The sequence below is a fragment of the Pseudomonas palleroniana genome (assembly GCF_003031675.1).
Classification (GTDB): domain Bacteria; phylum Pseudomonadota; class Gammaproteobacteria; order Pseudomonadales; family Pseudomonadaceae; genus Aquipseudomonas; species Aquipseudomonas palleroniana.
In genome coordinates, this window is record NZ_PYWX01000090.1 from 57,672 (window position 1) to 107,006 (window position 49,335).

The 49,335-nt window shown below is 61.5% G+C and carries 44 protein-coding genes and 1 other RNA gene (1 of these 45 cut by a window edge); 23 read left to right on the forward strand and 22 right to left on the reverse strand.

All coding sequences use genetic code 11. The annotated features are described in order from the left end of the window. Positions 1-590, forward strand: the final stretch of a protein-coding gene (locus tag C9383_RS27235) for an NAD-dependent succinate-semialdehyde dehydrogenase (protein WP_090369328.1). The gene continues 874 nt to the left of window position 1, outside the view; only the last 590 of its 1,464 coding nucleotides appear in the window; its start codon lies beyond the left edge, outside the window; its stop codon occupies positions 588-590. 10 nt (positions 591-600) lie between these two features. Beyond that, positions 601-1,686 carry a tartrate dehydrogenase gene (locus C9383_RS27240; protein WP_090369331.1) on the forward strand — a complete coding sequence of 362 codons (1,086 nt, stop codon included), beginning with the start codon at positions 601-603 and terminating at the stop codon, positions 1,684-1,686. Positions 1,687-1,735: 49 nt separating this feature from the next. Here the strand turns inward: C9383_RS27240 and C9383_RS27245 are convergent, their stop codons facing one another. Next, positions 1,736-2,662 carry a 2-hydroxyacid dehydrogenase gene (locus C9383_RS27245; RefSeq protein WP_090369333.1) on the reverse strand — a complete coding sequence of 309 codons (927 nt, stop codon included), beginning with the start codon at positions 2,660-2,662 and terminating at the stop codon, positions 1,736-1,738. A gap of 192 nt (positions 2,663-2,854) precedes the next feature. Between C9383_RS27245 and gabT the strand changes: the two genes are divergently transcribed. The 3 genes from gabT to C9383_RS27260 all read left to right on the forward strand — a co-directional run bounded on the left by gabT (position 2,855) and on the right by C9383_RS27260 (position 5,422). Further along, positions 2,855-4,147: a 4-aminobutyrate--2-oxoglutarate transaminase gene (gene gabT / locus C9383_RS27250; RefSeq protein WP_090369335.1), complete on the forward strand. Its 1,293-nt coding sequence runs from the start codon at positions 2,855-2,857 to the stop codon at positions 4,145-4,147. Between the two features lie 93 nt (positions 4,148-4,240). Next, positions 4,241-4,888, forward strand: coding sequence for an HAD family hydrolase (locus C9383_RS27255; RefSeq protein WP_090369338.1), 648 nt, complete (start codon positions 4,241-4,243; stop codon positions 4,886-4,888). A 45-nt stretch (positions 4,889-4,933) separates the two neighbouring features. After that, complete coding sequence (locus C9383_RS27260; protein ID WP_003230384.1) at positions 4,934-5,422, forward strand: Lrp/AsnC family transcriptional regulator; 489 nt, start codon at positions 4,934-4,936, stop codon at positions 5,420-5,422. A gap of 49 nt (positions 5,423-5,471) precedes the next feature. Here C9383_RS27260 and C9383_RS27265 read toward each other — a convergent pair whose 3' ends face one another. Then, entirely contained in the window at positions 5,472-6,665 is a 1,194-nt protein-coding gene (locus C9383_RS27265; protein ID WP_090369341.1) for a benzoate/H(+) symporter BenE family transporter, read from the reverse strand. 234 nt (positions 6,666-6,899) lie between these two features. On the opposite strand from C9383_RS27265, the gene C9383_RS27270 reads away from it, so the two are divergent. Next, positions 6,900-7,664: a GntR family transcriptional regulator gene (locus C9383_RS27270; RefSeq protein ID WP_060756181.1), complete on the forward strand. Its 765-nt coding sequence runs from the start codon at positions 6,900-6,902 to the stop codon at positions 7,662-7,664. 59 nt (positions 7,665-7,723) lie between these two features. Here C9383_RS27270 and guaD read toward each other — a convergent pair whose 3' ends face one another. The 4 genes from guaD to xdhA form a co-directional block, all read right to left on the reverse strand. Continuing rightward, positions 7,724-9,028 carry a guanine deaminase gene (gene guaD / locus C9383_RS27275; RefSeq protein ID WP_090372333.1) on the reverse strand — a complete coding sequence of 435 codons (1,305 nt, stop codon included), beginning with the start codon at positions 9,026-9,028 and terminating at the stop codon, positions 7,724-7,726. A 7-nt stretch (positions 9,029-9,035) separates the two neighbouring features. Further along, complete coding sequence (xdhC, locus tag C9383_RS27280) at positions 9,036-9,893, reverse strand: xanthine dehydrogenase accessory protein XdhC (protein WP_090369343.1); 858 nt, start codon at positions 9,891-9,893, stop codon at positions 9,036-9,038. A gap of 120 nt (positions 9,894-10,013) precedes the next feature. Then, a complete protein-coding gene (gene xdhB / locus C9383_RS27285; RefSeq protein WP_090369346.1) occupies positions 10,014-12,401 on the reverse strand; it encodes a xanthine dehydrogenase molybdopterin binding subunit in 2,388 nt (795 codons plus the stop codon). Continuing rightward, positions 12,394-13,842: a xanthine dehydrogenase small subunit gene (xdhA, locus tag C9383_RS27290; protein WP_090369348.1), complete on the reverse strand. Its 1,449-nt coding sequence runs from the start codon at positions 13,840-13,842 to the stop codon at positions 12,394-12,396. The genes xdhB and xdhA overlap by 8 nt, the downstream gene beginning before the upstream one ends. A 280-nt stretch (positions 13,843-14,122) precedes the next feature. Here xdhA and C9383_RS27295 point away from each other — a divergent pair, with 280 nt between their 5' ends. The 10 genes from C9383_RS27295 to C9383_RS27340 all read left to right on the forward strand — a co-directional run bounded on the left by C9383_RS27295 (position 14,123) and on the right by C9383_RS27340 (position 27,821). After that, positions 14,123-14,782, forward strand: coding sequence for a GntR family transcriptional regulator (locus C9383_RS27295; RefSeq protein ID WP_060756177.1), 660 nt, complete (start codon positions 14,123-14,125; stop codon positions 14,780-14,782). Positions 14,783-14,784: 2 nt separating this feature from the next. Then, on the forward strand, positions 14,785-18,273 hold the full coding sequence (smc, locus tag C9383_RS27300) for a chromosome segregation protein SMC (RefSeq protein ID WP_060756176.1): 3,489 nt from the start codon (positions 14,785-14,787) through the stop codon (positions 18,271-18,273). 259 nt (positions 18,274-18,532) lie between these two features. Continuing rightward, on the forward strand, positions 18,533-19,399 hold the full coding sequence (zipA, locus tag C9383_RS27305; RefSeq protein WP_090369351.1) for a cell division protein ZipA: 867 nt from the start codon (positions 18,533-18,535) through the stop codon (positions 19,397-19,399). Positions 19,400-19,486: 87 nt separating this feature from the next. Continuing rightward, positions 19,487-21,844 (forward strand): NAD-dependent DNA ligase LigA, encoded by a 2,358-nt coding sequence (ligA, locus tag C9383_RS27310; RefSeq protein ID WP_090369353.1) that lies wholly within the window; start codon positions 19,487-19,489, stop codon positions 21,842-21,844. Positions 21,845-22,068: 224 nt separating this feature from the next. Further along, a complete protein-coding gene (locus tag C9383_RS27315) occupies positions 22,069-23,235 on the forward strand; it encodes a zinc-binding metallopeptidase family protein (RefSeq protein WP_090369355.1) in 1,167 nt (388 codons plus the stop codon). A gap of 144 nt (positions 23,236-23,379) precedes the next feature. Next, an RNA gene (gene ffs / locus C9383_RS27320) (signal recognition particle sRNA small type) lies at positions 23,380-23,476 on the forward strand. Between the two features lie 102 nt (positions 23,477-23,578). Next, positions 23,579-24,040: a hypothetical protein gene (locus C9383_RS27325; RefSeq protein WP_235863226.1), complete on the forward strand. Its 462-nt coding sequence runs from the start codon at positions 23,579-23,581 to the stop codon at positions 24,038-24,040. 23 nt (positions 24,041-24,063) lie between these two features. Continuing rightward, positions 24,064-26,025 (forward strand): DEAD/DEAH box helicase family protein, encoded by a 1,962-nt coding sequence (locus tag C9383_RS27330; protein ID WP_090369359.1) that lies wholly within the window; start codon positions 24,064-24,066, stop codon positions 26,023-26,025. A 157-nt stretch (positions 26,026-26,182) separates the two neighbouring features. Further along, positions 26,183-27,229 (forward strand): N-acetylmuramidase family protein, encoded by a 1,047-nt coding sequence (locus C9383_RS27335; protein WP_090369361.1) that lies wholly within the window; start codon positions 26,183-26,185, stop codon positions 27,227-27,229. A 1-nt stretch (position 27,230) separates the two neighbouring features. After that, positions 27,231-27,821 (forward strand): hypothetical protein, encoded by a 591-nt coding sequence (locus tag C9383_RS27340; RefSeq protein ID WP_090369363.1) that lies wholly within the window; start codon positions 27,231-27,233, stop codon positions 27,819-27,821. A gap of 15 nt (positions 27,822-27,836) precedes the next feature. Here C9383_RS27340 and C9383_RS27345 read toward each other — a convergent pair whose 3' ends face one another. Continuing rightward, positions 27,837-28,700 carry a LysR family transcriptional regulator gene (locus C9383_RS27345; protein WP_090369365.1) on the reverse strand — a complete coding sequence of 288 codons (864 nt, stop codon included), beginning with the start codon at positions 28,698-28,700 and terminating at the stop codon, positions 27,837-27,839. A 102-nt stretch (positions 28,701-28,802) separates the two neighbouring features. Here C9383_RS27345 and C9383_RS27350 point away from each other — a divergent pair, with 102 nt between their 5' ends. Continuing rightward, complete coding sequence (locus C9383_RS27350; protein ID WP_090369367.1) at positions 28,803-29,762, forward strand: DMT family transporter; 960 nt, start codon at positions 28,803-28,805, stop codon at positions 29,760-29,762. On the opposite strand, the gene C9383_RS27355 is transcribed toward C9383_RS27350, so the two are convergent. Beyond that, complete coding sequence (locus tag C9383_RS27355; RefSeq protein WP_090369369.1) at positions 29,676-30,047, reverse strand: VOC family protein; 372 nt, start codon at positions 30,045-30,047, stop codon at positions 29,676-29,678. The two genes, C9383_RS27350 and C9383_RS27355, sit on opposite strands and share 87 nt — an antisense overlap. A 196-nt stretch (positions 30,048-30,243) precedes the next feature. Between C9383_RS27355 and dnaX the strand changes: the two genes are divergently transcribed. The 5 genes from dnaX (at position 30,244) to C9383_RS27380 (ending at position 35,861) form a co-directional block, all read left to right on the forward strand. Continuing rightward, on the forward strand, positions 30,244-32,295 hold the full coding sequence (gene dnaX, locus C9383_RS27360) for a DNA polymerase III subunit gamma/tau (RefSeq protein WP_090369371.1): 2,052 nt from the start codon (positions 30,244-30,246) through the stop codon (positions 32,293-32,295). A gap of 43 nt (positions 32,296-32,338) precedes the next feature. After that, positions 32,339-32,677, forward strand: coding sequence for a YbaB/EbfC family nucleoid-associated protein (locus tag C9383_RS27365; RefSeq protein ID WP_003193199.1), 339 nt, complete (start codon positions 32,339-32,341; stop codon positions 32,675-32,677). A gap of 132 nt (positions 32,678-32,809) precedes the next feature. Further along, entirely contained in the window at positions 32,810-33,844 is a 1,035-nt protein-coding gene (locus tag C9383_RS27370; protein WP_060756165.1) for an NADP-dependent oxidoreductase, read from the forward strand. A gap of 66 nt (positions 33,845-33,910) precedes the next feature. Next, positions 33,911-34,513 (forward strand): recombination mediator RecR, encoded by a 603-nt coding sequence (recR, locus tag C9383_RS27375; protein ID WP_060756164.1) that lies wholly within the window; start codon positions 33,911-33,913, stop codon positions 34,511-34,513. Positions 34,514-34,712: 199 nt separating this feature from the next. After that, entirely contained in the window at positions 34,713-35,861 is a 1,149-nt protein-coding gene (locus C9383_RS27380; protein ID WP_090369373.1) for an acyl-CoA dehydrogenase family protein, read from the forward strand. Here C9383_RS27380 and C9383_RS27385 read toward each other — a convergent pair whose 3' ends face one another. Next, on the reverse strand, positions 35,862-36,410 hold the full coding sequence (locus tag C9383_RS27385; protein ID WP_090369375.1) for an adenine phosphoribosyltransferase: 549 nt from the start codon (positions 36,408-36,410) through the stop codon (positions 35,862-35,864). It lies immediately after the preceding gene. Positions 36,411-36,491: 81 nt separating this feature from the next. Next, entirely contained in the window at positions 36,492-37,226 is a 735-nt protein-coding gene (gene fnr / locus C9383_RS27390) for a fumarate/nitrate reduction transcriptional regulator Fnr (protein WP_060756161.1), read from the reverse strand. A gap of 153 nt (positions 37,227-37,379) precedes the next feature. Between fnr and C9383_RS27395 the strand changes: the two genes are divergently transcribed. Further along, complete coding sequence (locus C9383_RS27395) at positions 37,380-37,865, forward strand: hypothetical protein (protein ID WP_060756160.1); 486 nt, start codon at positions 37,380-37,382, stop codon at positions 37,863-37,865. A 6-nt stretch (positions 37,866-37,871) separates the two neighbouring features. Here C9383_RS27395 and hemN read toward each other — a convergent pair whose 3' ends face one another. From hemN to ccoN, 12 genes are all read right to left on the reverse strand, one after another. Beyond that, the gene (hemN, locus tag C9383_RS27400; protein ID WP_090369377.1) at positions 37,872-39,254 is read right to left on the reverse strand and encodes an oxygen-independent coproporphyrinogen III oxidase; all 1,383 of its coding nucleotides are present in this window, start codon (positions 39,252-39,254) and stop codon (positions 37,872-37,874) included. A gap of 102 nt (positions 39,255-39,356) precedes the next feature. Further along, complete coding sequence (locus C9383_RS27405; protein WP_060756158.1) at positions 39,357-40,040, reverse strand: sulfite exporter TauE/SafE family protein; 684 nt, start codon at positions 40,038-40,040, stop codon at positions 39,357-39,359. Next, positions 40,033-40,245 (reverse strand): cbb3-type cytochrome oxidase assembly protein CcoS, encoded by a 213-nt coding sequence (gene ccoS / locus C9383_RS27410; RefSeq protein ID WP_005790284.1) that lies wholly within the window; start codon positions 40,243-40,245, stop codon positions 40,033-40,035. The genes C9383_RS27405 and ccoS overlap by 8 nt, the downstream gene beginning before the upstream one ends. Before the next feature lie 22 nt (positions 40,246-40,267). Further along, positions 40,268-42,718 (reverse strand): heavy metal translocating P-type ATPase, encoded by a 2,451-nt coding sequence (locus tag C9383_RS27415; RefSeq protein ID WP_090372335.1) that lies wholly within the window; start codon positions 42,716-42,718, stop codon positions 40,268-40,270. 7 nt (positions 42,719-42,725) lie between these two features. Next, positions 42,726-43,259 (reverse strand): FixH family protein, encoded by a 534-nt coding sequence (locus C9383_RS27420; protein ID WP_060756157.1) that lies wholly within the window; start codon positions 43,257-43,259, stop codon positions 42,726-42,728. Between the two features lie 30 nt (positions 43,260-43,289). After that, on the reverse strand, positions 43,290-44,705 hold the full coding sequence (ccoG, locus tag C9383_RS27425; RefSeq protein ID WP_090369379.1) for a cytochrome c oxidase accessory protein CcoG: 1,416 nt from the start codon (positions 44,703-44,705) through the stop codon (positions 43,290-43,292). A 206-nt stretch (positions 44,706-44,911) separates the two neighbouring features. Beyond that, the gene (locus C9383_RS27430; protein WP_090369381.1) at positions 44,912-45,322 is read right to left on the reverse strand and encodes a type II toxin-antitoxin system VapC family toxin; all 411 of its coding nucleotides are present in this window, start codon (positions 45,320-45,322) and stop codon (positions 44,912-44,914) included. After that, the gene (locus tag C9383_RS27435) at positions 45,322-45,576 is read right to left on the reverse strand and encodes a type II toxin-antitoxin system Phd/YefM family antitoxin (RefSeq protein WP_060756154.1); all 255 of its coding nucleotides are present in this window, start codon (positions 45,574-45,576) and stop codon (positions 45,322-45,324) included. Before C9383_RS27435 ends, C9383_RS27430 begins: the two co-directional genes overlap by 1 nt. Positions 45,577-45,729: 153 nt before the next feature. Continuing rightward, a complete protein-coding gene (ccoP, locus tag C9383_RS27440; protein ID WP_060756153.1) occupies positions 45,730-46,707 on the reverse strand; it encodes a cytochrome-c oxidase, cbb3-type subunit III in 978 nt (325 codons plus the stop codon). Further along, on the reverse strand, positions 46,704-46,889 hold the full coding sequence (locus C9383_RS27445; RefSeq protein WP_016775513.1) for a CcoQ/FixQ family Cbb3-type cytochrome c oxidase assembly chaperone: 186 nt from the start codon (positions 46,887-46,889) through the stop codon (positions 46,704-46,706). The genes ccoP and C9383_RS27445 overlap by 4 nt, the downstream gene beginning before the upstream one ends. 5 nt (positions 46,890-46,894) lie before the next feature. Then, positions 46,895-47,503, reverse strand: a complete 609-nt coding sequence (gene ccoO, locus C9383_RS27450) for a cytochrome-c oxidase, cbb3-type subunit II (RefSeq protein ID WP_025854274.1) — start codon at positions 47,501-47,503, stop codon at positions 46,895-46,897. Continuing rightward, entirely contained in the window at positions 47,503-48,945 is a 1,443-nt protein-coding gene (ccoN, locus tag C9383_RS27455; RefSeq protein WP_060756152.1) for a cytochrome-c oxidase, cbb3-type subunit I, read from the reverse strand. Before ccoN ends, ccoO begins: the two co-directional genes overlap by 1 nt. Between the last annotated feature and the right edge of the window lie 390 nt (positions 48,946-49,335).

The window sequence follows — 49,335 nt, forward strand, 5'->3', positions numbered from 1 at the left end:
GTGTGTGCGCCAACCGCATCCTGGTGCAGGACGGTATTTACGAGCGCTTCGCCGCGCGCCTGGTGCAAGAGGTGAACAAACTCAAGGTCGGCCACGGCCTGGAGGAGGGCGTGAGCATTGGCCCGTTGATCAACCCGGCGGCGGTCACCAAAGTGACGCGGCATATCGAGGATGCGTTGAGCCAGGGCGCGACGCTGTTGTGCGGCGCAATCCCGACTGACGATAGCCCCTTCGTGCAGCCCACGGTGCTGGGCGACGCTCACGCCGGAATGCTGCTGGCCAACGAAGAAACATTCGGCCCGGTGGCGCCGCTGATGCGCTTTACCCACGAGGCACAGGCACTGGCCCTGGCCAACGCCACTCCGTACGGCCTGGGCGCCTACTATTTCACCCAGAACCTGGCGCGCTCGTGGCGCTTTGGGGAGGCCCTCGAGTTCGGCATGGTGGGCCTCAATACCGGGATTATCTCGATGGAAGTCGCGCCGTTCGGCGGCATCAAGCAATCGGGGCTGGGGCGCGAAGGCAGCAAGTACGGGCTGGACGAGTACCTTGAAGTCAAAGCTTTTCACATTGGCGGGTTGAACGAGTGAGGCAGGATCCATGAGCAAGGCATTCAGAATCGCCGCCATTGCCGGCGACGGCATTGGCAAGGAAGTGTTGCCCGAAGGGCTGCGGGTAGTGGAGCAGGCCGCCAGGGTTTGGGACCTGAACCTGAGCATCGAAGTGTTCGACTGGGCCCACTGTGATTACTACCTGCAACACGGGCAGATGATGCCCGACGACTGGTTCGAGCAGCTCAAGGACTTCGACGCCATTTACTTCGGCGCCGTGGGCTGGCCGGCCAAGGTCGCGGATCACATTTCGCTGTGGGGCTCGCTGCTCAAGTTCCGCCGCGACTTCGACCAGTACGTGAATATCCGCCCGGTCCGGCTGTTTCCTGGCGTGCCATGCCCACTGGCCGGGCGCGAGCCGGGTGATATCGATTTCGTGGTGATCCGTGAAAACACCGAGGGTGAATACTCATCGGTAGGTGGCAAGATGTTCGAAGGCACCGAACATGAGTTCGTGTTGCAGGAGTCGGTATTCACCCGGCGCGGCGTCGATCGCATCCTCAAGTTCGCTTTCGACCTGGCCCAGAGCCGGCCGCGCAAGAAGCTCACGGCGGCGACCAAGTCCAATGGCATCTCCATCAGCATGCCTTACTGGGATGAACGTACCGCGCTGATGGCGGCCGACTACCCAGAGGTGACGTGGGACAAGCAGCACATCGACATCCTGTGCGCACGGTTCGTGCTGCAGCCGGATCGCTTCGACGTGGTCGTGGCGTCCAACCTGTTTGGCGACATTTTGTCGGACCTGGGGCCGGCGTGTGCAGGCACTATCGGTATTGCACCGTCGGCCAACCTCGATCCCGAGCGCCGCTTTCCTTCGCTGTTCGAACCGGTGCACGGCTCGGCGCCGGACATCTACGGGCAGAATATTGCCAACCCGATTGCGATGATCTGGTCGGGGGCGCTGATGCTGGATTTCCTCGGCAATGGCGATGCGCGCTATCGGGCGGCCCATGACGCCATCCTGCAGGCGATCGAAGCGGTGATTGCCGAGGGGGTGATCACGCCAGACCTGGGCGGCAAGGCGTCAACGCAGGAAGTGGGCGCGGCGATTACCCAAAGGCTGGTGCGCTGACGACACCCGGGGCCCCTATCCGTTGCCGTGGTAACGGATAGGGGTGCAATTAATAACCTTTGCTGCGATCCACCTCACCCAACATCGGCTCGCCACGCTGATGCCGCCGAATATTTTCCAATAGCACCGCAAACGCGCTGTCCGGTTGAGTCATCGCGGCAATATGGGGCGTGAGCAGGATCTGTGGGTGGCCCCAGAACGGATGGTCCGCCGGCGCCGGTTCCTCTTGCACTACATCCAGCACGGCGCCGCTGAGTTGCCCGCTGGCCAGGGCTTGCAGCAAATCCTCTTCCACCAGGTGCCCGCCACGCCCCATGTTGATCAGCGCGGCGCCCTTGGGCAGTTGGGCGAACAGGCGCCGATTGAGAATGCCTTGGGTCTGCTCGGTCAGCGGCAGCACGCACAGCAGGATATCGCACTGGTTGAGGAACGCCGGCAATTGCGCCTCACCGGCAAAACAGTCCACACCCGGCAACTGATGAGGGCTGCGTGCCCAGCCCGACAAGGCAAACCCCAACGGCGCCAGCGTCGCGAGGATCTGTTGGGCCTGGGCGCCCAGGCCCATCACACCGACGCGGCGGTTCGCCGCCGGTTGCAACAGGTGCGCCTGCCAGCAGCGCGCCAGCTGTTGCTGGCGGTAGCGCAGCATGTCGCGGTGCAGGCTGAGCACGGCCCAACTGGCGTATTCGCACATGCCGCGGGTGATGCCGGGGTCGAGCAAGCGCACCACGGGCAGTTGCGCCGGCAAACGGGCGAGGTCGAGTTGATCCACCCCGGCCGACACCGCAAACAGCACTTTCAGATTGGGCAACAGGTGCTCGAGATCGTCGGGTGCCAGCCAGGCGGCCAGGTAGTCGATCTCGGCGGGATCGCCGATGTCGGGCCAGGCGCGCCATTCGATGTCCGGTGCGTGCTCGGCAAACAGTGCCTGCCAGCGCTCGCCGCGTACCGGGTCGGATTTGTAAAGCAGAGCCATGGGCATCTCCGCAGGGTTGAAAGTAGCCCTCATCATCCTCCAGGCACGGCGCAGGATCTGTTGAAACACAGGGGCAAAACAGTTGATCCGAATTTCTCACGGGGCAAGTTCGGTGCAGTTCGTTTCCGCCAGGTCGTACTCTGAGTGGCATCGCAACCGTCTCAGGTTGCCGGTCTCACAATGGGAAATGCCATGAACAGCAGAGTCGACGAAACCCCACATTTGCTCCGCCAGCGCGATCAATTCGTACCTCGCGGCCTGATCACCGCGCATCCGCTGGTGATCGATCGCGCCCAGGGCGCCGAGTTGTGGGACGTGGAAGGCAAGCGCTATCTGGACTTCGTCGGCGGTATCGGCGTGTTGAACATCGGCCATAACCATCCGCAAGTGGTGGCGGCGGTGCAGGCCCAGTTGCAGAAAGTCTCCCACGCCTGCTTCCAGGTGGTGGCGTACCAGCCTTATCTCGACCTGGCCCAGCGCCTGTGTGAACTGGTCGGTGGGGAGGACGATTACAAGGCGGCGTTTTTCACCTCCGGCGCCGAGGCGGTGGAGAATGCGGTGAAGATCGCTCGCGCCCATACCAATCGTTCGGCGGTCATCGCCTTCCGCGGCGGTTTCCATGGCCGTACGTTGCTGGGGACCACGCTCACCGGCATGAGCCAGCCGTACAAACAGAACTTCGGGCCATTTGCGCCGGAGGTTTTCCATACCCCTTATCCCAATGCTTATCGCGGCGTGACCAGTGCACTGGCGCTCCAGGCGCTGGATGAATTGCTGGCCACCCAGGTTGCCCCGGAGCGCGTGGCGGCGATCATCATCGAACCGGTGCAGGGCGATGGCGGCTTCCTCTCGGCGCCGGCCGAGTTTCTCCAGGCGTTGCGTGCGTTGGCCGACAAGCACGGCATTGTGCTGATCCTGGATGAGATCCAGACCGGTTTCGGCCGCACCGGCACCTGGTTTGGTTTCCAGCACGCCGGAATCCAGCCTGACCTGGTGACCGTGGCCAAAAGCCTGGCCGGCGGTTTGCCGTTGTCCGGCGTGGTGGGCAAGGCCCACATCATGGATGCACCGCTGCCCGGTGGCCTGGGCGGCACCTACGGTGGCAACGCCTTGGCGTGCGCGGCGGCGCTGGCGGTGATCACGGCGTTCGAACAGGAGCAATTGCTGGCGCGCAGCCAAGTGCTGGGCGAACGCCTGCGTCAGGGCCTGCTGGGCTTGCAGGCGCGCTACCCGCGGATTGGTGATGTGCGCGGCACCGGTTTTATGCTGGCGATCGAGCTGATCAAAGATGATTCGGCGCGCACCCCGGATGTCGAGCTGAATCAGCGGGTGATCGATGAAGCCCGCGCCGGTGGTTTGTTGGTGATCAAATGCGGCGTGCACCGCAACGTGCTGCGCTTCCTCGCGCCGCTGGTGGTGACCGAGGCGCAGGTCGACGAGGCCGTGCAGATTCTCGATGCAGCCTTGGCACGGGTCTTGAACTGAGCCAGGGCCCGCCTCGGGACCTGATGGCGGCACCGTCCGTGAACCGTTATGGCGCACGGACGACCACACTGCATCATTGGAGGCTTGAACCGCATGGGACTGACCGATTACCGCGCGTTGCTGATCGATTGTGATGGCGTCCTGGTGGATCGCGACTCGGGCGTGCTGGCGGCGTTGCAGCCGCTGCTCGACAGCCGGGGTGGCAAGCCGCCGCCTCGGGAAGAGGTACTGGCCGAGTTCCACACGGTGATCACGGGCCTGTACCCACGTTTTGCCGAGCTTGGCGTCAGCGGCATGTTGTGTTTCGCCCATCGGCAGCTGGCTGAGCGTTGGGGGCTGGCGGCCAATTGGGAGGAGGGGATGAGCTTTGCTCGTTCGGCAGGCAACTGGTCGCTGTTCGAAGATGCGCCCGGGGCAATGCTGTACTTGCGCAAGTTCTATCGCCTGCTGGTGCGTGGCGACCGCAATTTCGAAGACCGTGGGCTGTTGTGCGAGCGCCTGGGTATAGAAACCGACGATTTCATCTCACTGGTCGATGCCCAACAATGGCTTGACCAGCAAGGCCCGCAGGTCCAGCCTGTATTGCATGTAACCCAACCTTCAGTGGACGCCGACCTGGCGCTGGATCGCTGCCTGATCGGCCGTCAGCGGGCTCGACAGCCCGTGCCGTGCGCGGCCGACTATTGCATCAACAGCATGGCTGACTTGGTGGCTCAGCATCAGTTGTCGTTACGGCGCTGATCTTGCTAGAAGATTGTCTTACAAACGGCAGTCAAGAGGTACGCAATGGAAGGGCTCGTCAAGCTGGACCGGATTGACATCAGTATTCTGGTGGAATTGCAAAAAGACGGCCGGATGACCAACGTCAGCCTGGCCGATGCCGTGGGGTTGTCTGCAAGCCCGTGCCTGCAGAGGGTCAAGCGGTTGGAGTCAGCCGGGTATATCTCCAGCTACAAGGCGCATTTGAACCTGGCCAAGATCACCGATTCGGTCACGGTATTCACCGAAATCACCCTCAGCGACCACAAACGTGAAGATTTCGCCAAGTTCGAATCCAACATCCGCCTGGTGGACGAAGTGCTCGAATGCCACTTGATCAGTGGCGGCTACGACTATCTGGTGCGCTTCATGACCCGCAGCATCCAGCACTATCAGGAAGTTGTGGAGGGCTTGCTGGACAAGAACATCGGCATCTCAAAGTACTTCAGCTACATCGTGATCAAGTCACCGGTGTTGAAGGACGGTGTGCCGTTGCGCAAGCTTCTGCGCCACTGACACCGTCCCGCGCAAGACATGGCCGGCGTGCTTGAAGCCGTCCATGCCCTCAAGTGCGTGTGCGCCAGTTCAGAATCAGCAGCGTCAATACCCCTGCCACAATCCCCCAGAACGCCGAACCGATGGAAAACAAGGTAAAGCCTGACGCGGTGACCATAAAGGTGATCAGCGCCGCTTCGCGTTCCTTCGGTTCATTCATGGCGATGCTCAGGCCATTGATAATCGAGCCAAACAACGCCAAGGCGGCAATCGACAGCACCAACTCCTTGGGCAAGGCCGCAAACAACGCCGCCAACGTGGCGCCGAATACCCCCGCTATGCCATAGAACACACCGCACCAGACCGCGGCGGTATAGCGCTTGTTGCGGTCTTCATGGGCGTGGGGGCCCGTGCAGATCGCCGCGCTGATCGCCGCCAGGTTGATGCCGTGGGAGCCGAAGGGCGCCAGCACCAGCGAGGCCAGGCCGGTGGCAGTGATCAGCGGCGAGGCGGGCACGTTGTAGCCGTCGGCTCGCAACACGGCAACGCCGGGCATATTTTGTGAAGTCATTGCCACCACGAACAGCGGGATACCGATGCTGATGGTCGCCGCCAGCGAGAAGTGCGGCGTGGTCCACACAGGTGTCGCCACCTCCAGATGAAAGCCGCTGAAGTCCAGCAGGCCCATCAACCCCGACAGCAGCGTGCCGATGATCAGCGCGGCCAGCACCGCATAGCGCGGTGACAGGCGCTTGATGATCAGATAAGTGAAAAACATCCCCAGTACCAGGCCGGTGCGATGCTGTGCGGCGACAAAAATCTCGCTGCCGATCTTGAACAGAATCCCGGCCAGCAATGCCGCCGCCAACGATGCGGGAATGCGTTTGACCAGCTTTTCAAAGCTGCCGGTCATCCCGCAGATCGTCACCAGCACGGCGCACGTGATGAAGGCGCCGATGGCCTCGCCGTAACTCACGCCACCCAGGCTTGTAATCAACAGCGCCGCGCCGGGTGTGGACCAGGCGATGGTGATCGGTGTGCGGTAGCGCAGCGACAGGCCAATGCTGCACACCGCCATGCCGATGGAGATCGCCCAGATCCACGAAGAAATTTGTGCGCTGGTCAGACCGGCGGCTTGTCCGGCCTGGAACATCAGCACCAGGGAGCTGGTGTAGCCGGTCATCATGGCGATAAAGCCGGCGACGACGGCGGACGCGCAAGTGTCGGCCAGCGGGCGCAAAGGCGCGTGGGTGGCGTTGGACATGTGGGGGGTGTTCCTTTTACCGGAGAAATAGCGGATTCAAGCCTAAACTCAAACGTGACAAGGCATTGCAATACAGCCGACACCGCAAACAGCCGTACAGTGTGTTGGCGTACTGGGTTGTGTACAATATGCGTTGTTTTTAGGTGATACTTGCCAGCGACCCGTTGTTGCCGTATTACCCTGAAGCTGCCGTATCACCGTTAATTCGCCGCCGTTCTCCAAACCCGAGTGCCCATGAACGAACAGTTGCAACCTCTCAAGAAACAACCGCGTGCCGGCAAGGCCGGTCGCAGCGGAACCCAGGACGATATCGTCTACGCGCATATCTTCGAGGCGATCCTCGAACAACGCCTGGCGCCCGGAACCAAATTGAGTGAAGAAGCACTGGGCGAGATCTTCGGCGTGAGCCGCACCATCATTCGTCGTGCACTTTCGCGCCTGGCCCATGAAGGCGTGGTGCTGTTGCGGCCCAATCGCGGTGCGGTGGTGGCCAGCCCGAGTGTGGAAGAGGCACGCCAGGTATTCCTGGCCCGGCGTCTGGTGGAGCGTGCGATCACCGAGTTGGCGGTGCAGCATGCTACCGCCGATCAGTTGGCCGAGTTGCGTCAGATGGTCAATGACGAGCGCGACAGTTTCTCCCGTGGCGACCGTGGCGCGGGCATCCGCCTCTCCGGTGAATTCCATCTGAAGCTGGCCGAAGCGGCGAAGAATGCGCCGCTGATCAGCTTCCAGCGCAGCCTGGTGTCCCAGACCTCATTGATCATCGCCCAGTACGAAAGCGGCAACCGCTCGCACTGTTCCTATGATGAGCACACCCAGCTGATCGACGCGATCGAAGCGCGCGACGCGACGCTGGCGGTGAACCTGATGATGCACCACATGGATCACATCGACAGCAAGCTCAACCTCGATGAAGAGAGCGCATCGGATGACCTGCATGCGGTGTTCTCGCATTTGCTGCAGACCAAGAAGCCGGGGCGCTCGTCCATAAAGTTGTAAACCCAATCAATTGTGGAAGGGGCAAGCCCCTCCCACAATGCTGTGGGGTGTTGGTTGAGTCAGCGTTGGTGCACCAATTGGCCGGCTGCATACGTCTGCAACACCGTGCGGTCATCCCCCAGCGTCATCAACACAAACAACGTCTCGGCAATGTTATTGGCCTGCTTCAGGCGATAGCTCAGCAGTGGCGTGGCGTTGTAGTCCAGTACCAGGAAGTCCGCATCGGTGCCAGGTTGCAAGGTGCCGATCTTGTCTTCCAGGCGCAGTGCGCGCGCGCCGCCCAGGGTCGCCAGGTACAGCGACTTGAACGGGCTCAACCGCGCCCCCTGCAGCTGCATGACCTTGTAGGCTTCGTTCAAGGTTTGCAGGAGTGAGAAGCTGGTGCCGCCGCCCACGTCCGTGCCCAGCCCCACATTCAACTTGTGTTTCTCGGCCATCGGCAGGTTGAACAAGCCGCTGCCGAGGAAGAAGTTCGACGTCGGGCAGAACGCCACCGCCGAGCCGGTCTCGGCCAACCGCGCGCACTCTTCATCGCACAGATGCACGCCATGGGCGAACACCGAACGCTCACCCAGCAGTTTGTAGTAGTCGTACACGTCCAGGTAGCCGTTGCGCTCCGGGAACAGCGCTTTCACCCATTCGACTTCCTGCTTGTTCTCACTGATGTGAGTCTGCATGTACAGGTCCGGGTATTCGCCGAGCAGTTGGCCGGCCAGCGCCAATTGTTCCGGTGTGCTGGTCGGCGCGAAGCGCGGCGTGACGGCATAGTGCAGGCGGCCTTTGCCATGCCAGCGTTCGATCAACGCCTTGCTTTCCTGGTAGCCGGATTCGGCGGTGTCGGTGAGGTAGTCCGGCGCATTGCGGTCCATCATCACTTTGCCGGCGATCATGCGCAGGTCAAGCTTTTCGGCTGCTTCAAAGAACGCATTCACTGACTGCGGGTGCACGCTGCCGAACACCAATGCGGTGGTGGTGCCGTTGCGCAGCAGTTCCTTGATGAAAATATCGGCGACTTCCTCGGCGTGCGCCTTGTCGGCGAACTGGCTTTCGCACGGGAAGGTGTAGGTGTTGAGCCAGTCCAGCAACTGCTCGCCATAGGCGCCGACCATGCCGGTTTGCGGCAGGTGAATATGAGTGTCGATCAGGCCGGGAGTGATCAGCGCATCCTGGTAATGGGTGATGTCGATATCGGCGGGCAGGGTCGGCAGCAGGTCGCCGGCATGGCCGAGCGCGCTGATCTTGCCGTTTTCGATCACCAGCAGGCCGTCTTCGAAATACTCATAGGAGGCTTCGATCCCGACTTCAGCGGGGTCGGCGATGCTGTGCAGGAGGGCGGCACGGTAGGCTTTGCGAGTCAAAGGCATGGTCATCTCAATGCTTGGCAAAAGGAGTCGAAGCTTGGCTGCGACGGGACGCCGGCAGCAGCTTGGCAATGGGTTCGGCGCTCGCGGTGTGCTGGCCGAAATGGGCGTTATAGGTGGCGATGATTTCACCGGCGATGGAGATGGCGATCTCTGCCGGCAGCTTGCCCTTGACCTCGGTGAGGCCCATGGGGCAGCGCATGCGTTGCAGTTGTGCGGTGTCGAAGCCGTGATCACGCAGGCGGTGTTCGAACTTGACGCGTTTGGTCTTCGAACCGATCAGGCCGAAATACGCAAAGTCATTGCGCTTGAGCAGGGCGGCGGTCAGTTCCAGGTCCAGCGCATGGTTATGGGTCATGACGATGCAGTAACTACCCACCGGCAGGTCGGCAATTTCGTCCACCGGCTCTTCGCTGACGATTTTACGCACGCCCTGGGGGATGTGCTGCGGAAACTCCTGATCACGCGAATCGATCCAGCGCACCCGGCACGGCAGGCTCGCCAGCAACGGCACCAGCGCACGGCCGACATGGCCGGCGCCGAACACCGCGATTTGCGCCTGCACCTGGCCCATGGGTTCGAACAGCAGCACCGTCACGCCGCCGCAACACTGGCCCAGGCTCGCGCCCAGGCTGAAGCGTTCCAGATGAGTGTTCTGCTGACCCCGCACGAGCATGTCGCGGGCGATCTGCATGGCCTTGTATTCCAGGTGCCCGCCGCCGATGGTGTCGAAGCTCTGCGCGGCGCTGATCACCATCTTGGAACCGGCATTGCGCGGCGTGGAGCCGAGTTCTTCGATGATGGTCACCAACACGCAGGGTTCACCCTGGTTCTGCAGGTCGGCGAGGGCGCTGATCCAGTTGTTCATAGTCACCTCCAGTCAGATCGTTCCCACGCTCTGCGTGGGAATGCATACCGTGACGCTCGGCGTCACAAGAGCGGACGCCGAGCGTCCAGGGCGGCATTCCCACGCAGAGCGTGGGAACGATCAGGCCAGTTCAGTCTCCTGCGTCTTCACAGCGCTCAACTGGCGCATCTGCTCACACCCCCACAACACCCGCTCCGGTGTCGCCGGCGCATCGATCTGCGGCTGATGGCGATAATCACCCAGGCTCGCCACGGCATCCTTGATCGCACACCACGAGGCAATCCCGAGCATAAATGGCGGCTCACCCACGGCCTTGGAGTGGAACACCGTGTCCTCCGGGTTCTTGCGGTTTTCCACCAGCTTCACCCGCAGGTCCAGGGGCATGTCGGCCACCGCCGGGATCTTGTAGCTCGCCGGGCCGTTGGTCATCAATTTGCCCTTGTTGTTCCACACCAGCTCCTCCATGGTCAGCCAGCCCATGCCCTGGATAAAGCCGCCTTCCACCTGGCCGATGTCGATAGCGGGGTTCAACGAGGCCCCCACGTCGTGAAGGATGTCGGTGCGCAGCATCTTGTATTCGCCGGTCAGGGTGTCGACGATCACCTCACAGCAGGCCGCGCCGAATGCGAAGTAGTAGAACGGCCGGCCGCGCGCCTGGCTGCGGTCGTAGAAGATTTTCGGAGTCTTGTAGAACCCGGTGCTCGACAGCGACACCTGGGCGAAGTACGCCTGCTGGATCAGCGCCTCGAAGGTCAGGATCTGATCGCGCACCCGCACATGGCCGTTGTGGAAGGCCACATCCGCTTCGCTGACGTCGTATTTGCGCGCCGCAAATTCCACCAGGCGTTGCTTGATGGTTTCGGCCGCGTTCTGCGCGGCCTTGCCGTTCAGGTCGGCACCGCTGGAAGCCGCCGTCGGTGAGGTATTGGGCACCTTGTCGGTGTTGGTGGCGGTTATCTGCACACGGCCGATATCCACTTGGAACACTTCGGCCACCACTTGCGCGACCTTGGTGTTCAAGCCCTGGCCCATCTCGGTGCCGCCATGGTTCAAGTGGATGCTGCCGTCGGTGTAGATGTGGATCAGCGCACCGGCCTGGTTGAGAAAGCTGGCGGTGAACGAAATGCCGAATTTCACCGGTGTCAGCGCCAGGCCTTTTTTCAGGATCGGGCTGTGGGCGTTGTACAGCCGTATCGCTTCGCGGCGTTCGGCGTATTGGCTGCTGGCCTCAAGTTCGGCGGTCATTTCTTCGAGCATGTTGTGCTCGACGGTCTGGTAGTAATGGGTGACGTTGCGCTCGGTCTTGCCATAGTAGTTGGCCTTGCGCACGGCCAGCGGGTCCAGCGCCAGGTGGCGGGCGATGGCGTCCATCACCTCCTCGATGGCGACCATGCCTTGCGGGCCGCCGAAGCCGCGATAGGCGGTATTGGAGGCAGTGTTGGTCTTGCAGCGGTGGCCGTTGACCGTGGCATCGCCCAGGTAATAGGCGTTGTCGGCGTGGAACATGGCGCGATCGACAATCGAGTTGGACAGGTCCGGCGAACAGCCGCAGTTCCCCGCCAGTTCCAGGTTGATTCCCTGCAAGCGGCCACTGTCATCAAAGCCCACGTCGTATTCGATGTAGAAGGGGTGACGCTTGCCGGTCATCAGCATGTCTTCCACACGCTGCAGGCGCATCTTGGTCGGCTGGCCGGTCAGGCGCGCGACCACCGCGCACAGGCACGCCGGGCTGGCGGCCTGGGTTTCCTTGCCACCGAAACCACCGCCCATGCGGCGCATGTCGACGACGATTTTGTTCATCGACACGTCCAACACCTCCGCCACCAGCTTTTGCACTTCGGTGGGGTTTTGCGTGGAACAGTAGACGATCATGCCGCCGTCTTCGGTAGGCATGACCGATGAGATCTGGGTTTCGAGGTAGAAATGTTCCTGGCCGCCGATATGCAACGTGCCCTGCAGGCGGTTTTTCGCAGTGGCCAGCGCGCCTGCCGAATCACCCCGTTGATGGGTGTGGCTGTCGAGCACGAAATGCTGTTTGCGAAACGCTTCGACCACGTCCAGCACCGGCTCCAGGTCTTCGTATTCGATGACTGCCGCCATCGCCGCCTTGCGGGCGGTCTCCAGATCGCGGGCGGCGACGGCCAGGACCACCTGGCCGACGAACTGCACCGTATCGATCGCCAGCAGGGGGTCGCCGGGCATCAGCGGGCCGATGTCTTTGAGGCCCGGTACGTCTTCGTGAGTGATGACGATACGCACACCGTCAAAGGCGTAGCAGGGGGCGGTGTCGATGCTCAGAATCCTGGCGTGGGCACGGTCGGACATGCGCGCGTACAGGTGCAACTGGTTGGGGAATTCCAGGCGGTCATCGATGTACTGCGCCTCGCCGCTGACGTGTTTGGCGGCGCTGTCGTGCTTGACGCTGCGGCCAACTCCGGAGGTGAGGTCCTGGGCAAACAGCTCGGCGAGTTCGGCCTGGGTTTTAACGACGGCGTGATGGTTAGACATATGCGGTCACCCGAGTCTCGATGTGCGGCGTTTGCAGTTCGATGAAGTATTTGCGCAGCAGGTTCTGGGCGCTGAGCAGGCGGTATTCCTTACTGGCGCGGAAGTCCGAGAGCGGGGTGAAATCCTCGGCCAGGGCGGCACAGGCTTTTTCCACGGTGGCGGCATTCCAGGTGGCGCCGACCAACATCGCTTCGCAGCTTTTCGCCCGCTTGGGCGTGGCGGCCATGCCGCCGAACGCGATGCGGGCCTGGCTGATCACTCCGTTGTCGAGCTTGAGATTGAAGGCGGCGCAGACGGCGGAAATATCATCGTCCAGGCGCTTGGACACCTTGTAGGCACGAAACAGCGTGTGGCCCTTGGGCACGATGATTTTCTCGATGAATTCGCTGTCCTGGCGGGCAGTGACGCGATAGTCGATGAAGTAATCTTCCAGGGCCAGGGTGCGACGGGTTTCACCCTTGCACAACACGATCTGCGCGCCCAGTGCGATCAGCAGCGGGGGTGAATCGCCGATTGGCGAGGCATTGCCGATATTGCCGCCCAGGGTGCCCTGGTTGCGGATCTGCAAGGACGCGAAGCGGTGCAGCAGCTCACCGAAGTCCGGGTACTCATGGTGCAGCGCGCTATAACAATCGGACAACGCGGTGGCCGCGCCGATTTCCAGGCGATCGTCGAACGACTCGATACGCTTCATCTCTTCAATGTTGCCGACATAAATCATCACCGGCAGGGTGCGGTGGAACTGGGTGACTTCCAGCGCCAGGTCGGTACCGCCGGCCAGCAGGCGGGCTTGCGGATACGCGTCGTAGAGGTCGGCCAGGTCAGCCACGGTCAGCGGCACCAGGCAGCGTTTGTCGCCGCTGTTGAGTTCAGCGGTTTGCGTAGGCGCGATGGCTTTGAGGCGGGCGATGGTCTCGGCTTGGCGGCTGTCGAACTGATCCGCGGGTTTGTTGCAGCACGCCTGCTCGGCGGCGGCCAGGATCGGGCGGTAGCCGGTGCACCGGCACAGGTTGCCGGCCAGGGCTTCATGGGCTTTCTGGCTGTCGGGCGCATCGCTGTTCTTTTGCAGCGCGAACAACGACATCACAAAACCTGGGGTGCAAAAGCCGCATTGCGAGCCATGGCACTCGACCATGGCCTGTTGCACGCTGTGCAGTTGGCCTTGGTGCTTGAGGTCTTCTACGCTGATCAGTTGCTTGCCGTGCAGTGACGAAACAAAGGTCAGGCATGAGTTGAGGCTGCGATAACGGATCTGCTCGGCACCTTGAGCATCGGTATGCAGTTCGCCGACCACCACGGTGCAGGCACCGCAGTCGCCACTGGCGCAGCCTTCCTTAGTACCGGATTTGCCCAAATGCTCACGCAAATAGTTGAGCACGGTCAGGTTGGGGTCCAGGGCGTGCTCGCTACGGAGTTCCTGGTTGAGTAAAAACTGGATCACGGAAGGCCTCGCAGACTCATTATTGTTGTTAACCGCTTTGCGCCGAATCTAGTCATGTCTGACTTTTCGGTCAATGATTTTCTGACCAGAAGGTCAAGAAACTTCGGTCACAACACTTTCAATTATGGTCCAATCTTCTGGGACCGGTGTTTTTCGGGGCTTGTGGGCTTTGAGGCTTGCGTGTTTCATGCCAAATTCGCCTTGGTGGACATAGCGCCATCAATGGGCCAATGCGCTACACTGCCGCGCTTGTATTGACAGAAGATTCTGAAGGGAAAACATGACGTTCAAGGCGCCGGACAGTCTCGCCGAGCAAATTGCTCACCACCTCGCCGAACGTATCATTCGCGGCGATCTCAAGCCTGGGGAGCGAATCCAGGAACAGAAAGTCACGCTGGCGCTCAATGTCAGCCGTGGTTCCGTGCGCGAAGCCTTGCTGATCCTCGAACGCCGTCATCTCATCGCGATCCTGCCGCGCCGTGGCGCACACGTCACCGAACTCACCGCGCACAAGGTGCAGAGCCTGTGCACGCTGATGGGCGAAATGTACATCCTGCTCGGCAATGCGGTCGCCGAAGGCTGGCAGACCCAGGCCGACATGGCGCCATTCCTGCAAATCCAGCAACGCCTGGAGGGCAGTTATGCGCGGGGGGACATCCGCGCCTTCGTCGAAGAAAGCTTCAATGTGATGCGTGCCGCGTACCCGTTTGCGAACAACCCGTACCTGCAGGAAACCGTCGAAAACCTGCAACCGGCGATGAACCGTGCGTATTACCTGGCCCTGGATCAGCGCAAGGCGTCCATGAGTGAATACCTGGCGCTGTTCGAGCAATTGCTCGCCGCAGTGCTGGCGCGTGATCTGGTACAGATTCGCCTGGTGTTGTCGGCCTACTGCCAGCGCAGCAGCTCGCTGGTGATCGCTGCGTTGGCGGACGCCTAAGCGTGCGGCTCAAGTGCATCAAGTTGGCGGGGTTCAAATCCTTCGTCGACCCGACCACGGTGAACTTCCCCAGTAATATGGCGGCGGTGGTCGGGCCCAATGGTTGCGGCAAGTCGAACATCATCGACGCCGTCCGTTGGGTGATGGGCGAGAGCTCCGCGAAGAACTTGCGCGGCGAGTCGATGACCGACGTCATCTTCAATGGCTCCACCAGCCGCAAGCCGGTGAGCCAGGCCAGTATCGAGCTGGTGTTCGACAACTCCGACGGCACCCTGATCGGCGAGTATGCGGCCTATGCGGAAATCTCCATCCGCCGCAAAGTGACCCGCGACAGCCAGAACAGTTACTTCCTCAACGGCACCAAATGCCGGCGCCGCGACATTACCGATATCTTCCTCGGCACGGGCCTGGGCCCGCGCAGCTACTCGATCATCGAACAGGGCATGATCTCCAAGCTGATCGAAGCCAAGCCTGAAGACTTGCGTAACTTTATCGAGGAAGCGGCCGGCATCTCCAAGTACAAGGAGCGCCGCCGCGAGACCGAAAACCGTATCCGCCGCACCCATGAAAACCTCGCCCGCCTGACCGACCTGCGCGAAGAGCTGGAGCGCCAGTTGGAGCGCCTGCACCGCCAGGCCCAGGCCGCCGAGAAGTATCAGGAATACAAGGGCGAGGAGCGCCAGCTCAAGGCGCAACTCTCGGCCCTGCGTTGGCAGGCGTTGAATGACCAGGTCGGCCAGCGCGAAGCGATCATCGGCACCCAGGAGATCAGCTTCGAAGCCCTGGTGGCCGAACAGCGTAACGCCGACGCCAGCATCGAACGCCTGCGTGACGGGCACCATGACCTGTCCGAGCGCTTCAATCTGGTGCAAGGCCGGTTTTATTCGGTGGGCGGTGATATCGCCCGCGTCGAGCAGAGCATCCAGCATGGCCAGCAGCGTCTGCGCCAATTGCAGGACGACCTGAAGGAAGCCGAACGGGCGCGCCTGGAGACCGAATCGCACCTGGGACATGACCGTACCTTGCTGCTGACCCTCGGCGAAGAGCTGGACATGCTCACCCCCGAGCAGGAAATCACCAGCGCCGCCGCCGAAGAAGCCGCCGCGGCCCTGGAAGAGTCCGAAACCACCATGCATGGCTGGCAGGAACAGTGGGATGCGTTCAACCTGAAGTCCGCCGAGCCGCGCCGCCAGGCCGAGGTCCAGCAGTCACGCATCCAGCAACTGGAAGCCAGTATGGAGCGCCTGGCCGAGCGCCAGCGCCGGATGCAGGAAGAGCGCGCCTTGCTTGCCGCCGACCCGGAAGACGCGGCGATCATGGAGCTCAGCGAGCAACTGGCTGAAAGCGAAATGACCCTGGAAGAGCTGGAGGCCAGCGAAGAACAACAGGTGGAGCGCCTGGAGCAACTGCGCCAGCAACTGCAACAGGCGACCCAGGCCCAGCAGCAGGCACAGGGCGATCTACAGCGGCTCAACGGTCGTCTGGCGTCCCTTGAAGCCCTGCAGCAAGCCGCGCTGGATCCGGGCACCGGTACTGCCGAGTGGCTGCGCGAGCAACATCTGGCCGAGCGCCCGCGCCTGGCTGAAGGCTTGAAGGTTGAAGCGGGTTGGGAGCTGGCGGTGGAAACCGTGCTCGGCGCCGACCTGCAAGCCGTACTGGTCGATGATTTCGGCGGCTTCGACCTGGCCGGTTTCGCCCAGGGCGATCTGCGTTTGCTCAGCCCGGCAGCCGATGGCGTGCGTGTGCCGGGCAGTTTGTTGGATAAGGTTGAGGCGGCGATTGATCTGGCGCCCTGGCTGGGCCAGGTCAAACCGGTGGACTCCCTGGAGCAGGCCCTTGCCTTGCGTGGTCAGTTGGCGGCCGGCGAAAGCCTGATCAGTCGCGACGGTTACTGGGTCGGTCGCCACTTCCTGCGCGTGCGCCGCGCCAGTGAAGCGCAGAGCGGCGTTCTGGCCCGTGGTCAGGAGATCGTCAACCTGATCGCCGAGCGTGAAGAGCGCGAAGCCACCCTGGAAAGCCTTGAAACCGAATTGCAAACCCTGCGCGCCACCCAGCGCCAACAGGAGACCGGCCGCGAGCATTTACGCCGTCTGTTGCAGGATGAAGCGCGCCAGCAAGGCGAGTTGAAAGCCCAGCTCTCGGCGAGCAAAGCCAAGGCGGAGCAACTGACCCTGCGCCGCACCCGCCTTGATGAAGAAGTGGCCGAGATTGGCGAGCAGCGTGCCCTGGAGCACGAGCAGATCGGCGAAGCGCGCCTGCAATTGCAGGAGGCGCTCGACAGCATGGCACTCGACACCGAGCAGCGCGAACTGCTGCTGGCCCAGCGCGACAGCCTGCGCGAACGCCTCGACCGCGTGCGCCAGGAAGCGCGGCAGCACAAGGACCACGCGCACCAACTGGCGGTTCGCCTCGGCTCCTTGCGCACCCAGCACGATGCCACGCGCCAGGCCCTTGAGCGCCTGGAGATGCAGTCCGAACGGCTCACCGAAAAACGCGAGCAACTGAGCCTCAACCTGGAGGAGGGCGAAGCCCCGCTGGAAGAGTTGCGGCTCAAGCTCGAAGAGTTGCTCGACAAACGCATGAGCGTTGACGAAGAACTCAAGACCGCCCAGATCGCCCTGGAGGACGCCGACCGCGAGCTGCGCGATGCGGAAAAACGTCGGACCCAGGCCGAGCAGCAATCCCAGCTGATCCGCAGCCAGCTCGAACAGCAGCGCATGGAATGGCAAGCCCTGACCGTGCGCCGCAAGGCCCTGCAAGATCAACTATTGGAAGATGGCTACGACCTGCACGGCGTGCTCAACACCCTGGACGCCCAGGCCAACGAAAAAGACGCCGAAGAAGAGCTCGAGCGCATTGCCGCACGTATTCAAAGGCTCGGTGCGATCAACCTCGCGGCCATCGATGAGTATCAGCAGCAGTCCGAGCGTAAACGTTATCTGGATGCCCAGGATGCCGATCTGGTCGAGGCCCTGGACACGCTGGAAAACGTGATCCGCAAGATCGACAAGGAAACCCGCAACCGCTTCAAAGATACCTTTGATCAGATTAATGGCGGTTTACAGGCCTTATTCCCGAAAGTTTTCGGTGGTGGCAGCGCTTACTTGGAACTGACGGGCGAAGATCTACTCGATACAGGGGTGACGATCATGGCGCGGCCTCCGGGCAAGAAGAACAGCACCATCCATTTGTTGTCCGGTGGCGAAAAGGCCCTGACGGCATTGGCCCTGGTGTTTGCCATCTTCAAGTTGAATCCGGCGCCGTTCTGCATGCTCGATGAGGTTGATGCCCCGCTGGATGACGCTAACGTGGGACGTTACGCCCGACTGGTTAAAGAGATGTCGCAGACGGTGCAGTTCATCTATATCACCCACAACAAGATCGCCATGGAAATGGCGGATCAATTGATGGGGGTGACGATGCACGAACCCGGGTGTTCTCGCTTGGTGGCCGTGGATGTGGAAGAAGCGATGGCGATGGTGGAATCTTAAACCTCGTCATGAGGGATAATTCTTAGCGCTGCGTGGGATGATTTACCGGTCTGGCGAAAGTGGCAAATGGACATATTTGTTCAAGGCATTTTGACAGACGGTGTAAAGTTATCTTTGGTCGTGCTAGTTTAATGTCAATTTTTCGTATGCGTGGGCAAAACGTCAGTCAGAACATAGAGTTGGCGCCACGTTTTAAAGCGGTTTGCACGTTGCTAAGCCCCTTATTTTTCAGCATTTTTTATTAGAGGCACGGGATTACATGGAAATCGGTCTGCGCGAGTGGCTGATCGTCATCGGCATTATTGTCATTGCCGGTATTCTTTTTGATGGCTGGCGCCGCATGCGCGGTGGCAAGGGCAAGCTCAAGTTCCGTCTGGACCGCAATCTGTCCAATTTGCCTGACGACGACGGCAACGCCGAGCTGCTGGGGCCGCCCCGTGTGCTGGATACCCATAAAGAGCCGCAGCTGGACGAGCACGACCTGCCGTCGATGAGTGCGCCGGTGCGTGAGGCCCGCGAGCCATCTTCCAAGCGCGGCAAGCGCAACGCCGCCGCGGTCGCCGAGCCGCATCAGGGCGACCTGAACCTCGATGTCGACGATGGCCCGAGCTTCAGCAGCCGTGACGGCGATTTCCCGGATGAGACTGCGACCAAAAGCAGTGCTCCACGCCAGTCGGTCAACGATCAGCCGGCCGCTGAGGAAGTCTTGGTGATCAGCGTGATCTGCCGTGACGCTGCTGGCTTCAAAGGCCCGGCGCTGTTGCAGAACATCCTGGAAAGCGGCCTGCGTTTTGGCGAGATGGATATTTTCCACCGTCACGAAAGCATGGCCGGTAATGGCGAAGTGCTGTTTTCCATGGCCAATGCCGTCAAGCCAGGCACCTTTGATCTGGACGATATCGACCTGTTCAGCACTCCGGCGGTGAGTTTCTTCCTCGGTTTGCCAGGCCCGCGTCATCCGAAACAAGCGTTCGACGTGATGGTGGCTGCGGCGCGCAAGCTGTCCCAGGAACTCAACGGCGAGCTCAAGGATGACCAGCGCAGCGTTCTGACGGCCCAGACCATCGAGCACTACCGTCAGCGCATCGTCGAGTTCGAGCGTCGCGCCCTGACACAGAAGCGCTGAGGTCCGATCTTAAGCGTTGCCTGTAGAATCCGTGCACTAACATATTGAGCAGCTTCGGCTGCTCTTTTGCTTTATGAGAGAACACCCATGACCGCCGCCCATACCCGTATCCTCGAATTGCGCGCTGAACTGGATCAGCACAACTACCGCTACCACGTCCTCGACGAGCCGAGTATTCCGGACGCCGAGTACGACCGCTTGTTCCATGAGCTCAAGGCCCTGGAGGCCGAGCATCCGGAACTGGTGACGCGTGATTCACCGACGCAGCGGGTCGGCAGTGCGGCGTTGTCGGCGTTCACCCAGGTCAGGCATGAGATCCCGATGCTCAGCCTGGGCAACGCGTTCGATGAAACTACCATGCTTGAATTCGATCGCCGGGTCACCGAGGGCCTCGATCTGCCGGTGGGCGATCTGTTTGGGGGCGGCGCGGCGGTGGAGTACAGCTGCGAACCGAAACTGGATGGCCTGGCGGTCAGCCTGCTTTATCAAGACGGCGAATTGGTGCGCGGCGCGACCCGTGGCGATGGCACCACTGGTGAAGATATCAGCGTCAACGTGCGCACCGTGCGCAATATCCCGCTGAAGCTGCACGGCAGCGGCTGGCCGGCGACCCTGGAAGTGCGCGGCGAAGTGTTCATGTCCAAGGCCGGTTTCGAGCGTCTCAACGCGTCGCAGCTGGAAGTGGGCGGCAAGACCTTCGCCAACCCGCGCAACGCCGCCGCCGGCAGCCTGCGCCAGCTGGACTCGAAGATCACCGCCAGCCGTCCGCTGGAGTTCTGCTGCTACGGTGTGACCACCGATATCAGCGACACTCATATCGGCAACCTGCAGCAGTTGCAGAAGTGGGGCATGCCGATCAGCCGCGAGTTGAAGCTGGCCAAGGGCATTCAGGATTGCCTGGATTACTACCGCGATATTGGCGAGCGTCGTAACAGCCTGCCCTATGAAATCGACGGTGTGGTGTTCAAGGTCAACAGCATTGCCTCCCAGCGTGAACTGGGCTTCCGCGCCCGCGAACCGCGCTGGGCCATCGCTCATAAATTCCCGGCCATGGAAGAGTTGACCGAGCTGCTCGACGTGGAATTCCAGGTCGGCCGCACCGGTGCGGTGACACCGGTGGCGCGCCTGAAACCGGTGAAGGTGGCCGGTGTGACCGTGTCCAATGCGACCTTGCACAATATGGATGAGGTGGCGCGGCTGGGCCTGATGATCGGCGATACGGTGATTATCCGTCGTGCCGGGGATGTGATCCCGCAGGTGGTTTCGGTGGTACTTGAGCGTCGCCCGGAAAACGCCCGCGCCGTGCAGGTGCCCGAGAGCTGCCCGGTGTGTGGCTCCCATGTGGAGCGCACGCAGTTGGTCAAGCGCAGCAAAGGCAAGGAGACCGTCAGCGAAGGCGCGGTATACCGTTGCGTCGGCCGCCTGGCCTGTGGGGCGCAGCTCAAGCAGGCGATCATTCATTTTGTTTCGCGGCGTGCCATGGATATCGATGGCCTGGGCGACAAGACCATCGAGCAACTGGTGGATGAAAAACTCATCGGCTCGCCCGCCGACCTCTACAAACTCAAGTACGAGCAGATCATCGACCTGGAAGGCTTTGCCGACATCTCCAGCAAGAAGCTGATCACGGCCATTGAAAACAGCAAGACGCCGACCTTGGCACGCTTCATCTACGCCCTGGGCATTCCCGACGTGGGCGAGGAGACCGCCAAGGTACTGGCGCGCTCCCTGGCGTCCCTGGAGCGGGTGCAGAAAGCCTTGCCGGAGGTGTTGACGTACCTGCCGGATGTCGGCCTGGAGGTGGCGCATGAAATCCACAGTTTCTTTGAAGACAGCCACAACCAGGACGTGATCGGCGCGCTGCTGTCACCGCAGGAGTGCGGCCTGCAATTGCAGGATCAGGGCGAGCTGAGCGCTGAATTCGCGGCCAGCACGACCTTGGGCGGTCTGCTCGACAAGCTTCACGTGCCGAGCGTCGGCCCGGGGGCGGCGCAGAAACTGGCGGACAAATTCGGCACCCTTGAGGGCGTGATCAAGGCCGACTGGCTGGATATGCGCCAGGCACTGCCCGAGAAGCAAGCCAAGGCGGTGCGCGATTTCTTCGATAACGCAGGCAACGCCACGCATGCCCTGGCCATTGAGCAGCAGCTCAAGGACTTCGGCATGCACTGGCAGAGCGAGAAGAAGGTCATCGAAGGCTTGCCGGAGGCCGGTCATACCTGGGTGCTGACGGGCTCCCTGGAGCTGATGAGCCGCGATGTGGCCAAGGACAAGCTCGAAAGCCTTGGCGCCAAGGTTGCGGGTTCCGTTTCGGCGAAAACCCACTGCGTGGTCGCGGGGCCAGGCGCCGGTTCGAAATTGGCCAAAGCCAGTGAATTGGGCTTGAAAGTGCTGGATGAGGCAGCCTTCGTTGCCTTCCTGGCCAAGCACAACATCCCAGTCTGAAAACGTCTGCTTGCTTTGTAGTGAGCGGGCTTGCCCCGCGCTGGGTGGCGCAGCCGCCCCAAACCCAGGCACCTCGGTATTTCTGAAACACCGCGGCGTCCCTGTTGGGGCGGCTGCGCCACCCAGCGCGGGGCAAGCCCGCTCACTACAGGCGACAGTGTAGGAAAGTGGAACGATCTCAACCCGCAAATGATCTAGTCTCAGTCACCCAGGGAGAGATCGCCATGTTCCGCTACTTCGAGCAACTCAGTTCACGCATTGCGGCGCCCTTCGTGGCCAATACGTCTCGCGATAGCAAGGTGTGGCAGTGCCGTTGCGGTCAGTCATTGTTCTTTCGCAACAGCCAATGCCTGGCCTGCCAGGCGCTGCTGGGTTATGAACCCCGGCAAAGTCGCCTGGCCTCGCTGCACCCCGGCCCCGTGGAGGGCACGTGGCTACAGGACGACCATCCCGACGCCGGCGCCTTCCGCCGCTGTGCCAACCTCGATACCCCCGCCGCCTGCAACTGGTTGATCCCGGCCCACAGCACCGCGCCGCTGTGCGTGGCTTGCAGCCTGAACCGCACCATCCCCGATCTTTCGGTTGCGGAAAACCCCGAGCGCTGGCGCAAAGTGGAAACCGCCAAGCGGCGCCTGGTGGCGCAACTGATCAGCCTGGGCCTGCAAGTCGTGCCCAAAAGCGTCGATGAAGACACCGGCCTGGCCTTCGATTTCATCGGCATCGACCTGGAAGGCAACGCGCCCATGACCGGCCACGCCAACGGCTTGATCACCCTCGACATCAAGGAGGCCGACGATGCCCACCGCGAACAAGTCCGGGTACAGATGCGCGAGCCTTATCGCACCCTGCTGGGCCATTTTCGCCATGAAGTCGGCCATTACTACTGGGAGCGCCTGATTGCCAATACCCACTGGTTGCCAGCCTTCCGCCAACTGTTCGGCGACGAACGCGCCAGTTATGCCGAAGCCCTCGACCAGCACTACCAGAATGGGCCGCGCCCGGACTGGCAGCTCACCTGTGTCAGCGCCTACGCCACCATGCACCCCTGGGAAGATTGGGCGGAAACCTGGGCGCACTATCTGCACATGATGGACGCCGTCGACACCGCCCTCGGCTTCGGCATGCGCGCGCGTGAGATGGAACTGGATTACCAGCCATTCCCGCTCACCACCCTCTACGACCCCGAACACCCTGGCGGACCGGCGTTCCTGGCGTTCGTCAACGCCTGGATCGAACTGGCCGGCATGCTCAACGAGCTGTCGCGCAGCATGGGCCAGCCGGATTTCTATCCCTTTGTGTTGCCGCCGGCGGTGATCGCCAAGCTGCACTTTATCCATCTGGTGATTCAGGAGGAGGGCGGCCGGGCGGATGAGGTGTTGCAGGCACAATGATCAGCCAATCGGGGAGGAGGCTGGTGGCTAGGGCAAGTACTTGAAGCCCTTAATATTTTTAATCGGGAACCAACAGTTGTAACTTCCGATGAGATCGGTACAATGGCGCGGCTTGCCGAGAGGCAGGCGTCGTTATGGTGACCCCATCGGTCCCCCCGCAACGATTACCCGTTAACCTGGTCAGGCCCGGAAGGGAGCAGCCACAGCGGGAACATTGTGTGCCGGGGTGTGGCTGGTGGGGTTGCCTCCATAACGCTCTTTCTCCCAATGCCTTCGGGCAGCACCGCATCAAATTCAATTCAATTCAAAAAATGCTTTCACGTCATCTGCCATCGAGCAGTCCATGGCGGCATACTCCAGTGCCTGGCATTTGGAGACAGTACCCGTGGAAAAAGTCGACGACCTCACTCGCGAAAAATTGCGCGAGTGGCAGATGCGGCGCCTGGAAATCAAGGACCGTATTCAATCGCATCCGGAACAGACCCTGGAATTATCCAAGGTGCTGGACCTTATGGATGACGAGCACGCTGAAATCCTGAGCCAGGCCGAGATGATCCAGGTCGCGCAGGCGACTCCCGCCGCCGAGCCGACGCCGCCCGCACTGAGCGGCGCGTACACCCTGCAATTGAATGTGGCCGCGCAGAGCACCGAGGATTTGCGCAGGTTGTTCGAGATGGCGGTTTTCGAACTGCAGCAGCAGATCAATACATCCGGTGCAGCGGGGCGGTATCCCGGAGGCATGGCGGGATCTCTGGGCGAGTATCGCTTTGAGCTGGGTGTTCAGGTTGAACCTGGCGAAGCCTGACGCCAGCGACGCTGTGAGGAAGTATGCAACCGGAACATTTTGATTTATCCAGCCCGGTGTTCCTGCCGGTCACTGACGAAACCTGCGCCGCCTTGCTGGGGGCCGAGGGCGCCAAGGCGCTGGTCGGCCTGACGGACCCGGAGCTGGCGGCGGTGCTGGTCATCCAGAACCTGGCCCAGGCCATGCAAAAAGACCTGAGCTGTACGGGCGCCGAGCGCATCCTGGCCAAGTTGATCGGCTGGGCGGTGGACACACAGGCAGAGGGCGCAGCCACATTGCTGTCCGAAGCACAGCGGTTGTTCGACCCGCGCAAACTGTACTTTGGCTGCAACGCGCTCAAGAGCATCAACCTGCGCCTTTTATCGGCTGAAGAAGTCCAGGCGCGAGATTACCTGCTGCCCAGCGGCCAATGGGATATGGACTACAAGGTCCGTCACCTGCGCGGCAATGATCCGTTCAGCCAGCAGATGATTACGCCCCGGCATCGTGAACGTTGGCTCAGCCCGGCCCAGGACAAGCTGGTGCGCACGTTTCGCGCCAATCTCAATGAAGACCTGCACGTTCAAGGTTATGCCGGCGTCGGCAAGAGCCATCTGCTGGGTGCCCTGATCGAGTGTCTGCGCCCTGCACAGACGTTGATACTGGCGCGCACGGGGGCAAAACTGGCAACGTTGCGCGAGCGCATGGGGCTGCCCCGCGACAGCAAGGCCGGTTCCACTTTTGCCGCTTTCGCCAAGGCGTTGTTGCACGGCCCACGACCGCCCGTGGCGAATACATCGACCAGGTTACCCACCCGGCAGGCGGTGGCCCAGGCACTGGATATCTACGGTTGGCGCGGGCATGACGGCCAGGCGACCGTGGATGTCTGCCTCAAGGTGCTGGAAAACTATTGCCACACCGCTCATCACAGCCTGTCGGCCCGGCACTTCCCGCATTTCAAGCAAGCGCTGAGCGGCATGGATGCGCAGGTGCTGCTGGAATATTCAAGCCGTGTGTGGACCTACCTGGAAAGCAACCCGCAATGGGCCAGCCAGACCGGCTTCGCCACCTTGTTGCTGATCAAGCGCGCCAGCCTCGCCGGTTGTGTGGTGCCGCCGCGTTACACCCATGTACTGATCGATGAAAGCCAGGACATCCCGGCGTCGTTGCTGCAGATCATCGAACGTGGTCGTCAGGTGCTGATTACCCTCGGCGATGAATACCAATCGGCCAGTGGCGTGATGGTGAGGCGAAAGCGCGAGGTCCGGCAAAGCGACATCAGCTACTCCGTGCGTTCGGGGCGCAATGTCGAGCGTCTGGTCAACCCGTTGATCAGCGTGCACTCGCAAAAGTGCAAGACGCCTTTCGAGGGCGCACGCGATGCCGACGTCGGCATCGAGCACTACCCGCTAGGCTTCGTGCCGCCGGAAGGCTGTGTGGTGTTGACCGCATCCTATTGGGACACCATGAAGTGGGCGATCCAGCTGCACCAGGCCAACTGCCCCTTCGGTTTGCCGAGCAACGCGGCGCAGCAGGATCTGGAACGCTTCATGATCAGTGTCATCGGTTTGTTCAAACCGGACTTCTACAGCGACGAACACAACGAAAAAGGCGCGCACGCTTATTTCGCCGATATGGACGACTGGCAGCAGGTGCGTGAGGCCAGCCAGTTCGATGAGTCGTTCCGCTGGGTCGAGGGCCAGCTGGAAAAAGGCTTCAATGTCGCGGATGTCACGCGTTTGAATCGTCTTGGCGGCGGTCCCGGCACACGTTGCCTGTTGATGCGGGCGCTCGAAGCGGGCGGGATGGAATTCGAACGCGTGCTGCTGACTCCCGAATTGCTGACCAACGTCCCGTTCAAGGATGCCTACGCGTTCGACCAGCGACTCTGCGAGGTCTATATAGCGATTTCCCGGGCCAGGTCGCAGCTTTACCTGCCCTACGATGTAGTCGAATGGATCGATTACCACAGCGGCCAGAAGTTTCGCGAGAGCCATGGTTGCTGACGGATTAAGTGTGGCTGATTCACAACTTTCCAATCCGCCTCTGGACAACCTAAAACCGCCTTGTTAGTTTTCGCCAGCCGCTTGTTTCAGAATATGACAAGGGTATGGACTTGATATTGAAGTGCTATCACTTCTTTAACTAACAAGGATGTCTGTCATGAAAAGCCTGCAAGGTTTGCCTCCACTTATCAGTGCTTCGGTAGGTGCTCCCGGTAAAGCCCGCAACTTGCCCGCCGATGTGCAGTGCGTCCAGTATTTATTCAATCTGATCATTCCCAAAATGGGTTCTCCGCTGGCCGAAAACGGCAAGTGCGATGGCCAGTTGGTGCAGTGCATCAGCCAGTACCAGTTCCGTCATCTCAAATATGCCCACCCCGATGGGGTGATCGACCCCACCGGTCGTACCTTCAACAGCCTCATCGAAGAAGCGGTGAAGGTGCCGGTCAAAGCCTTTCCGGGCGTGCGCATTCCGAGCTTTCTCAATGTGTTCGGCAACAACCAGGGGGACGCCGTGCAGGCCACGGTCAACGTCTACCTGGACCGCATGCGCGCGATGGTCGAGGCCGAGCGGCGTAACCGCCAGTTGATGCTCCAGGCCACGTGCGACGGGGGCATGACCCTCAGTGATACCGACTTCCAGAACGCCGCCACGCAGTTGGGTGGCGGCATTTCGGTGAATATCATCAAGGCCTTTGCCACGGTGGAGTCCGGCGGACGTTCGGGGTTCGGCCCGGCCAAGTTGCCGGTGATCGCCTTCGAAGGGCACCTGTTTCGCAAGTACACCAAGCACATCTACGACCAGGCGCACCCGCTGCTGTCTTACCCCTACAAGAAAAAGGCCGGGCCGCAGTGGCAGGCCAATAACAAGGACCAGACCAAGGCCTGGGAAACCATGGCTACCGCCTTCGCGCTGGATCAGGAAGCGGCGTTGATGTCGGCGTCTTGGGGTATGTTTCAGATCATGGGCTTCAACTACGCGTCTTGCGGTTACAAGACGGTGTTTGAATTCGCCGCGGCATTGAAAGTGAATGCCGGTAACCAACTAAAAGCTTTCCTCGGTTTTTGCAGCAAGAGCCCGGCGTTGATGAAAGCCATGAAGGCCAAGGATTTTACCGGCATGGCGCGCAACTATAACGGCGAGGACTACGGCAACTACGATGTGCTGATGCAAAAAGCCTACGAGAAACTGGAAGGGAAAAAATAAGATGATGCGTTTTCTAGCGATGGGTGTGTTGTCGTTGTGCGCGGTGGTACCGGCCTTTGCCGGTTCGCCCGCATTGCATTCAGGCAAGTACGAAGGGCTGATGCTGGCTGTGACCCCTGAACACCAGGTTGAAGGCTACTACTCAGAAGCCATGGGCGAGGGCGTGACCCGCAGCTGTGCGTTCTACCTGCAAGGCAAGCCCGCTGCGCTGACGACCTGGCTCGACAACGCCTACCCTGGCAGCGTGGCACCTTCGTCGGACGGTGTGACCCTGACCGTGGCAGAAGGCCGCCAGCACCCTGGCTGCCTCAATGTGCTGATGCCGGAGATCGCCACCGGCCTGGACCTGACCCAGACCGCCAACACGAAATGGATCGGCCTGGTGAAGGTGTCCGCCGACAAGGCTTACCTGCTCAAGACCCCCAGCGCCAAGGCAGCCAAGCGCCCTTACATCGTCAAGAATGACGTGGTCGGCGTGCTGGCGTTCAAGGATGGTTGGGCGCAAGTCGAGTTCATCAATGCCGACGATCGTTCGTTCACCGGCTGGATCAGCCAGGACCAGTATGCACGCCTGGCCGCCCCGAAGAGCTGACACAGACCAATGGCGTCAGCCAAAGGTTTCCCGCAGTAACCCGGCGAAGGCATCTCGCGCCAGATGCCGCTGGGTGTCCTTGTGCCAGAACAGCAGGTTGTCCACCGCCTGCAGTTCCTCGAACCGGTACGACGCCAGCTGATTGGCCTGCTCATAGCGGGCCAGGATGCCCTCCGGCGCCAACGCCACGCCAATCCCCGCACTCACGCAACCGATGATGGTGCCCCAACTGGCATAGCTGGCGATGCTCGGCTTGAAGTCGTGGGGTTTGACCCAGTTTTCCAGTGCGGCGCGGTAGGGGCAGCCGGGTGGCCACACCAGCAAGGTGCGTCCGGCCAGGTCTTTGGCGCTGCTGATCGGTTCGCTGGAGGCGCTGGCGATCAGCACCAGGCGTTCGCTGTAGACCACGCTGTGTTCGAGCTTGGCGCGCTTGTTGCCGCTGGCCACCAGCGCCACATCGAGGCGGTGGTGTTGCAGGTCGTCCAGCAGTTGCGCCCAGGCGCCGGTGACCAGTTCCAGGCTGACCTCGGGATAGCGCCGGTGGTATTCCGCCAGCAAGGGCGGCAGGCGCCCGCTGGCGCTGGATTCCACGGCACCGATGCGCAAGGTGCCACGGGGAATCGCGTTGACGTCCACCGCGCGTTTGGATTCTTCCACCAACGCCAGGATGCGCTCGCAGTACTCCAGGAAGATTTCACCGGCGGCGCTGATCGCCAGGCCACGTCCGGCGCGGATGAACAGCGGCGTGCCCAACTCGCTTTCCAGTTGCTTGATGCGCGTGGTGATGTTGGACGGCACACAGTGCAGCTGCAGGGCGGCCTGGGCCACGCTGCCGGTTTGCGCCACGGCTCGCACCATTTTCAGTTGGGCCAGTTCCATTGCTCAGTTCCAGTGATTTCAGAAGTCAGAAACGGTTAATTGTCCTGCGTCCCGTGCCAGCCAAGACTGAGTGCATTCCTACTCAGTTTGCGGATGCCGTCAATGAATACCCCGTCACCTTTCAAGCTTACGCTAGTCATCGCCAGCGTCATCCTTTGCTGGGCCTACTCGCCGATCGGCATACATATGGGGCTGCGCAGCTACAGCCCTGGCCAATTGGCATTGCTGCGGTTTCTGATCGCGTCGGTCTTCATGGGCGGCGTTGCGCTGGCAGTGGGTATTGATCGGCCGCGCCTGCGCGACCTGCCGTGGTTGCTGGTGCTGGGCTTTTTTGGCGTGTTCCTGCATCACACCAGCCTCAACAACGGGCAGCAGTGGGTGACGGCGGCGGCGTCCAGTGTGCTGGCTCAGTCGGCGCCTTTGTTCAGTGTGTTGATCGCAGCGTTCTGCTTGAAGGAGCGCGTCAGTGCCTGGCGTTGGGGCTGTGTGCTGTTGGGGTTGGTCGGCGTGTTGATGGTGATCTGGGGCGATGCGGGGGTGGGGGAGATCGATCCGCGTGGCTTGCTGCTCCTGCTGGCGGCCGTTTCGTGGAGCGTCTATTTCGCTATCCAGAAACACTATGCGCACCACTACAGCCCGCTGACCATGGCGTGCTACATGGTGTGGTTCGGCACGTTGATGCTGGGGGTGAACCTGCCGGGCCTGCCGGCCGCGGTGATGCAGGCGCCGTGGCCGGAGAACCTCTCGGTGCTGGTACTGGGTATTTTCCCCAGCGCCCTGGCGTATTTGGCCTGGGGTTATGTGTTGAAGCATGTCGACGTCAGTCGCGCAGCGGTGGCGATGTACCTCATCCCACCAGTGGCGATGGTGATGGCGGCGACGCTGCTGGGCGAGCACATTGCGTTGCAAGTGATGCTCGGCGGGGTGGTCGTATTGGCCAGCGTGGCTGCCATCAGCCTGGAAGGGCGCTGGGGCTCAGTCACTCAGGCAGAACGCCCGCAGCCGATGGCCATCGAGGTCCTGGGCGACAAAGGTGTAGCCGAAATCCATGGCGGTCGGTGACTGGATGATCGTCGCGCCGCGTGCCAGCCAATGCTTGTGCAGGGCATCGACGGCTGCTTTGTCAGACAGCGAGAAGCCTACTTCGCCACCGCCCCCGGTGAGCTGGGCGGCCGGCTCTACGGTGTGCCGCGACCACAGGCCCAGCTTGACGCCGTTGTCGAGGATGAACAGGGCGAACGTCGGGCCCAGCTCCACCGGCGGCTTGTCCAGCACGCGGCTGTAAAAGTTGGCGCTGGTGGCGGGGCTGTCGACGTACAGCAGGAAATAGTGACCGACGGTGTTCATGCAGGCTCCTTGAGCACGGGGGGTAAGTGAAACCGAGTCTATAAGACCGTGCTGTCAGTTCTTGTCAGGAGCGTGGCGAGCCTGTTGCAGGGCCTGCCAGGCCTGCCAAATCAGATTAGGCGAGCGTGCCGGATGCAATTTCCCCCTTGCTCAGCTAGCATTACCGGCCTCTGCTCTCCAGTTGCGACGGTTTTCGATGAGTTATCAGGTTCTTGCACGTAAATGGCGTCCGCGCTCGTTCCGCGAAATGGTCGGCCAGACCCATGTGCTCAAGGCTCTGATCAATGCCTTGGACAGCCAGCGGCTGCACCACGCCTACCTGTTCACCGGCACCCGTGGGGTGGGCAAGACCACCATTGCGCGCATCATCGCCAAATGCCTGAACTGTGAAACCGGCATCACCTCGACACCCTGCGGCACCTGCTCGGTGTGCCGGGAAATCGATGAAGGGCGTTTCGTCGACCTGATCGAGATCGACGCTGCGAGCCGTACCAAGGTCGAAGACACCCGCGAGCTGCTCGACAACGTGCAGTACGCACCGAGCCGTGGCCGCTTCAAGGTCTACCTGATCGACGAAGTGCACATGCTTTCCAGCCATTCCTTCAACGCCCTGTTGAAAACCCTGGAAGAGCCGCCGCCCTACGTCAAGTTCATCCTGGCCACCACCGACCCGCAGAAGCTTCCTGCAACGATTTTGTCGCGGTGCCTGCAGTTCTCCCTGAAAAACATGACCCCCGAGCGGGTGGTCGAGCATTTGACCCACGTGCTGGGCGTCGAGAACGTGCCGTTCGAAGACGACGCGCTGTGGCTGCTCGGTCGCGCTGCCGATGGTTCGATGCGCGATGCCATGAGCCTTACCGACCAGGCCATCGCCTTTGGTGAAGGCAAGGTCATGGCCGCCGATGTGCGCGCCATGCTCGGCACCCTCGACCACGGCCAGGTCTTCGATGTGCTGCACGCGCTGATCGAAGGCGACGCCAAGGCGTTGCTCGAAGCCGTGCGCCACCTGTCGGAGCAAGGCCCGGACTGGAACGGCGTGCTCTCGGAAATCCTCAATGTGCTGCACCGTGTCGCCATTGCCCAGGCGCTGCCTGAAGGCGTCGACAACGGCCATGGCGACCGCGACCGCGTGCTGGCCCTGGCCCAGGCATTGCCGGCCGAAGATGTGCAGTTCTACTACCAGATGGGCCTGATCGGCCGTCGGGACCTGCCCCTGGCACCGGACCCGCGTGGCGGTTTTGAGATGGTCCTGCTGCGGATGCTGGCCTTCCGGCCCGCGGACTCGGCAGACGCGCCGAGACAGCCGCTAAAGCCAGTGGGGATCAGCCAGGCCACAGTTGATTCCGCCAAACCAGTGGCTGGCGCGACGGTGGTCGCGCCAGTGGTTGCTGCGCCCGCGCCGGTTGTGCCGGTTCATGAACCTGAGCCTGAACCTGTGCCCGCTTCGGTAGCTGAACCTGAGCCGGAACCTGTCGTCGAGCCCGAGCCGGTCGTCGACCTGCCCTGGAATGATCCGGTGGAAGCCGAGATGGCGCCGGCCGTGGAGCCCGTGCTGGAAACCACCGGCGAACAGCCGGAACTGACGCCGATGCCCACGCCGACCCCGGACAGCGTGGTGCCCGACGCCCCTGAGTGGGTCAGCGCGCCGGTTCCCGAGCCGACCGTGGCCCAGGTAGATGCCGCCACGCCAGGCATGGACCTCGACGACGAACCGCCGCTGGATGAAGACTACATTGAGCCGGATATGGATTCGGCCTACAGCTACCTGGATGACCTGGCCAGCGAACACACTGCCGAGCCGGCCCCGGAGCCCGAAGCCGAGCCCGCTGCGGCACCGGCCACCGGCCTGGCGTTGCAATGGCTGGAGTTGTTCCCGAAATTGCCGATTTCCGGCATGACCGGCAGTATCGCCGCCAACTGCACGCTGATCTCCATCGAAGGCGATCACTGGCTGCTGCACCTGGACCCGGCCCACAGCGCGCTGTTCAACGCCACACAGCAGCGTCGCCTCAACGATGCCCTGAACCAGTACCATGAGCGTACGCTGACGATCAGCATCGAGTTGATCAAGCCCGAGCAGGAAACGCCGGCGCAGGCCGCCACGCGTCGGCGTATCAACCGCCAGCGCGAAGCGGAAGACTCGATCCATGGTGACCCGCTCATCCAGCAAATGATGCAACAGTTCGGCGCAGTCGTTCGCCAAGATACAATTGAACCTGTCGAAGCCCCGGTGCCCCAGGCATCCTGACACCGGGCTACTAAATTGATCCACGTACTTTGAGGTGATTCCCATGATGAAAGGTGGCATGGCCGGCCTGATGAAGCAGGCACAGCAGATGCAGGAAAAGATGGCCAAGATGCAGGAAGAACTGGCCAACGCCGAAGTCACCGGTAAAGCCGGTGGCGATATGGTCAGCGTGGTGATGACCGGTCGTCACGACATCAAGCGCGTGAGCATCGACCCAAGCGTATTGCCAGGTGTCGGCGAAGATGACCTGGAAATGCTCGAAGCGTTGTTCGCCGCCGCCGTCAATGACGCGGTGCGCAAGATCGAAGCCAACAGCCAGGACAAAATGTCCGGCGTGACCGCCGGCATGCAACTGCCTCCGGGCATGAAGCTGCCGTTCTGATCGGGCAGCGTTAGCTAGACTCCAATGCCAGGCCGCGTGCCTGGCATTTTTGTTTGTGTGATCCGATCGAACCCTGGCGGGGTGCGCAAGGTCTGCACCCTATACCGACGCACTCGATAAAGGAGCCTCCTCATGCCTCAAGAACCGGTCCTGAACCAGCGCATTGTCCTGGTTTCTCGCCCCCAAGGCGCGCCGACGCCGGAAAACTTCCGTCTGGAACGCGTGACCCTGCCGGACTTGGCGGACGGCCAGGTGCTGTTGAAGACGCTGTACCTGTCCCTCGACCCTTACATGCGTGGACGCATGAGCGACGCACCGTCCTACGCAGCACCGGTAGAAATCGACGAGGTAATGACCGGTGGCGCCGTCAGTCGTATTGAGCAATCGCGTAATCCCAAATTCGAGGTGGGCGATCTGGTGGTCGGCTCTACCGGCTGGCAGAGCCACAGCATTTCTGACGGTCGCAACCTGATACCGGTGCCCAAGGGCCTGGCGAGCCCATCGATGGCGTTGGGCGTGCTGGGGATGCCGGGCATGACCGCCTATATGGGCTTGATGGATATCGGCCAGCCCAAGCCTGGCGAGACCCTGGTCGTGGCGGCGGCGTCCGGCGCGGTGGGTTCGGTGGTGGGGCAGGTGGCCAAGCTCAAGGGCTTGCGTGTGGTGGGGATTGCCGGTGGCGCGGATAAATGTCGCTATGTGGTGGACGAGTTGGGCTTTGATGCCTGTATCGACCACAAGAGCGAGCACTTTGCCGATGAGCTGGCCCAGGCGTGCTTCAAGGGCGTGGACATCTACTTTGAAAACGTCGGTGGCAAGGTTTTCGATGCGGTGGTGCCGCTGCTCAACCCCAAGGCACGTATTCCGCTGTGCGGCCTGATCGCTGGCTATAACGCCCATGAGGCGCCGAGTGGGCCGGATCGCCTGCCGGCGTTGCAACGGACCTTGCTCACCAAGCGCGTACGTATCCAGGGCTTTATCGTGTTCGACGACTATGGCGACCGCCAGCCCGAATTCCTCAGTGCGATGGCGCCGTGGGTGCGCGACGGCAAGATCAAGTTCCGCGAGGACGTGGTCGACGGGCTGGAGCAGGCGCCCGAAGCCTTTATTGGTTTGCTGGAAGGGCGCAACTTCGGCAAGTTGGTGGTGCGCCTCGCGCAGGATTGACCATTTGACGCTAATCCGGGGCGCGGGTATAAACCGCGTCTCGTTGTTTTGTCGGACCCATTGCCCATGAGCTTCAGCCCCCTGATTCGCCAACTGATCGACGCCTTGCGTACCTTGCCGGGCGTGGGTCAGAAAACCGCCCAACGCATGGCGCTGCAATTGCTGGAGCGTGATCGCAGCGGCGGTACCCGGTTGGCCCAGGCCCTGAGCCAGGCCATGACGGGTGTGGGGCACTGTCGCCAGTGCCGCACCCTCACCGAGGAAGAACTCTGCCCGCAATGCGCCGATCCACGCCGTGACGACACGCTGTTGTGTGTGGTGGAAGGGCCGATGGACGTGTACGCGGTGGAGCAGACCGGTTACCGCGGGCGCTACTTCGTGCTCAAGGGGCACTTGTCTCCCCTGGATGGCCTGGGGCCGGAAGCCATCGGCATTCCGCAACTGGTGGCGCGCATTGAAGAGCAGGGCACTTTCACCGAAGTGATCCTGGCCACCAACCCGACGGTGGAAGGTGAGGCCACGGCGCACTACATCGCGCAGCTGCTGACCAATAAAGGCCTGGTCACCTCGCGTATTGCCCATGGCGTACCGTTGGGTGGCGAGTTGGAACTGGTGGATGGCGGCACCTTGGCGCACTCCTTTGCCGGTCGCAAGCCCATCGCCCTCTAAAGAACAACGCAGCGCAACCTGTGGGAGGGGGCTTGCTCCCGATGGCGATCTTACAGTCGATAGATGATTGACTGAACTACCGCTATCAGGAGCAAGCCCCCTCCCACATTGGTTTTGCATTGCTGGCAGTATTTGCGTTCGGCTTGATAACCAAGCAAGCGCTTGGTAAGTTCGCTCTACCTCTGCGTGGAGTTTGCCGATGTCTGCCTATCAGGACTATTTCGACCCTAGCCACCTCTTGGTCCGCGACAGCGTGCGCCGTTTTGTCGAGCGCGAGATGTTGCCGGGCATCGAGCAATGGGAAGAGGCCGCAAGCTTTCCCCGCGAGTTGTACCTCAAGGCAGGTGCTGCGGGGATTCTGGGCATCGGTTATCCCGAAGCGCTTGGCGGCAGCCATGAAGGTGACCTGTTCGCCAAGGTGGCCGCCAGTGAAGAGTTGATGCGCTGCGGCTCTGGCGGGGTAGTGGCCGGTTTGGGTTCGCTGGATATCGGCTTGCCACCCGTCGTCAAATGGGCCAGGCCCGCGTTGCGGGAGCGTGTCGTACCGCAGGTGTTGTCCGGCGAGAAGATCATCGCCCTGGCCGTAACCGAGCCGAGCGGCGGTTCTGATGTGGCCAACCTGCGAACCCGTGCGGTCCGTGAGGGCGAGCATTACCGCGTCAGCGGCAGCAAAACCTTTATTACCAGTGGCAGCCGCGCCGACTTCTACACCGTCGCCGTACGTACCGGCGGGCCGGGCTTTGGCGGTATCAGCCTGCTGCTCATTGAAAAAGGCACCCCAGGCTTCACGGTCGGTCAGCCCCTGAAGAAGATGGGCTGGTGGGCGTCGGACACGGCTGAACTGTTCTTCGACGATTGCCGGGTGCCGGTGAGCAACCTGATCGGCGCCGAGAATATGGGGTTTGCCTGCATCATGGGCAACTTCCAGAGCGAACGCCTGGCCCTGGCGTTGATGGCCAATATGACCGCGCAACTGGCACTGGAGCAAAGCCTTGAGTGGGCTGCCCAGCGCGAAGCATTCGGCAAGCCCATCGGCAAGTTTCAGGTGCTCAAGCATCGGTTGGCGGAAATGGCCACCGCCGTGGAAGTGTCCCGCGAATTCACCTATCGCCAGGCGGCCAAGATGGCCGCCGGCAAGAGTGTGATCAAGGAGATTTCCATGGCCAAGAACCTCGCCACCGACACGGCCGACCGCGTCACTTATGACGCGGTGCAGATCCTCGGTGGCCAGGGTTACATGCGTGGCAACCTGGTGGAGCGGCTGTACCGCGACAACCGCATCCTGTCCATCGGGGGTGGCACTCGCGAAGTGATGAATGAAATCATCAGCAAGCAGATGGGGCTTTGATCAGCGCTCGGTCAATGCGAACTGGGTCAGGCAGAACGTCGGAATGCCCATGTCTTCCAGGCGCTGTGAGCCGCCCAGCTCCGGCAGGTCGATGATCGCCGCGGCTTCGAAGATCTTCGCGCCCATGCGACGCACCAGGTTGGCGGCAGCGATCAGGGTGCCGCCGGTGGCGATCAAATCGTCGAACATCAAGACCGAGTCGCCTTCGCACAGACTGTCGGCGTGCACTTCCAGGAAAGCTTCGCCGTACTCGGTCTGGTAACCCTCGGCCAACACATCGGCGGGCAGCTTGCCTTGCTTGCGGAACAGGATCAGCGGTTTGTTCAACTGGTAGGCGATGATCGAGCCGATCAGAAAGCCCCGCGCATCCATCGCGCCGATATGCGTGAAGTCGGCTTCTACATAGCGATGGGCAAAGCTGTCGGCCACCAGGCGCAGGGCGCGGGGTGATTGGAACAGCGGCGTGATGTCACGAAAGATCACCCCAGGCTTGGGGAAGTCGATGACAGGGCGGATCAGGGATTTGATGTCGAACGAATCGAAGGTCATCGTCGAAGAGTCCTGGGAGCGGAAAACGGACTCGAAGTATACCTGCGGCCCCGCCGATTGGCGCGGCCGCAGGTGGCTGGATCAACTCTCCAGCGCCCCCCCGGCCAGCGAACACAGCTGGATCGGGTCAAGGATGTGCACTTCCTTGCCCTCGGCGGCGATCAGCTCGTTCTGCTGGAAGCGGGTAAACACCCGGGACACGGTTTCCACCGCCAGGCCCAGGTAGTTGCCGATTTCATTGCGCGACATGCTCAAGCGGAACTGGTTGGCCGAGAAGCCACGGGCGCGGAAGCGTGCCGACAGGTTGACCAGGAAGGTAGCGATGCGTTCGTCGGCGGTTTTTTTCGACAACAGCAGCATCATTTGTTGATCGTCGCGGATCTCGCGGCTCATCACGCGCATCAACTGGCGGCGCAGTTGTGGCAGTTGCAAGGCCAATTCATCCAGACGCTCGAAGGGGATTTCGCATACCGACGTCGTCTCCAGAGCCTGGGCCGATACCGGGTGAATCTCGGTGTCCATGCCGGACAACCCCACCAATTCGCTGGGCAGGTGGAAACCGGTGATCTGTTCTTCGCCGCTGTCGCTCAGGCTGAACGTCTTTAACGCCCCCGAACGTACTGCATAGACGGAGTCAAACTTGTCGCCCTGGCGAAACAGAAACTCGCCCTTTTTCAGCGGGCGGCCGCGTTTAACGATGTCGTCCAGCGCATCCATGTCTTCCAGATTCAACGAAAGTGGCAGGCACAGGGGAGCCAGGCTGCAATCCTTGCAATGGGCCTGGCTGTGAGCGCGCAGTTTAACTGGCTCGGACATTTCTTAAATCCTTGTGGGAAATCACACATAAGACGTAAGGGTAACGCACCGAGGGTAGCTGAGGCCAGCGTGTACAAAAAAGCGGCAGCGGTATACAGGTTTTTGTATCGCTGCCGATACATTGTTGTCTCTCAACGAGCAGGAGCTCAGATCATGTCCGTCAGCAGTGTTCAGAACCCACAGATTAATGTGGCTGCAGTGTCGGTCTGGAAGGCCGCCGATGCCTCCAAGGACAAAGACGCCGCCTCCAAGGCACCCACCGCGCCAGAAACCGCCGAACCCAAGACCACCGAGGGGGTAAAGGTGGTCATCTCCGGAGAGGCGATGGGCGCATCGAAGGCCGAGCAATCGGACAATAGTGATATCGACAACAGCAGCCTGAGCGATAGCGTCAAGCAGTTGCTGAAAATGATCCGTGAACTCAAAAAGCAGCTTGCCGAAAAAATGGCCGAAATGGCAGCGGTCATGGCCGATAATTCCATGACGCCTGAGGCGCGCCTGGTGAAGGTGGGCAACCTGCAGGCTGGCGTGTCGGCATTACAGGCTGGCTTGACCTTGGCCCAGACCGCTTTGGCCAAGGCCATGAAAGACCAGCCACCGTCGGCTCAATTGGAAGCCATGAGCCTGGCCTCGCGCTAACCGGGCTCAGATGACCCGCGAGAATCGCTGCCTGTTCTGGTGCTCCAGATAGGCATCGAACACCATGCACACCGAGCGCACCAGCAAGCGTCCGGCCGGCAGCACGCGAATGCTGTGGGCATCCAGTTCGATCAGGCCGTCTGCCGCCATGGTCTCCAGCTGTGGCCACAGCTCAAGGAAATAGCCGCGAAAATCAATGTTGAAGGCGAGTTCGATCTGCTCGAAGTCCAGGCTGAAGTTGCAGATCAACTGCTGAATCACCTCGCGTCGCAAGCGGTCGTCGGTGGTGCAGACCAAGCCACGGCTGGTTGCCAGTTGCGCGCCGGCCAGGGCGTTCTGGTACTGGTTCAAATCGCTGCTGTTCTGGCAATACAAGTCGCCGATCTGGCTGATCGCCGATACCCCCAGCCCGATCAAGTCGCAATGGCCGTGGGTGGTGTAGCCCTGGAAATTGCGCTGCAACCTGCCTTCCTCCTGGGCAACAGCCAATTCGTCATCCGGCAGGGCGAAGTGGTCCATGCCGATGTAGCGGTAACCGGCCTGGGTCAATTGCTCGATGGTGGTTTGCAGCATCAGCAGTTTTGCCGCAGGCGACGGCAAGTCGTCGGTGTTGATGCGCCGCTGCGGCATAAAGCGCTCGGGCAGGTGCGCGTAGTTGAACACCGACAGGCGATCCGGTTGCAGGCTGATCACTTCTTCCACGGTGCGCGCGAAGTTCAACGGCGTTTGCTTGGGTAAGCCGTAGATCAGATCAATGTTGATCGAACGAAACTGCAAGGTGCGCGCGGCGTCGATCACTGCGCGGGTTTCTTCCAGGCTTTGCAGGCGGTTGACCGCCCGTTGCACCTCCGGGTCAAGGTCCTGCAGGCCAATGCTCACGCGGTTGAAACCCAGTTCACGCAACAGGCCCATGGTGGCCCAGTCGGCTTCGCGAGGGTCGATCTCGATGCCGTAGTCGCCCGAGTCATCATCGAGCAAATTGAAGTGCTGGCGCAGGTGCGTCATCACCTGGCGCAGTTCGTCGTGACTGAGAAAGGTCGGGGTGCCGCCGCCGAAATGCAGCTGCTCCACGGGCTGTTTCGGGTCCAGGTGACAGGCCACCAACTGGATTTCCTGCTCCAGGCGTTGCAGGTAGGCCTGGGCGCGGCCACGGTCCTTGGTGATCACCTTGTTGCAAGCGCAGTAATAGCAAATGTTCGCGCAGAACGGCACGTGGATATACAGCGACAAGGGGCGGGCGGCTTTGCGGCTTTCGCGCAGGGCATGCAGCAGGTCGAAGGTGCCAACCTGGCTGTCGAATTGTACGGCGGTGGGGTAGGACGTGTAACGCGGCCCCGCCAAGTCGTAGCGGTGAATCAGATGTGTGTCCCAACGAATGGCGTCGAGCATGCGGGCGGTCCCCCGGATAGGCTAGTGGGCCGAGTCTAGGGGCGAGCCGCAGGTGGCATGTTGATTTGCATCAACGGGGAGCGGCGCTATGCCACATGGCCGTTAATGGCCCATCAACCAGTGCTGATGCGGGCCGGGCAGGGTCCATAAGCCAAACACAATCACCCATACGCCACCGGCCACACGCACGCTGCGTTTGCGCAGCCAGGCGGTGACGCGTTCGGCCGCCAGGCCGGTCGCCAGCAACACCGGCCAAGTGCCCAAGCCAAACGCCAGCATCAGCAGTGCACTGTCCAGCGCATTGCCCTGGCTCGCCGCCCACAGCAGGGAGCTGTAGACCAAGCCACACGGCAACCAGCCCCAGAGCGCGCCCAGCAGCAGGGCACGGGGCAGGCTGGACACCGGCAGCAAACGGCTGGCGACGGGCTGGATATAGCGCCACAGGCCGCGTCCGAGGCTTTCGATGCGGGTCAGGCCGCTCCACCAGCCGGCCAGATACAGGCCCATGCTGATCAGCAGTAGCCCGGCAAGCACGCGCATGAACATCGCCGCGGGGCTGTTGGCCAGCGCCCAGCCGGCCAGGCCGATCAACAACCCGGCCGTCGCGTAGCTGAGGATGCGCCCCAGGTTGTAGGCCAGCAGCAGGCGGAACCTGCGGCCGCGTTGGTGCTTGGGAATCGCCAGGGTCAGCGCACCCATCAGCCCGCCACACATGCCCAGGCAATGGCCGCCACCGAGCAAACCGAGGATCAGCGCCGAGACCAGCAGGGGGGCCAGCTCAAGCATGGGGAGGGTCTTTGGGCGGTTGTTCCGGGCCGTTCGCTTCGTCGATGGCGGCCAGGTGGTTCGGGTCCTGGTCGTCGAACAGCACGCTGTGGGCCGGGCCGTCGAGGTCTTCGTACTGGCCGCTGTCCACGGCCCAGAAGAAGATGTAAATGGCCACGCCCACTAAGAGCAGCGCCGCCGGGATCATCACGTATAGAGCTGGCATCTGCACTCCATGCCCGCAGGCCTCAAACCGGCAGCGGGCGGGTTACCAAGGGGGCGCCGGCTGGCTGCACATTCGGCAGGCGAGCCAGGCGCAGCGCATTGAGCACCACAGTCAAGGAACTGAGGGACATGCCGATCGCGGCCCAGATCGGGGTGATCCAACCCAGGGCGGCAAACGGCAGCATAAGGCCATTGTACAGCCCGGCCCACAGCAGATTCTCGATGATGACCCGTCGGGTACGCCGCGCCAGGCTAAAGGCTTGCACCAGGGCATCGAGGCGGTTGGACAGCAGCACGGCGTCGGCGCTGGTTTTCGCCAGGTCCGTGGCCGACCCCATGGCCACGCTGATATCGGCGGCGGCCAGCACCGGTACATCGTTGACGCCATCACCCAGCATCAGCACGGTGCGGCCTTCCTGGTGCAAGCGTTGCAGCACCCGCAGCTTGTCATCCGGGCGCAGGCCGCCGTGGGCTTCGTCGATGCCCAGGTCGGCGGCGACGCTGGCGACCATTGGCGAGCTGTCACCGGACAGCAACAGCGTGTGCCAGCCACGGGCCTTGCACGCAGCCAGCAGTGACGGTGCATCGCTGCGCAAGCGGTCATCCAGCACGAACCAGGCCAGGGCGCCATGGCTGTCGCCCAGCAGCAGCCATTGGCCGGCTGCGTCCGGTGCCTCAGGCAGCGGGCACCCACTCAGTTCGCAGACAAAGGCGGCCTGGCCGATGCGCAGGCGGCGTTTGCCCACGCGCCCCTCCAGTCCCAGCCCTGGGGCACTGATGACCTCTTCAGCGGCCAACGGCGCGCGTCCGAAGGCTCGGGCGATGGGGTGTTCGGAGCGGTTTTCGAGGGCGGCGGCGAGGCTCAGGCAGTCATCGCTGTTCAACGCGCCCACGGGACGTATGGCACGTAACGCCAGGCGACCTTCGGTCAGGGTGCCGGTCTTGTCGAAAATCACCGTATCGATCTGGTTCAAACCTTCCAGTACATGGCCGCGGGTCAAAAGCAGCCCGAGTTTGTGCAGGGTGCCGGTGGCGGCGGTGAGGGCCGTCGGGGTGGCCAGCGACAGCGCACAAGGGCAGGTCGCCACCAGCATTGCCAGGACGATCCAGAACGCCCGCGTCGGGTCCAGTTGCCACCACGCCAGGCCGATCAGCAGCGCGGCGACCAGTGAGCACAACAGGAACCACTGCGCCGCGCGGTCGGCGATTTGCGCCAGGCGCGGTTTCTCGGCCTGGGCGCGCTCCAGCAGGCGCACGATGGCCGACAGGCGGGTGTCATGGCCCAAGGCGCGCACCTCGACGGTCAGTGCGCCTTCGACGTTAAGCGTACCGGCGGTGACGGTGTCACCGGTAAAGCGCGATTGCGGCAGGTATTCGCCGGTCAGCAGCGACTCGTCGATGCTCGACTGACCCTCGAGAATCACCCCGTCGGCCGGCAGGACGGCGCCCGGATGTACCAATACCCGATCACCCAACACCAACTCACTGAGCAGGATGCGCTCGCTCTGCCCATCGCTGTTCAGGCGCAGGCACGAGGCGGGCAACAGGTTGACCAACTGCGCGGTGGCGGCGGCGGTGCGCTCGCGAGCGCGGCGTTCCAGATAGCGGCCGGCCAGCAGGAACAGCGCGAACATGCCCACCGCGTCGAAATACAGTTCGCCGGAGCCGGTAATCGCGGTCCAGATGCCCGCCAGGTACGCGCCGCCAATCGCCAGGGATACCGACACATCCATGGTCAGGTGACGTGTACGCAAGTCACGCAGGGCGCCCTTGAAAAACGGCGCGCAGCTGTAGAACACGATGGGGGTTGTGAGAAACATCGCCACCCAGCGCAGGATCACATGCAGTTCCGGGCTCAGATCGATGTTGAATTCAGGCCAGGTCGCCATGGTTGCCATCATCGCCTGGAACCACAACAAACCGGCCACCCCCAGCTGACGCAGGGCCAGGCGGTTCTCGCCGGCCAATTGCTCGGCTGCGCGGTCGGCCTGATAGGGGTGGGCGGCATAGCCGATATGACGCAGTTCACCGAGCAACCGGCTCAACGGCAATTGAGCGTCGGCCCAGCGGACCTGCAAGCGATGGTTGGAAAGGTTCAGTCGCGCCTCCGCCACAGCGGGCAGGCTGCGCAGGTGTTTTTCGATCAGCCAGCCACACGCGGCGCAACTGATGCCTTCCATCAACAGGGTGGCTTCCGCCAGTTCGCCTTCGTGGCGTACAAAGGGCTTTTGCACGTCGGCGCGGTCGTACAGCGCCAATTCGTCGACGAGTTGCACCGGCAACGCCTCGGGGTTGGCCGAGGCTTCGCTGCGGTGCTGGTAGTAGCTTTCCAGCCCACCGGCAACGATGGCTTCGGCCACCGCCTGGCAGCCTGGGCAACACAACTCACGGGGTTCACCCAGGATCTGCGCGGTAAACCGGCTGCCCGCCGGGACGGGCAGGGCGCAGTGGTAGCAGGGGATGGGGCTGGTCATGGTCGGGTTACTGGTCTTCAGCACCTTGCAGCGGTTCGTCACCCAACAGCAGGTCCTTGTCGTGGCTGACCTGCTCTTCTTCGAACAGGCGCCAGGTCTTGTCACCTTCTACGCCGAGCAGTTCCACGAAGCGTCGGCCGTCGACCTTGTCGGTGACCTGACCGATGTAGCGCCCGGGTTCGCTGTCGCTACGGGTCAGGATGATCTTGCGGTCCTTCTGCGGTTGGGTTGGCGAAATCAGGTTCAACTCCAGCGTATTCGGGTTGCTGTTGCCGGTCAGGCGCAGGTCGACTTCGCCAGTCAGCTCGTCCAGGTGCACCGATGCACGCAGTTGCAGGGTCTGCGCCAGTTGTTCGCGATCCAGGGAGCGGTTGATGCCTTTGCCGGCCTCGTAATAGTTGTCGTTGACCAGGTTGTCGGGGTTTTTCACCGCGATAGTCACCATGGACAGGGTCAAGGTCACCGAGCAGGCCAGGATGCCAATGATGATCCAGGGCCAGAGGTGCTTGTACCAAGGGCTTGCGGCAGTTGCTGCGGGCATTGTGGCGCTCTCTATTAACGGGCTTTTTGTTTATCGGACCTGGGGCCCGATGAATCGGCTCTTGGCTTCAACGTGGACGCTGTCGTCATCGGCATCCTTGAGGATGAATTTCACCTCGTTGGTGCTCGACGGCAGTTGCTCGGGGGCGCTGGACAGTTCCACCGGCATGCTGAAGATATCCCCGGCGGCGACTTTGATCTCGCGGCGGCCTTGCAGCTTGAGGTCCGGCAGGCCCGCTGCGTCGAGCACGTAGGTGTGGTCGCGCTGGTCTTTGTTCATGATCTTCAGGCTGTAGACGTTTTCGATGCGGCCTTCGGCGTTTTCGCGGTAGAGCACGCGGTCTTTGCTGACGTCGAAGCCCACCAGCGAGCGCATGAAAAATGCCGTGACCAGCAGGCTGATCATCGCCAGCAGGACCAGGGCGTAGCCGATCAACCGTGGGCGCAGCTTGTGAGTCTTCTGCCCGGACAGGTTGTGCTCGGTGGTGTAGCTGATCAGGCCACGTGGGTAGTCCATCTTGTCCATGATGTTGTCGCACGCGTCGATACAGGCGGCGCAACCGATGCATTCGATTTGCAGGCCGTCGCGGATGTCGATCCCGGTCGGGCAGACCTGCACGCACATCGTGCAATCGATGCAATCGCCCAGGCCCTGAGCCTTGTAGTCGACGCCTTTTTTGCGCGGGCCACGCACTTCACCGCGACGCGGGTCGTAGGAGACGATCAAGGTGTCTTTGTCGAACATCACGCTCTGGAAGCGTGCGTACGGGCACATGTAGATGCACACCTGTTCGCGTAGCCAGCCGGCGTTGCCATAGGTGGCGAGGGTGAAGAAACCCACCCAGAAATAGGACCAGCCATCGGCCTGGCCGGTGAAGAAGTCGAACACCAGCTCGCGGATCGGCGAGAAGTAGCCGACAAAGGTCATGCCGGTGACAAAACCGATCAACAGCCACAGGCTGTGCTTGCTCAATTTTCGCAGGAACTTGTTGATGCCCATCGGCGCTTTGTCGAGCTTGATGCGCTGGTTGCGATCGCCTTCGGTGACCTTTTCGCACCACATGAAGATCCAGGTCCACACGCTTTGCGGGCAGGTATAACCGCACCACACGCGACCGGCGTACACCGTGATAAAGAACAGGCCGAATGCGGCAATGATCAACAGGCCCGACAGCAGGATGAAATCCTGGGGCCAGAAGGTCGCGCCAAAAATGAAGAATTTACGTTCCGGCAGGTTCCACCACACCGCCTGGTGGCCCCCCCAGTTCAGCCATACCGTGCCGAAATAGAGCAGGAACAGACCGGCACCGCCGAGCATGCGCAAATTACGGAACAGGCCGGTGAAGGCGCGGGTGTAGATCTTCTCTCGCGAGGCGTAGAGATCGACCGTGTTGCTGGCGTTTTTGGCAGGCGGGGTAACGTCATGTACCGGTATCTGGTTGCTCATCATTGCATCCCACGGCGGTGGAGACTTGCCTCGGCCAGTACGTGCCGGCCGGGGTCAAATTGGGGTGTGGCAGTGGCCTAATGATACGCCCCCGGTGGCGCTGCAAGGGTGCGACCTTTGGTCGCGTTGGGGGAATTCAATTGATGGTATATGTGATCTGGATCAATTGACTTGGGAAGTATGGACGGTTTTTGCGTCAAGGCGGGTCATTCGTTCCATGGATTGAGCAACGGAACGCCACTGGATCGAAAGTCGCAGACATTGCGCGTCACGACGGTCAGCCCATGCACCAGCGCTGTCGCGGCGATCAGCGCATCACTCTCATTAGCCTGGTCGGGTACATGCAATTGCGCACAACGCAGCGCAACTGCGGCATCGACAGGCAGGATCCTGGCATCAAAGGCGGGCATTACGTGCTTTTTCAGCCAGGTTCGTAACACCTTCCCTTGCACCGGGTCTCGACGTTCAATGCGCAAGACGCCGGTCTCCAGTTCCTTGAGGGTGATAGCCGAGATGAACATGCGTGGAGCAATGACACTTTTTGCCCAGGCGACGACTTTGGCGTCAGCCTGGGGTTTACGAAGTTCAGAGATTACGTTGGTGTCGAGCAGGTACATCAAGAGAGGTCCACAGGTCGATGGATGATCACGGCACGTTCGGTTTCGAACTCGATATCGGCCGCTTCCGACATCACCAGCAGGTCAACGATGTCAGCATCGAGGCCTGTCAGTTTCTGGTAGTCCTCAATGCTTAGCAGGACATGGGCAGGCTTGCCGCGGTCGGTGATAAAAACCGGCCCTTGGCGAGCGGCTTTTTTGGCGCCACTTGTGTCTTGATTGAATTCCCGGCTGGAAATGGTGGTGATGGTCATGGGGTGTCCCCCTTCGTCAGATTTTATGTAGGCACGTTACTACTTAGGTTCGAGCAGGAGCAAGTCCGAGGCTACGAGTGGTCATTCTGTGGGGGAACAAACAACAAAGCCCTGCGTAGCTGTCGCTGCGCAGGGCTTTGTTGATAGTCAGGTTTACTGCTCTTCGGTCTGCTTATCCCCATGGGACAGGCTGTAGACATATGCCGCCAGCAGATGCACCTTGTCATTGCCCTGCAGTTGCTCCTGGGCAGGCATCTGGCCCTGGCGGCCGTAACGGATGGTCTGCTGCAGTTGGGCGAAGCTGGAGCCGTAGATGAATGCACCCGGATGAGTCAGGTCGGGGGCGCCCATCGCCGGGGTGCCTTTACCGGCGGGACCGTGGCAGGCCACGCAGTTGGCGGCGAAGAGTTTCGCGCCGTTGGCCGCGTCGGCTTTGGCCCCTTCCGGCAACTTGCGGCCGTCGAGGTTGGTCACCACAAAGGCTGCCACGTCAGCCACGCCTTGTTCGCCGATCACCTCGGCCCACGCCGGCATCACTGCGTGGCGGCCTTTCATGATGGTTTCCTTGATGGTGGCCGGTTCGCCACCCCAGCGCCAATCGGCATCGGTCAGGTTGGGGAAACCGTAGGCGCCCTTGGCGTCGGAACCGTGGCACACCGAACAGTTGGAGGCGAACAGGCGACCTCCCATCTTCAGGGCTTGCGGGTCTTTGGCGACTTCTTCAATCGGCATTGCGGCGAACTTGGCGAAGATCGGGCCGAACTTGGCGTCTGACTTGGCCATTTCCTTTTCCCATTCGTGCACACCGGTCCAGCCGGTCTGGCCGTTGGCGAATGGGGTTTGCTTGTCGGTGTCGAGGTAGTTGTAGCCGGGCAGCAAGCCCTTCCAATTGCCGAGGCCGGGATACAGCGCCAGGTAGCCGAGGGCGAAGATGATGGTGCCGACGAACAGCATGAACCACCATTTGGGCAGCGGGTTGTCGTACTCCTCGATGCCGTCGAACGAGTGGCCGACGGTTTCGTCGGTCTGCTCGGCGCGCTGGCCCCGGCGGGTGGACAGCAGCAGCCAGGTCAGGGCGAAGATGGTACCCAGACTGAGGACTGTGACGTACAGACTCCAGAACGTAGTCATTCTTTGTTACTCCTAGAAGCTTGCTCGACGTGCTTGATGGCTTCGGGATCATCCGCAAAGGGCAGCATGGTCGCGTCGTCAAACTCCGACTTGCGCTTGGGGCTGAATACCCACAACGCCAGGCCGATAAAGGCCACCATCACCACAACGGTGCCCAGGCCTCGAATCATCCCGATATCCATGTAGGTCACCGTTTGCTTTTGATGAGGGTGCCAAGGCCCTGCAGGTAGGCCACCAATGCGTCCATTTCGGTCTTGCCCTTCACGGCGGCGGCTGCACCGGCGATGTCTTCATCGGTGTAGGGCACGCCCAGGGTGCGCAAGACTTCCATCTTCTTCGCGGTGTCCTTGCCGTCGAGCTTGTTTTCCACGAGGAACGGATACGCCGGCATTTTCGACTCCGGCACAACGTTGCGCGGGTTGTACAAGTGCGCACGCTGCCAGTCATCGGAGTAACGCCCGCCGACACGGGCCAGGTCCGGGCCGGTACGCTTGGAACCCCACAGGAACGGGTGGTCCCACACGCTTTCACCGGCAACCGAATAGTGGCCGTAGCGTTCGGTTTCGGCGCGGAACGGGCGGATCATCTGCGAGTGGCAGCCAACACAACCGTTGGCGATGTAGACGTCGCGGCCTTCCAGTTCAAGGGCGGTGCGCGGCTTCATGCCTTCGACCGGTTTGTTGGTCACGTCCTGGAAGAACAGCGGGACGATCTGGGTCAGGCCGCCGATACTCACGGCGATGACCATGAAGAAGGCCAGCAGGCCGATATTCTTCTCGACTACTTCATGCTTCATCAGTGGGCTCCCACAACGGCGATCTTGGCGGCGGCTTCGGCTTCTGCAGGGTCCGAGGCACGCACGGTGCGCCAGACGTTGTAGGCCATGAACAGCATGCCGGCGGCAAAGAACGCACCGCCCAGGGCACGGACGATGTAGCCCGGATGGCTGGCTTGCAGCGCTTCGACGAAGGAGTAGGTGAGGGTGCCGTCATCGTTGATCGCACGCCACATCAGGCCCTGGGTGATGCCGTTGACCCACATCGAGGCGATGTAGAGCACGGTGCCGATGGTGGCCAGCCAGAAGTGCGTGTTGATCAGCCCGACGCTGTGCATCTGCGCACGGCCGAACAGTTTGGGGATCATGTGGTACAGCGCGCCGATGGAGATCATCGCCACCCAACCGAGGGCGCCGGCGTGTACGTGGCCAATGGTCCAGTCGGTGTAGTGCGACAGCGAGTTGACGGTCTTGATCGCCATCATCGGGCCTTCGAAGGTCGACATGCCATAGAACGCCAGGGACACCACGAGGAAGCGCAGGATCGGGTCGGTACGCAATTTATGCCAGGCGCCCGACAGGGTCATCATGCCGTTGATCATGCCGCCCCAGCTCGGGGCCAGCAGGATGATCGACATCGCCATGCCCAGGGACTGCGCCCAATCCGGCAGCGCGGTGTAGTGCAGGTGGTGCGGGCCGGCCCAGATGTACAGGGTGATCAGTGCCCAGAAGTGCACGATGGACAGGCGATACGAGTAGATCGGCCGTTCGGCCTGCTTGGGCACGAAGTAGTACATCATCCCCAGGAAGCCAGTGGTGAGGAAGAAGCCCACGGCGTTGTGGCCATACCACCACTGGATCATCGCATCCGTTGCCCCGGCGTAGGCCGAGTAGGATTTGAACCAGCTCACCGGCAAGGAGGCGTGGTTGACGATGTGCAGCATCGCCGTCACCAGGATGAACGCGCCGTAGAACCAGTTACCCACATAGATATGCTTGGTCTTGCGCTTGACGATGGTGCCGAAGAACACCACGGCGTAGGTCACCCACACGATGGCGAGCAAAATGGCGATCGGCCATTCCAGCTCGGCGTATTCCTTGGTGGTGGTGTAGCCCAGCGGCAGGGTGATGATGGCGCCGAGGATCACGGCTTGCCAGCCCCAGAAGGTGAATGCGGCGAGGCCGTCGGAGATCAGTCGCGTCTGGCAGGTTCGCTGCACGACATAGTAGGAGGTGGCAAACAATGCACATCCGCCGAAGGCGAAAATCACCAGGTTGGTGTGCAGCGGGCGCAGGCGGCCGAAGGTCGTCCATGGCAAGCCGAAATTCAATTGCGGCCAGACCAGTTGCGAGGCGATGAACACCCCGAGCCCCATGCCAAGGATCCCCCAGACCACCGTCATGATGGCGAACTGGCGGACTACCTTATAGTTATAAGCAGTCGGACTGATTGCTGTGCTCATTCTAAGGTTCCACGGTTTAGGTTTTTTTATAGGTAAAATCGGCCGCAAGTATGTAGAAAGCGATGGGTCATTGCAACGCAATGACTGACCTGTATCAATGCGTTCCACGCCAGATTCTGCGCCCTTTCCATGTTTGGTGTAAGGACAAAATCCGAAATCAAAAGCTGATCGAGTGGACAAGAAAATTTGGGGGCCGCAACAATAGCCGTGCGTACGCCAGGATCAGTCCGCTGTGCAAGCAAGCGTAGACCCGAATGGCGAGAGGGGAAAGTTGTGCTTTGGAAGGGTGTGACACTTGGTCGCGTTAAAAGTCCCCCTGTGGCGAGGGAGCTTGCTCCCGCTGGAGTGCGAAGCGCTCCTAAGGTTTTGGGGCTGCTTCGCAGCCCAGCG

Excerpts from the sequence above, each read along its gene's own strand:
- C9383_RS27240 (WP_090369331.1), top strand. The coding sequence starts at position 601 with ATGAGCAAGGCATTCAGAATCGCCGCCATTGCCGGCGACGGCATTGGC.
- C9383_RS27245 (WP_090369333.1), bottom strand. The coding sequence starts at position 2,662 with ATGGCTCTGCTTTACAAATCCGACCCGGTACGCGGCGAGCGCTGGCAG.
- gabT (WP_090369335.1), top strand. The coding sequence starts at position 2,855 with ATGAACAGCAGAGTCGACGAAACCCCACATTTGCTCCGCCAGCGCGAT.
- C9383_RS27255 (WP_090369338.1), top strand. The coding sequence starts at position 4,241 with ATGGGACTGACCGATTACCGCGCGTTGCTGATCGATTGTGATGGCGTC.
- C9383_RS27260 (WP_003230384.1), top strand. The coding sequence starts at position 4,934 with ATGGAAGGGCTCGTCAAGCTGGACCGGATTGACATCAGTATTCTGGTG.
- C9383_RS27265 (WP_090369341.1), bottom strand. The coding sequence starts at position 6,665 with ATGTCCAACGCCACCCACGCGCCTTTGCGCCCGCTGGCCGACACTTGC.
- C9383_RS27270 (WP_060756181.1), top strand. The coding sequence starts at position 6,900 with ATGAACGAACAGTTGCAACCTCTCAAGAAACAACCGCGTGCCGGCAAG.
- guaD (WP_090372333.1), bottom strand. The coding sequence starts at position 9,028 with ATGCCTTTGACTCGCAAAGCCTACCGTGCCGCCCTCCTGCACAGCATC.
- xdhC (WP_090369343.1), bottom strand. The coding sequence starts at position 9,893 with ATGAACAACTGGATCAGCGCCCTCGCCGACCTGCAGAACCAGGGTGAA.
- xdhB (WP_090369346.1), bottom strand. The coding sequence starts at position 12,401 with ATGTCTAACCATCACGCCGTCGTTAAAACCCAGGCCGAACTCGCCGAG.
- C9383_RS27295 (WP_060756177.1), top strand. The coding sequence starts at position 14,123 with ATGACGTTCAAGGCGCCGGACAGTCTCGCCGAGCAAATTGCTCACCAC.
- zipA (WP_090369351.1), top strand. The coding sequence starts at position 18,533 with ATGGAAATCGGTCTGCGCGAGTGGCTGATCGTCATCGGCATTATTGTC.
- ligA (WP_090369353.1), top strand. The coding sequence starts at position 19,487 with ATGACCGCCGCCCATACCCGTATCCTCGAATTGCGCGCTGAACTGGAT.
- C9383_RS27315 (WP_090369355.1), top strand. The coding sequence starts at position 22,069 with ATGTTCCGCTACTTCGAGCAACTCAGTTCACGCATTGCGGCGCCCTTC.
- C9383_RS27325 (WP_235863226.1), top strand. The coding sequence starts at position 23,579 with ATGGCGGCATACTCCAGTGCCTGGCATTTGGAGACAGTACCCGTGGAA.
- C9383_RS27330 (WP_090369359.1), top strand. The coding sequence starts at position 24,064 with ATGCAACCGGAACATTTTGATTTATCCAGCCCGGTGTTCCTGCCGGTC.
- C9383_RS27335 (WP_090369361.1), top strand. The coding sequence starts at position 26,183 with ATGAAAAGCCTGCAAGGTTTGCCTCCACTTATCAGTGCTTCGGTAGGT.
- C9383_RS27340 (WP_090369363.1), top strand. The coding sequence starts at position 27,231 with ATGATGCGTTTTCTAGCGATGGGTGTGTTGTCGTTGTGCGCGGTGGTA.
- C9383_RS27345 (WP_090369365.1), bottom strand. The coding sequence starts at position 28,700 with ATGGAACTGGCCCAACTGAAAATGGTGCGAGCCGTGGCGCAAACCGGC.
- C9383_RS27350 (WP_090369367.1), top strand. The coding sequence starts at position 28,803 with ATGAATACCCCGTCACCTTTCAAGCTTACGCTAGTCATCGCCAGCGTC.
- C9383_RS27355 (WP_090369369.1), bottom strand. The coding sequence starts at position 30,047 with ATGAACACCGTCGGTCACTATTTCCTGCTGTACGTCGACAGCCCCGCC.
- dnaX (WP_090369371.1), top strand. The coding sequence starts at position 30,244 with ATGAGTTATCAGGTTCTTGCACGTAAATGGCGTCCGCGCTCGTTCCGC.
- C9383_RS27365 (WP_003193199.1), top strand. The coding sequence starts at position 32,339 with ATGATGAAAGGTGGCATGGCCGGCCTGATGAAGCAGGCACAGCAGATG.
- C9383_RS27370 (WP_060756165.1), top strand. The coding sequence starts at position 32,810 with ATGCCTCAAGAACCGGTCCTGAACCAGCGCATTGTCCTGGTTTCTCGC.
- recR (WP_060756164.1), top strand. The coding sequence starts at position 33,911 with ATGAGCTTCAGCCCCCTGATTCGCCAACTGATCGACGCCTTGCGTACC.
- C9383_RS27380 (WP_090369373.1), top strand. The coding sequence starts at position 34,713 with ATGTCTGCCTATCAGGACTATTTCGACCCTAGCCACCTCTTGGTCCGC.
- C9383_RS27385 (WP_090369375.1), bottom strand. The coding sequence starts at position 36,410 with ATGACCTTCGATTCGTTCGACATCAAATCCCTGATCCGCCCTGTCATC.
- fnr (WP_060756161.1), bottom strand. The coding sequence starts at position 37,226 with ATGTCCGAGCCAGTTAAACTGCGCGCTCACAGCCAGGCCCATTGCAAG.
- C9383_RS27395 (WP_060756160.1), top strand. The coding sequence starts at position 37,380 with ATGTCCGTCAGCAGTGTTCAGAACCCACAGATTAATGTGGCTGCAGTG.
- hemN (WP_090369377.1), bottom strand. The coding sequence starts at position 39,254 with ATGCTCGACGCCATTCGTTGGGACACACATCTGATTCACCGCTACGAC.
- C9383_RS27405 (WP_060756158.1), bottom strand. The coding sequence starts at position 40,040 with ATGCTTGAGCTGGCCCCCCTGCTGGTCTCGGCGCTGATCCTCGGTTTG.
- ccoS (WP_005790284.1), bottom strand. The coding sequence starts at position 40,245 with ATGCCAGCTCTATACGTGATGATCCCGGCGGCGCTGCTCTTAGTGGGC.
- C9383_RS27415 (WP_090372335.1), bottom strand. The coding sequence starts at position 42,718 with ATGACCAGCCCCATCCCCTGCTACCACTGCGCCCTGCCCGTCCCGGCG.
- C9383_RS27420 (WP_060756157.1), bottom strand. The coding sequence starts at position 43,259 with ATGCCCGCAGCAACTGCCGCAAGCCCTTGGTACAAGCACCTCTGGCCC.
- ccoG (WP_090369379.1), bottom strand. The coding sequence starts at position 44,705 with ATGAGCAACCAGATACCGGTACATGACGTTACCCCGCCTGCCAAAAAC.
- C9383_RS27430 (WP_090369381.1), bottom strand. The coding sequence starts at position 45,322 with ATGTACCTGCTCGACACCAACGTAATCTCTGAACTTCGTAAACCCCAG.
- C9383_RS27435 (WP_060756154.1), bottom strand. The coding sequence starts at position 45,576 with ATGACCATCACCACCATTTCCAGCCGGGAATTCAATCAAGACACAAGT.
- ccoP (WP_060756153.1), bottom strand. The coding sequence starts at position 46,707 with ATGACTACGTTCTGGAGTCTGTACGTCACAGTCCTCAGTCTGGGTACC.
- C9383_RS27445 (WP_016775513.1), bottom strand. The coding sequence starts at position 46,889 with ATGGATATCGGGATGATTCGAGGCCTGGGCACCGTTGTGGTGATGGTG.
- ccoO (WP_025854274.1), bottom strand. The coding sequence starts at position 47,503 with ATGAAGCATGAAGTAGTCGAGAAGAATATCGGCCTGCTGGCCTTCTTC.
- ccoN (WP_060756152.1), bottom strand. The coding sequence starts at position 48,945 with ATGAGCACAGCAATCAGTCCGACTGCTTATAACTATAAGGTAGTCCGC.